The 57,671-nt window shown below is 38.6% G+C and carries 56 protein-coding genes and 9 tRNA genes (1 of these 65 running past the window's edge); 60 read left to right on the top strand and 5 right to left on the bottom strand.

The window, feature by feature from the left end; genetic code table 11:
- Together BUC45_RS11165 and BUC45_RS11160 are read right to left on the bottom strand one after the other, a co-directional pair.
- Positions 1-167, bottom strand: partial view of a metallopeptidase family protein gene (locus tag BUC45_RS11165; protein ID WP_296972379.1) — the beginning only. The gene continues 232 nt to the left of window position 1, outside the view; the window shows 167 of its 399 coding nt (coding positions 1-167); it begins with the start codon at positions 165-167; its stop codon lies beyond the left edge, outside the window.
- Between the two features lie 105 nt (positions 168-272).
- Positions 273-1,262: a Gfo/Idh/MocA family oxidoreductase gene (locus BUC45_RS11160; protein ID WP_296972377.1), complete on the bottom strand. Its 990-nt coding sequence runs from the start codon at positions 1,260-1,262 to the stop codon at positions 273-275.
- A 224-nt stretch (positions 1,263-1,486) separates the two neighbouring features.
- On the opposite strand from BUC45_RS11160, the gene BUC45_RS11155 reads away from it, so the two are divergent.
- The 37 genes from BUC45_RS11155 to BUC45_RS10975 all read left to right on the top strand — a co-directional run bounded on the left by BUC45_RS11155 (position 1,487) and on the right by BUC45_RS10975 (position 39,319).
- The gene (locus tag BUC45_RS11155) at positions 1,487-1,906 is read left to right on the top strand and encodes a 4Fe-4S binding protein (protein WP_213975520.1); all 420 of its coding nucleotides are present in this window, start codon (positions 1,487-1,489) and stop codon (positions 1,904-1,906) included.
- A 19-nt stretch (positions 1,907-1,925) separates the two neighbouring features.
- Entirely contained in the window at positions 1,926-3,827 is a 1,902-nt protein-coding gene (gene cooS, locus BUC45_RS11150; protein ID WP_296972375.1) for an anaerobic carbon-monoxide dehydrogenase catalytic subunit, read from the top strand.
- 43 nt (positions 3,828-3,870) lie between these two features.
- Entirely contained in the window at positions 3,871-4,650 is a 780-nt protein-coding gene (locus tag BUC45_RS11145) for a carbon monoxide dehydrogenase accessory protein CooC (RefSeq protein WP_041591486.1), read from the top strand.
- An 18-nt stretch (positions 4,651-4,668) separates the two neighbouring features.
- Positions 4,669-6,348, top strand: coding sequence for a formate--tetrahydrofolate ligase (locus tag BUC45_RS11140; RefSeq protein ID WP_296972374.1), 1,680 nt, complete (start codon positions 4,669-4,671; stop codon positions 6,346-6,348).
- Positions 6,349-6,376: 28 nt separating this feature from the next.
- Entirely contained in the window at positions 6,377-7,183 is an 807-nt protein-coding gene (locus BUC45_RS11135; RefSeq protein WP_296972372.1) for a DUF166 family protein, read from the top strand.
- A gap of 11 nt (positions 7,184-7,194) precedes the next feature.
- Entirely contained in the window at positions 7,195-7,824 is a 630-nt protein-coding gene (locus BUC45_RS11130; protein WP_296972370.1) for a cyclodeaminase/cyclohydrolase family protein, read from the top strand.
- 18 nt (positions 7,825-7,842) lie between these two features.
- On the top strand, positions 7,843-8,697 hold the full coding sequence (locus BUC45_RS11125) for a tetrahydrofolate dehydrogenase/cyclohydrolase catalytic domain-containing protein (RefSeq protein ID WP_296972369.1): 855 nt from the start codon (positions 7,843-7,845) through the stop codon (positions 8,695-8,697).
- A gap of 12 nt (positions 8,698-8,709) precedes the next feature.
- Complete coding sequence (locus BUC45_RS11120) at positions 8,710-9,357, top strand: methylenetetrahydrofolate reductase C-terminal domain-containing protein (protein ID WP_296972367.1); 648 nt, start codon at positions 8,710-8,712, stop codon at positions 9,355-9,357.
- Between the two features lie 23 nt (positions 9,358-9,380).
- On the top strand, positions 9,381-10,253 hold the full coding sequence (locus tag BUC45_RS11115) for a methylenetetrahydrofolate reductase (protein WP_296972365.1): 873 nt from the start codon (positions 9,381-9,383) through the stop codon (positions 10,251-10,253).
- 21 nt (positions 10,254-10,274) lie between these two features.
- On the top strand, positions 10,275-11,657 hold the full coding sequence (gene lpdA, locus BUC45_RS11110) for a dihydrolipoyl dehydrogenase (RefSeq protein WP_296972363.1): 1,383 nt from the start codon (positions 10,275-10,277) through the stop codon (positions 11,655-11,657).
- A 13-nt stretch (positions 11,658-11,670) separates the two neighbouring features.
- A complete protein-coding gene (locus BUC45_RS11105; protein ID WP_296972362.1) occupies positions 11,671-12,450 on the top strand; it encodes an AAA family ATPase in 780 nt (259 codons plus the stop codon).
- A gap of 36 nt (positions 12,451-12,486) precedes the next feature.
- A complete protein-coding gene (acsD, locus tag BUC45_RS11100) occupies positions 12,487-13,425 on the top strand; it encodes an acetyl-CoA decarbonylase/synthase complex subunit delta (RefSeq protein ID WP_296972360.1) in 939 nt (312 codons plus the stop codon).
- 19 nt (positions 13,426-13,444) lie between these two features.
- Positions 13,445-14,809, top strand: coding sequence for an acetyl-CoA decarbonylase/synthase complex subunit gamma (gene acsC / locus BUC45_RS11095; RefSeq protein WP_296972358.1), 1,365 nt, complete (start codon positions 13,445-13,447; stop codon positions 14,807-14,809).
- Between the two features lie 135 nt (positions 14,810-14,944).
- The gene (gene acsE / locus BUC45_RS11090) at positions 14,945-15,730 is read left to right on the top strand and encodes a carbon monoxide dehydrogenase/acetyl-CoA synthase methytransferase subunit (protein ID WP_213974730.1); all 786 of its coding nucleotides are present in this window, start codon (positions 14,945-14,947) and stop codon (positions 15,728-15,730) included.
- Positions 15,731-15,772: 42 nt separating this feature from the next.
- Positions 15,773-17,896, top strand: a complete 2,124-nt coding sequence (acsB, locus tag BUC45_RS11085) for an acetyl-CoA decarbonylase/synthase complex subunit alpha/beta (protein WP_296972356.1) — start codon at positions 15,773-15,775, stop codon at positions 17,894-17,896.
- Between the two features lie 42 nt (positions 17,897-17,938).
- Positions 17,939-18,316 (top strand): glycine cleavage system protein GcvH, encoded by a 378-nt coding sequence (gcvH, locus tag BUC45_RS11080; RefSeq protein WP_296972354.1) that lies wholly within the window; start codon positions 17,939-17,941, stop codon positions 18,314-18,316.
- Between the two features lie 67 nt (positions 18,317-18,383).
- Entirely contained in the window at positions 18,384-20,312 is a 1,929-nt protein-coding gene (gene acsV / locus BUC45_RS11075; RefSeq protein ID WP_296972353.1) for a corrinoid activation/regeneration protein AcsV, read from the top strand.
- A gap of 21 nt (positions 20,313-20,333) precedes the next feature.
- Positions 20,334-20,579 carry a hypothetical protein gene (locus BUC45_RS11070; RefSeq protein WP_013777675.1) on the top strand — a complete coding sequence of 82 codons (246 nt, stop codon included), beginning with the start codon at positions 20,334-20,336 and terminating at the stop codon, positions 20,577-20,579.
- A gap of 19 nt (positions 20,580-20,598) precedes the next feature.
- Positions 20,599-20,796, top strand: coding sequence for a CooT family nickel-binding protein (locus BUC45_RS11065; protein WP_013777676.1), 198 nt, complete (start codon positions 20,599-20,601; stop codon positions 20,794-20,796).
- On the top strand, positions 20,793-21,203 hold the full coding sequence (locus BUC45_RS11060; protein WP_213974735.1) for a DUF3842 family protein: 411 nt from the start codon (positions 20,793-20,795) through the stop codon (positions 21,201-21,203). The genes BUC45_RS11065 and BUC45_RS11060 overlap by 4 nt, the downstream gene beginning before the upstream one ends.
- Positions 21,204-21,484: 281 nt before the next feature.
- Entirely contained in the window at positions 21,485-22,078 is a 594-nt protein-coding gene (gene plsY / locus BUC45_RS11055; protein ID WP_213974736.1) for a glycerol-3-phosphate 1-O-acyltransferase PlsY, read from the top strand.
- Positions 22,079-22,275: 197 nt separating this feature from the next.
- Positions 22,276-22,851 (top strand): glycerol-3-phosphate responsive antiterminator, encoded by a 576-nt coding sequence (locus BUC45_RS11050; protein WP_213974737.1) that lies wholly within the window; start codon positions 22,276-22,278, stop codon positions 22,849-22,851.
- Positions 22,852-23,045: 194 nt separating this feature from the next.
- Positions 23,046-23,420: a hypothetical protein gene (locus BUC45_RS11045; protein ID WP_213974738.1), complete on the top strand. Its 375-nt coding sequence runs from the start codon at positions 23,046-23,048 to the stop codon at positions 23,418-23,420.
- 29 nt (positions 23,421-23,449) lie between these two features.
- On the top strand, positions 23,450-23,788 hold the full coding sequence (locus BUC45_RS11040) for a hypothetical protein (protein ID WP_296972352.1): 339 nt from the start codon (positions 23,450-23,452) through the stop codon (positions 23,786-23,788).
- A 135-nt stretch (positions 23,789-23,923) separates the two neighbouring features.
- Positions 23,924-25,417 carry a glycerol kinase GlpK gene (gene glpK / locus BUC45_RS11035; protein WP_013777682.1) on the top strand — a complete coding sequence of 498 codons (1,494 nt, stop codon included), beginning with the start codon at positions 23,924-23,926 and terminating at the stop codon, positions 25,415-25,417.
- Between the two features lie 117 nt (positions 25,418-25,534).
- Entirely contained in the window at positions 25,535-27,007 is a 1,473-nt protein-coding gene (locus BUC45_RS11030; RefSeq protein WP_296972349.1) for an NAD(P)/FAD-dependent oxidoreductase, read from the top strand.
- Complete coding sequence (locus BUC45_RS11025) at positions 26,997-28,274, top strand: FAD-dependent oxidoreductase (RefSeq protein ID WP_013777684.1); 1,278 nt, start codon at positions 26,997-26,999, stop codon at positions 28,272-28,274. The genes BUC45_RS11030 and BUC45_RS11025 overlap by 11 nt, the downstream gene beginning before the upstream one ends.
- Positions 28,264-28,620 carry a DUF1667 domain-containing protein gene (locus BUC45_RS11020; protein ID WP_013777685.1) on the top strand — a complete coding sequence of 119 codons (357 nt, stop codon included), beginning with the start codon at positions 28,264-28,266 and terminating at the stop codon, positions 28,618-28,620. The genes BUC45_RS11025 and BUC45_RS11020 overlap by 11 nt, the downstream gene beginning before the upstream one ends.
- A 45-nt stretch (positions 28,621-28,665) precedes the next feature.
- Positions 28,666-30,348 (top strand): sigma 54-interacting transcriptional regulator, encoded by a 1,683-nt coding sequence (locus BUC45_RS11015; protein ID WP_013777686.1) that lies wholly within the window; start codon positions 28,666-28,668, stop codon positions 30,346-30,348.
- A 24-nt stretch (positions 30,349-30,372) separates the two neighbouring features.
- A complete protein-coding gene (gene phnD / locus BUC45_RS11010) occupies positions 30,373-32,112 on the top strand; it encodes a phosphate/phosphite/phosphonate ABC transporter substrate-binding protein (protein ID WP_296972348.1) in 1,740 nt (579 codons plus the stop codon).
- A 120-nt stretch (positions 32,113-32,232) separates the two neighbouring features.
- A complete protein-coding gene (dhaK, locus tag BUC45_RS11005) occupies positions 32,233-33,231 on the top strand; it encodes a dihydroxyacetone kinase subunit DhaK (protein ID WP_013777688.1) in 999 nt (332 codons plus the stop codon).
- 27 nt (positions 33,232-33,258) lie between these two features.
- A complete protein-coding gene (dhaL, locus tag BUC45_RS11000; RefSeq protein WP_013777689.1) occupies positions 33,259-33,891 on the top strand; it encodes a dihydroxyacetone kinase subunit DhaL in 633 nt (210 codons plus the stop codon).
- 14 nt (positions 33,892-33,905) lie between these two features.
- The gene (gene dhaM, locus BUC45_RS10995; protein ID WP_296972346.1) at positions 33,906-34,319 is read left to right on the top strand and encodes a dihydroxyacetone kinase phosphoryl donor subunit DhaM; all 414 of its coding nucleotides are present in this window, start codon (positions 33,906-33,908) and stop codon (positions 34,317-34,319) included.
- Between the two features lie 185 nt (positions 34,320-34,504).
- The gene (locus tag BUC45_RS10990; RefSeq protein WP_013777692.1) at positions 34,505-34,915 is read left to right on the top strand and encodes a secondary thiamine-phosphate synthase enzyme YjbQ; all 411 of its coding nucleotides are present in this window, start codon (positions 34,505-34,507) and stop codon (positions 34,913-34,915) included.
- A 379-nt stretch (positions 34,916-35,294) separates the two neighbouring features.
- A complete protein-coding gene (locus tag BUC45_RS10985; RefSeq protein ID WP_041591488.1) occupies positions 35,295-36,587 on the top strand; it encodes a phenylacetate--CoA ligase in 1,293 nt (430 codons plus the stop codon).
- Positions 36,588-36,923: 336 nt separating this feature from the next.
- Positions 36,924-38,114 (top strand): DNA polymerase IV, encoded by a 1,191-nt coding sequence (locus BUC45_RS10980; protein ID WP_013777694.1) that lies wholly within the window; start codon positions 36,924-36,926, stop codon positions 38,112-38,114.
- Between the two features lie 245 nt (positions 38,115-38,359).
- On the top strand, positions 38,360-39,319 hold the full coding sequence (locus tag BUC45_RS10975; RefSeq protein WP_296972344.1) for a Cof-type HAD-IIB family hydrolase: 960 nt from the start codon (positions 38,360-38,362) through the stop codon (positions 39,317-39,319).
- Positions 39,320-39,477: 158 nt separating this feature from the next.
- On the opposite strand, the gene BUC45_RS10970 is transcribed toward BUC45_RS10975, so the two are convergent.
- Positions 39,478-40,461: an ATP-grasp domain-containing protein gene (locus tag BUC45_RS10970; protein ID WP_296972343.1), complete on the bottom strand. Its 984-nt coding sequence runs from the start codon at positions 40,459-40,461 to the stop codon at positions 39,478-39,480.
- A gap of 276 nt (positions 40,462-40,737) precedes the next feature.
- Between BUC45_RS10970 and BUC45_RS10965 the strand changes: the two genes are divergently transcribed.
- From BUC45_RS10965 to BUC45_RS10955, 3 genes are all read left to right on the top strand, one after another.
- Entirely contained in the window at positions 40,738-41,253 is a 516-nt protein-coding gene (locus BUC45_RS10965; protein ID WP_296972341.1) for an O-acetyl-ADP-ribose deacetylase, read from the top strand.
- Positions 41,254-41,342: 89 nt separating this feature from the next.
- Positions 41,343-42,227 carry an NAD(P)-dependent oxidoreductase gene (locus tag BUC45_RS10960; RefSeq protein ID WP_296972340.1) on the top strand — a complete coding sequence of 295 codons (885 nt, stop codon included), beginning with the start codon at positions 41,343-41,345 and terminating at the stop codon, positions 42,225-42,227.
- Positions 42,228-42,330: 103 nt separating this feature from the next.
- Entirely contained in the window at positions 42,331-43,407 is a 1,077-nt protein-coding gene (locus BUC45_RS10955; RefSeq protein WP_296972338.1) for a mannose-1-phosphate guanylyltransferase, read from the top strand.
- 35 nt (positions 43,408-43,442) lie between these two features.
- Here BUC45_RS10955 and BUC45_RS10950 read toward each other — a convergent pair whose 3' ends face one another.
- Positions 43,443-44,354, bottom strand: a complete 912-nt coding sequence (locus tag BUC45_RS10950) for a helix-turn-helix domain-containing protein (RefSeq protein ID WP_296972337.1) — start codon at positions 44,352-44,354, stop codon at positions 43,443-43,445.
- 126 nt (positions 44,355-44,480) lie between these two features.
- Positions 44,481-45,590, bottom strand: coding sequence for a sn-glycerol-3-phosphate ABC transporter ATP-binding protein UgpC (gene ugpC, locus BUC45_RS10945; protein WP_296972335.1), 1,110 nt, complete (start codon positions 45,588-45,590; stop codon positions 44,481-44,483).
- A gap of 294 nt (positions 45,591-45,884) precedes the next feature.
- Between ugpC and BUC45_RS10940 the strand changes: the two genes are divergently transcribed.
- The 20 genes from BUC45_RS10940 (at position 45,885) to BUC45_RS10845 (ending at position 57,620) form a co-directional block, all read left to right on the top strand.
- The gene (locus BUC45_RS10940) at positions 45,885-47,036 is read left to right on the top strand and encodes a CapA family protein (RefSeq protein ID WP_296972333.1); all 1,152 of its coding nucleotides are present in this window, start codon (positions 45,885-45,887) and stop codon (positions 47,034-47,036) included.
- Between the two features lie 228 nt (positions 47,037-47,264).
- Positions 47,265-47,789 (top strand): signal peptidase I, encoded by a 525-nt coding sequence (gene lepB, locus BUC45_RS10935; RefSeq protein ID WP_296972332.1) that lies wholly within the window; start codon positions 47,265-47,267, stop codon positions 47,787-47,789.
- 102 nt (positions 47,790-47,891) lie between these two features.
- Positions 47,892-47,967 (top strand) — tRNA-Ala (locus BUC45_RS10930).
- Between the two features lie 6 nt (positions 47,968-47,973).
- Positions 47,974-48,048 (top strand) — tRNA-Val (locus BUC45_RS10925).
- Between the two features lie 79 nt (positions 48,049-48,127).
- Positions 48,128-48,203, top strand: a tRNA-Ala gene (locus tag BUC45_RS10920).
- A gap of 209 nt (positions 48,204-48,412) precedes the next feature.
- The gene (gene ychF, locus BUC45_RS10915) at positions 48,413-49,498 is read left to right on the top strand and encodes a redox-regulated ATPase YchF (RefSeq protein ID WP_296972330.1); all 1,086 of its coding nucleotides are present in this window, start codon (positions 48,413-48,415) and stop codon (positions 49,496-49,498) included.
- 62 nt (positions 49,499-49,560) lie between these two features.
- A complete protein-coding gene (locus BUC45_RS10910; protein ID WP_296972327.1) occupies positions 49,561-50,262 on the top strand; it encodes a redox-sensing transcriptional repressor Rex in 702 nt (233 codons plus the stop codon).
- 55 nt (positions 50,263-50,317) lie between these two features.
- Complete coding sequence (locus BUC45_RS10905; protein ID WP_296972325.1) at positions 50,318-51,265, top strand: GerMN domain-containing protein; 948 nt, start codon at positions 50,318-50,320, stop codon at positions 51,263-51,265.
- Positions 51,266-51,455: 190 nt separating this feature from the next.
- Positions 51,456-53,390: an N-acetylmuramoyl-L-alanine amidase family protein gene (locus BUC45_RS10900; RefSeq protein WP_296972322.1), complete on the top strand. Its 1,935-nt coding sequence runs from the start codon at positions 51,456-51,458 to the stop codon at positions 53,388-53,390.
- Between the two features lie 75 nt (positions 53,391-53,465).
- Entirely contained in the window at positions 53,466-53,987 is a 522-nt protein-coding gene (locus BUC45_RS10895; protein ID WP_296972320.1) for a DUF2179 domain-containing protein, read from the top strand.
- A gap of 77 nt (positions 53,988-54,064) precedes the next feature.
- The gene (locus BUC45_RS10890) at positions 54,065-55,075 is read left to right on the top strand and encodes a GerMN domain-containing protein (RefSeq protein WP_296972319.1); all 1,011 of its coding nucleotides are present in this window, start codon (positions 54,065-54,067) and stop codon (positions 55,073-55,075) included.
- A 66-nt stretch (positions 55,076-55,141) separates the two neighbouring features.
- Entirely contained in the window at positions 55,142-55,858 is a 717-nt protein-coding gene (gene rph / locus BUC45_RS10885; protein ID WP_296972317.1) for a ribonuclease PH, read from the top strand.
- Between the two features lie 15 nt (positions 55,859-55,873).
- Positions 55,874-56,464 carry an XTP/dITP diphosphatase gene (locus BUC45_RS10880; protein WP_296972315.1) on the top strand — a complete coding sequence of 197 codons (591 nt, stop codon included), beginning with the start codon at positions 55,874-55,876 and terminating at the stop codon, positions 56,462-56,464.
- 13 nt (positions 56,465-56,477) lie between these two features.
- Positions 56,478-56,948: a metallophosphoesterase gene (locus tag BUC45_RS10875; RefSeq protein ID WP_296972314.1), complete on the top strand. Its 471-nt coding sequence runs from the start codon at positions 56,478-56,480 to the stop codon at positions 56,946-56,948.
- A 110-nt stretch (positions 56,949-57,058) separates the two neighbouring features.
- Positions 57,059-57,135 (top strand) — tRNA-Pro (locus BUC45_RS10870).
- Position 57,136: 1 nt separating this feature from the next.
- Positions 57,137-57,213, top strand: a tRNA-Gly gene (locus BUC45_RS10865).
- A gap of 1 nt (position 57,214) precedes the next feature.
- Positions 57,215-57,291 (top strand) — tRNA-Arg (locus BUC45_RS10860).
- A gap of 15 nt (positions 57,292-57,306) precedes the next feature.
- Positions 57,307-57,383 (top strand) — tRNA-His (locus tag BUC45_RS10855).
- Between the two features lie 86 nt (positions 57,384-57,469).
- Positions 57,470-57,543: transfer RNA gene (locus BUC45_RS10850), tRNA-Gln, on the top strand.
- A gap of 1 nt (position 57,544) precedes the next feature.
- Positions 57,545-57,620: transfer RNA gene (locus BUC45_RS10845), tRNA-Lys, on the top strand.
- Positions 57,621-57,671: the final 51 nt, after the last annotated feature.

The raw sequence follows: 57,671 nt of genomic DNA, 5'->3' as shown, positions 1-57,671 counted from the left end.
TTATTAGGGTCTTTACTGTTTTTATGCAGCTTATAATCAGGCAATAAAATAATCCCCTTGTTTAATCTGCGAAAAAATTCTCCGGGAATTTCTTCTGCAATTTCATTCAGAATCTCTAGAATTTCATTTATAGATGGAAAGGCATCCATTATAATAATTCCTTTCAATTTAACCGGTTTTTAGTCGTTAATATCAGAGAGTTTAATTTTATATGTTCAAGGATAATTGGGGAACTATATGAAACGGAAAACAAACGGAAAACAAGAAGATAATTATTTACGATTATCCGCAGGAAAGACCACTCCCATCTGCCTTCTGGCCTCGTCCAGTACACTCATGATTGAAAGAGAAAGCTTATGTGAGTTGATATCAGACTCGATTTTTCCGGTCTTTATCAAGTTTATAAATTCGGCTGCTTCATAATACATATCGTCTTCTATCTGAGGTCGAGAAATATTTTGGACACCGTCTTTTCGGTAATGTATTGCAACTTTTTGTGGCACTGAAATCTTATCGATAACCATGCTTCCGCTTTCACCCTGAATTTCGCTTGGGATTGCCGAATCGGTTATCTTTGAATGTATTATCACAGCTTCCATTTCATCATATTTGAGGCAGACAGTGCCTTGCCCGTCTACTCCGGATTCCAGCATTGTACCAATTGCTATGATGTCTTTAGGAATACCGAATAAATTTATTACAAAATATGTGCAGTAAACACCTATGTCCATTAATGAACCGGCAGAAAAGGCGGGGTCAAAAATATTATAACGATTTCCTTGCTTAAATCCATCATATCTGGAAGAATACTGACAAAAGTTCGCTATTACTCTTCGAATTTTGCCCAATTTATGTAAATTATCTTTTACTGCAATGAAATTGGGCAAAAAACCGGTTTTTAATGCCTCCATGAGCACGACGTTATTGTCTTTGGAGGCTTTTATCATGTTTTTCACTTCGTTACTATTGGAAGCCAAGGGCTTTTCACATAAAACATGTTTTTTGTGGTTCATAAAAAGTATGGATTGTTCTGCATGCAAGGAATTTGGGCTTGCTATGTAAACGGCATCAATTAACGGACTTTTTGCCATCACATCTAAATCTGTGAATATATTTTTGACAGAGTATTTTTCCGCAAACTTCTTGGCTTTTTCCTCGGTTCGGGAATAAACAGCAGCAAGTTTAAAATCCTCATTTAAACTTGCTCCCTTTATAAATGCATCGGTAATCCAGCTTGTACCGATAACTCCAAACCTAACCATGAGCAGTACCCTCCTTTGATATGCTAAAATTTTAATCATAGATTTACTTTAATGTCATCACCATGATAATATAGCAAATCCTTGTTTTTTTCAATACAACAAAATATCCCCTCTAATTTATCTTAAATTATATTGACAAATATTTATCAATATTGTATTATGAATTCAGGGATTGTGAAAATAATAACAAATTTAAAATATTAATATGAAGAGGGGTATTTATTATGGTAAAGATTCTTTTTGAAAAAGACCTTTGCCTTGGATGCAAGACCTGTGAATTAGCTTGTGCGGCAGCTCATTCTGCAGCTAAGAGCTTAGTCGGTGCTATAAAGGAGAACAAAATCTCACGACTTAGAATAAGGACAAAAGGTGGTAAACTGAAATTAGAGCAGTGCATGCTTTGTGCAAATCCTCGCTGCATAGCTGCCTGCCCGACCGGTGCACTGTCAAAGGATAAGGAGTCTGGAATTATAAAGGTAAATAAGATGGCATGTACAGGCTGCGGTCTTTGCGAAGATGCATGTCCCTTTGGTGCTATTGAACTACATACATTTCCTACCATGTGCGACAGATGTATGCATTCGGGTAAGCCGTTATGCGCTATGTCGTGCCCAACAAGAGCGTTAAAGGTAAAGATTGTATAAAAAAACATGAGGTGATGTTATGTCTGAAGATTTTAAGTGTTTAAGTTGCGATAAAGCCAATTACAAATTGATAGAGAAAGCAAAAAACGAAAAAATCGAAACAGTCTGGGACAGGGCTGAAGCAATGCAGCCCCAATGCGGTTTTGGAGAAATGGGCCTTTGCTGCACTAATTGTTCTATGGGGCCATGCCGCATAGTTAAAGTAAGTGAAGACGGTCCCAAAAAAGGAATATGCGGTGCAGATGAAGACACTATAGCTGCAAGAAATCTTGCTCGTTCGATTGCCGCCGGCTCGTCTGCTCACTCTGACCACGGCAGGGATATTGCTCATGCCCTGTATAATGCCGCAAAAAATCCCGAATCAGGCTATAAAGTAAAAAATCCGGAGAAACTTATTTCTCTTGCAAAAGAATGGGGTATTTCAACAGAAAATCTCGATATAAAAGATATAGCTGCAAAGGTCGCTGAAACAGCACTTCAAGAATTTGGCAAACCTTTCGGGTATCTTAGATTTGTGGATAGAGCACCTGAGGATAGAATTGATATTTGGAAGAAGATGAATGTGGTGCCTCGGGCCATAGATAGAGATATTGTGGAAGTTTTACACTCCACACATATCGGCTGTGATGCGGACTATAGGAATATTATGGTTGCGGCCACAAGGGCTGCGCTGAGCGATGGATGGGGCGGTTCCATGATAGGAACAGAGCTTTCGGATATCTTATTTGGCGTACCCGAGCCTCATGAGATTGAGGCAAATCTTGGAGTGTTTAAAGAAAACGAAGTAAACTTAGTAATACATGGCCATGAGCCTACCTTATCAGAGGCTATACTTGTCGCTGTAAATGATCCGGAATTAATTGAGCTTGCTAAAAAACAAGGTGCTGAAGGAATCAACCTTGTCGGCATGTGCTGCACAGGAAACGAAATTGCCATGCGGCACGGTATACCGATGGCAGGCAACTTTTTTCAGCAGGAACTTGCGATAATTACCGGAGCAGTAGATGCAATGGTAGTTGATGTGCAATGCATCATGCCGGCTCTGTCTCAAGTAGCAAAATGCTATCATACAAAACTCATAACTACCTCACCTAAGGCTAAAATCCCAGGTGCAATTCACATGCAATTTAATGAGGAAGAAGCTATAGAATCGGCTAAAAAAATTGTAAGAGAGGCTGTAAGCAATTTTAAAAACAGACGTGGAAACATATTGATTCCCCAAGAAAAATCCAAGGGCTTTGTAGGCTATAGCAATGAAGCCATTATAAATGCCTTGGATGGTGTTGCAAACAGCACAGCCCATCCAATGGGTACGGTAAAACCCCTGGCAGATGCCATAAAGTCGGGAGTATTACGGGGAGCGGCAGCTATTGTAGGGTGCAACAACCACAAGGTTTTACACGATAAAGGCCATGTAGAACTTGCCAAAGAACTTATAAAAAATGATGTACTGGTTGTAACCACAGGATGCGGTGCTTATGCCTGCATAAAGGAAGGTCTTATGTCAAAAGAGGCGGCTAAATTCTGCGGCAAAGGCCTTGCTACTGTTTGCGAACTGGTAAAGATACCTCCGGTACTTCATATGGGCTCTTGTGTGGATATAAGCAGAATACTGCTGCTGCTTTCGGAGCTGGCTAAGTTTATGAACGTGGACATAAAAGATCTTCCGGCAGCAGGAGCAGCTCCGGAATGGATGTCGGAAAAGGCGCTTTCAATTGGGACTTATGTCGTTGCCTCGGGAGTATATACCATGCTGGGAGTGGCACCACAAGTGACAGGTTCCGAGAACCTGACAAGATTCCTCACAGATGATATTAAAGATATATATGGCGGGTGTTTTGATATAGAGGCAAATCCGCAGAAGGCGGCAGAAAAAATAATTGACCATATTGAGAAAAAGAGAAAATCCCTTAACATATAAAAATAACAAAAGTAACTATAAAGAACTAAAGGATGTGCTGCCCATGAAGATAGCAATTACCGGTAAAGGCGGTGTAGGTAAAACCACGTTTGCCGGAGTTCTTTCGAAAGTATTGGCCGAAGACGGCTATGGGGTGCTTGCCGTTGATGCGGACCCAGATGCAAACCTTCCGATGGCTTTAGGTATTCCTGAAGAAAAATTATCATCTATAACCCCTCTTTCAGAAATAAAAGATATTATCGCTAAAAGAACTGAAGCTGTTCCAGGGGTATTTGGCCAGATGTTTAAGCTAAATCCGAAAGTTGATGATATACCTGAAAAATATTGTATCGAACATGATGGCATAAAGCTTCTTGTAATGGGCACTGTAAAAGCAGGAGGTTCGGGGTGCATATGCCCTGAACATGCTTTTCTGAGGGCATTGATGCAGCACCTACTCTTAACACCTCAGGAGGCATTGATAATGGATATGGAAGCTGGTATTGAGCATCTGGGAAGAGCTACGGCAGATTGTGTAGATGCGTTTATTGTTGTAGCAGAACCCGGCCAAAGGAGTATACAAACATTAAAAACTATTAAAAAGCTGGCTTTGGATATTGGAATACAAAAAATCTTTGTGGTAGGTAATAAAATAAGGACTAATGAGGAAAAATCGTTTATAATAAATGCATGCGAAAATATTTCAATATTAGGCTTTCTTCCTTATGATGCGGCTCTAATTGAAGCGGATAGGCAGGGAAAAACACCTTTTAATAAAGGCGAATGTTATACTGATGAAGTAAGAGCTATCAAGGATAAAATTTTAAATTTAATAAATAATTAAAATTAAGGAGGAAATGAAATGAGTTATAAGAGTGATATCGAAATTGCCCAAGAGGCAAAAATCGAGCATATTAAGGATATAGCGACAAAAATTGGCCTATGTGAGGACGATATTGAATATTACGGTAAGTATAAGGCAAAAATCGATTATAATCTACTAAAACGCTTTGAAGATAAAAAAGATGCCAAACTAATACTCACAACAGCTATTAACCCAACTCCTGCAGGTGAAGGCAAAACTACAACTACCGTAGGCTTAGGTGATGCACTCAGAAGGCTCGGTAAAAATGCAATGATAGCTTTGCGAGAACCATCTCTCGGACCAGTATTCGGTATAAAAGGCGGTGCCGCAGGAGGTGGATATGCACAGGTAGTGCCTATGGAGGACATAAATCTTCATTTTACCGGAGATTTTCATGCAATTGGTGCGGCAAACAACCTTTTAGCAGCAATGATAGATAACCATATTTATCAGGGAAATGAGCTCAACATCGATCCTCGTCGCATTACTTGGAAGAGATGTGTAGATATGAATGATCGTCAGCTCAGATTCGTGGTTGACGGGCTCGGCGGGAAAGCCAATGGGACACCCCGAGAGGACGGTTATGATATTACGGTAGCTTCAGAGATAATGGCTGTATTTTGCCTGGCAAGTGACATGGAAGATTTGAAAAATAGGCTTGCACGGATAATAATTGGTTATACATATGATGGAAAGCCGGTTACAGCCGGACAGCTAAAAGCTCAAGGAGCTATGGCCGCGCTTTTAAAAGATGCCTTTAAACCTAATTTAGTACAAACCCTTGAAGGAACACCTGCATTTGTCCATGGCGGGCCTTTTGCCAATATAGCGCATGGCTGCAACAGTATAATAGCGACAAAAATGGCTCTAAAACTGGCTGATTATGTGGTAACTGAGGCAGGCTTCGGCGCAGATTTGGGTGCAGAAAAATTCCTGGATATAAAATGCCGCATGGCAGATATTAGACCGGATGCCGTGGTAATTGTGGCAACTATTCGGGCCTTGAAATATAATGGCGGGGTCAAGAAAGAAGATTTAAATCAGGAAAACCTTGATGCATTAAAGAAAGGCCTACCAAATCTTTTAAAACATGTGGAGAACATTACCGAAAAATATGGCATACCGGCAGTTGTTGCTATAAATCAATTCCCAACTGATACCGAAAGAGAGCTGGCATTGGTTCAAGAAGAATGCAATCGTCTAGGCGTAAATGCAGTGCTTTCCGAGGTTTGGGCAAAAGGCGGCGAAGGCGGCCTTGAACTTGCAAAAGAAGTTGTGAGAATTATTGAAGAAGGTAAAAACAACTTCAAACCCATCTATGATTTAGATATGGGTATTGCAGATAAAATAACTACTATAGCCAAAGAAATATACGGTGCTGATGGTGTCGAATTTGCCCCTGCAGCATTAAAAGAAATAAATACATTGGAAGAACTAGGATTTAAAAATGTGCCTGTATGTATAGCAAAAACCCAATATTCTCTAACTGATGATCCTAAACTACTAGGACGACCAACCGGATTTAAGATAAATGTAAGAAACGTAAAAATTTCTGCAGGTGCAGGATTTGTTGTAGCACTTACCGGTGCTATCATGACAATGCCCGGCCTACCAAAGCGCCCGGCAGCAGAAAAAATAGATGTAGATGTCAATGGAAAAATAACGGGACTCTTTTAAACCTATTTGACATAAAGGTGGTTTTCTGATGAAACGTCTAAAACTTTTCATAGCAGCAAGCGAAGATACTACTGATCGTCCGGGCTTTTTCCAAGTAAAATATGGGGGAGAATTTGCTGCAAGAAAATTTTTGCCGCACCTGACAAACTTTAAAAATAACCCGGATTTTTGCACAAAACAATGTTATCAATTTAGACAAAGGTTTGCATTAGATTTTACTGAAGATATCGCAAAGATTATGCTTTTCCCTTCGGTTTTGCCAGAACTTATCGATGATGCACAATCGTATCTAAAAGATGCAATTCCTGCCCATGATATTCTCGTTGCAGTAGGGGTACATCCTGATATACTTATAGAACTTATCAGGAAAGCTATAAGTGCCGGGTGTAAAGCAGTAATCATTCCTCGGGAAGACCCGGATTGGTTGACCACCTCTTTTGTAAATAAATTAAAGAATATGTGCGAGACTAAAGGACTTGAATATGCCTTTCCTCGCCCCTTTTGTTCTCTTTCGAAAGGAAAATTTATATATATCAATGCTTTTATTGACCAATTTAAAATAGGTAAACCTAAGTACGAAGTTATAACTGATGAAAAAGGAAATGTAATAGATGTAGATGTCAAATGTTCATCGCCCTGTGGTGCAACATATCATGTAGCTTCGGGGCTAATAGGTATAAACAGGGAAAACATAGTTGATGCTGCCAACAGATTATGGCATGTCTACCCTTGCCTTTCAAGTAGCCATATGGATCCTGAGATAGCAGATTCACCCATGCATTTGGCAGCTTACATCAACCTTTATGCGGCAAAGGACGCTCAAAAAAAATCATGAGGAGGACGGCTATGCTAATTGAAAAAAGCTGTAAAGATTTTGTAGAAGTTCTTTCTTCCAAGGAACCGGTGCCCGGAGGAGGTGGAGCGGCAGCTTTGGTTGGGGCTATAGGTATGGCTTTGGGCAATATGGTGGGCAATCTTACAGTGGGAAAAAAGAAGTACAAGGATGTAGAATCTGAGGTTTATGCAATCATGGAAAAGGCCACAGAGCTGCAAGAAGCTCTGCTGTCAATGGTAGATGGCGATGCAGAGGTTTTTGGCGAAGTAGCAAAGGTGTATAGTATGCCGAAAGAAACACATAAAGAAAAAGAAGCTAGGGCCGAAGCTATGGAAAAGGCATTAAAACAAGCCTGTACTGTGCCAATGGATATCATAAGAACGGCCGTAGAGGCGATTAAACTTCAGGCAAGACTTAGTGAAATAGGTTCAATTATGGCTTTAAGTGATGTGGGCGTTGGCGTCCTGTGCTTAAAGACTGCATTACTAAGTGGAAAGCTAAATGTAATTATAAATTTGAACGGGATAAAAGATGAAGATTTTGTCTTAGAAATCAGCAAAGAAATGGATGCTTTAGTAGAAGAAGGCGTTAAGATTGCTGATGAAACTTACGATAAAGTAGAGCAGAGAATTAAAAAATAAGCTAAGGAGGATAATTGAATGGCTAAAATACTTAGTGGTAAGGAAGTAGCGGCAGCCTTAAAGGATAAACTTACTGAAGAAGTTAAAAAATTAAAAGAACAGGGAAAGGCTTTGGGTTTGTGTATAGTAATGGCTGGAGACAGGCCTGACTCTGCATCTTATATTAAAGGCGCCGTAAAACGGTGTACCGACATAGGTATTGACTGCCAGGTAGAAAAGCTTCCTGAGGAAATAAGCCAAGATGAGTTTTTAAAGGTCCTTGACAGATTAAACAAAGATCCTGAAATAAATGGCATTATTATCATGAGACCATTGCCTAGCCAGATTTCGGAAGATGTGGTCAAATATAAAATAGCACCGGAGAAAGACGTAGATTGCTTTAGTCCTATCAATGTAAGCAAGGTAATGAGCGGCGATAGTGACGGTTTTGCTCCATGTACTCCTGCTGCTGTAATTGAAATACTGGATTATTACGGTATCGGGCTTGAAGGTAAAAGAGCCGTTTTGATTGGAAGGAGTATGGTAGTAGGTCGGCCCCTTGCGATGATGCTCTTGAAAAGGAATGCTACTGTGACTATTTGTCATACGAGAACAAAAAACCTGCCACAAGAGACACGAAGAGCGGAAATACTTATCGCTGCAGCAGGGAAAGCCCGAATGGTTACCAAGGATATGGTAAGCGAGGGTGCTGTGGTTATTGATGTTGGAATTAATTTCGATGAAAGCGGAAAGATGTGTGGCGATGTGGACTTTGATAGTGTAAGCCCTATAGCGGGTCAAATAACACCTGTTCCAGGAGGAGTTGGCTCTGTCACATCAACAGTGCTTGCCAAGCACGTAATTGAGGCCTTTAAGCTTCAACAAGGCTTATAGGAGGTAGTCGGTATGATTATATCAAAACAGAAGCCTTTTAAAGAAATACTGGAATTTTTAAATGGTAAGAATAAAATTTTTATAACAGGCTGTAGTCTATGTGCTACTTCATGTATGACAGGCGGCCAGCAGCAGATTGAAGAAATGAAGGAAAAACTTGAGAAACAAGGGAAAACGGTGACGGGTTCTGTGATTCTAGACCCATCCTGCCATAAGCTGCAAGTAAAAGCAACTCTAAAAAAACAAAAATCTCAAATTAACGCTGCAGATGCCGTTTTATGTATGGCTTGCGGTAATGGTGTTCAGACCGTATCAAGTTGTGTAAAAACCCTGGTATATCCTGCAAATGATACTTTGTTTATCGGCGAAATAGAGCGGATAGGCCAATATCAACAAGCCTGTAAAGCTTGCGGCCAATGCGAATTGGGCTGGACAGCAGGAATATGCCCAATAACAAAATGTGCCAAGAGTTTGCTCAATGGTCCATGTGGTGGTGCAAAAAATGGAAAATGTGAAATTAATCCGGAAAACGATTGTGCATGGATTCTAATTTATAATCGACTAAAAGATTTAAATATGCTGAATACGCTTTTAGAGATAAAGCCTCCAAAAGATTATAGTAAATCTTTACATCCCAGAAAGCTTGCGGCAAGCAAATAGGTAAATACAAGGAGGAACGTTAAATGGGTCTAAAAGAAAAGTTAGAACATAATGAATTTGCAATTACTGCCGAAATGGCTCCTCCGAAAGGCATTGATTTTGGCCGTATTAGAGAGTGTGCTCAAGCTGTGAAGGGCAGAGTTGATGCGGTAAATGTAACGGATTTTCAAAGTGCTGTGGTAAGGCCCTCATCACTGGGAGGAGCTAAGATTTTACTTGAAGAAGGCCTAGAACCGGTAATGCAGATAACAGGCCGTGACCGAAACCGTATTGCTATCCAGGGAGAATTGTTATCGGCAGCAGCTTTGGGTATCAAAAATATATTAGCTTTAACCGGAGACCATACAAGCATAGGTGATCATCCGGAAGCCCGAGGAGTTTTTGACATAGATTCGGTAGGCATTCTTCAGGCTGCTACAAAGTTGATGAACGGAGAAGATATTAATGGTCATGAACTTTCTGGAATTCCTGAGTATTTTTTAGGTGCTAGTGTTACACCGCTGTATGAACCTGTTGAACTGCAAATTATAAAAATGGTGAAGAAGATTCAAGCAGGAGCTAAATTTTTTCAAACTCAGGCTGTTTATGATATAGATGTTATTAAGGGTTTCATGGAGAAAATAAAAGATTTGGATGCAAAAGTACTTGTAGGAGTAATACCGCTTAAATCTGTCGGTATGGCCAAGTATATGAACAACAATGTTCCAGGTATTCATGTGCCGGATGAAATAATTGATAGAATGAAAAAGGCTCAGGACAAGGAAAAGGAAGGTCTTAATATTGCTGCTGAATTTATTAAACAAGTGAGAGAAGAAAAAATTTGTGCAGGAGTTCATATCATGGCGGTTGGAGCAGAAGAAAATTTGCCGGTATTATTTGATATGTGCGGATTTTAGAAACTGACGGGAGGATTTATGATGACAAAAAAGATTGTCATTATTGGTGCAGGCCCCGGCGGATATGTAGGTGCAATAAAAGCTGCAAAGATGGGAGCCGAGGTAACGATAGTAGAAAAGGATAAGGTTGGAGGGACCTGCTTAAATCGTGGATGTATTCCGACTAAAGCGCTGCTTGCATCAAGTGATGTTCTGACAAATGTAAAAGCAGCCAAAGATTTTGGGATAATGATAGAAGGCGAAATAAAGCCGGATATTAATTTTATGATGGATAGAAAGGATAAAATTGTTGAGCGCCTTGTAAATGGCATAGAATTTTTACTTGACAAAAACAATGTCAAATTTGTGAAAGGCTGCGGAAAAATTGCTGATAGAAATCATGTAGAAGTGGTTAAAGACGATAAATCCATTGAAGAACTTGAAGCTGATGCTATAATCGTAGCTACGGGTTCGCTGCCGGCTAAGATTCCTATATTTCCTTATGATGGTAAAAAAGTTATTATTAGTGATGAGGCGCTAAATCTTAGAGAAATCCCAAAGAACATGATAATAGTAGGAGCCGGTGTAATAGGATGTGAATTTGGAATGTTTTTCAACAACTTAGGGACATCTATTACAATGGTTGAAATGATGGATCATGCTTTGCCTTTGGAGGATAAGGAAATTGGCAAGGAAATGGAAAAGGTTTTAAAGCGAAAAAAAATAAAACTGCTGCTTAAATCTAAAATAGAAAAAGTCGAAAAAACTGATACAGGGGTAAAGGCCATACTGGACAACGGCAAGGAAATCCAGGCAGATATGATGCTAGTAGCCATTGGTCGAAAGGCGAACACCTCGGATATAGGTCTTGAGCAGCTAGGGATTGCTATGGATCGAGGCCGAATCCTTGTAAATGAGTATATGCAAACGAATGTAGAAGGTATTTATGCTATCGGCGATGTGGTTCCGGGGCCGCAACTTGCTCACTTGGCTTCGGCTGAAGCTGAATGTGCAGTTGAAAATATTTTAGGGAATGTATGCAAGATGGATTATCGAGCAGTACCTCGGGGAGTGTTTACAGATCCTGAGGTATCGGGAGTAGGCCTTACTGAAGAAGAAGCATTGGCCGAAGGATATAGTATCAAAAAAGGCGATTTTGCTTTTAGGGCTCTTGGGAAAGCACAGGCTATGGGACAATTTTTTGGTAAGGTTAAAATTATTGCAGATAAAAAAACTGACAGATTGTTGGGTGCTTCTATCATCGGACCTCATGCCACAGATATTATTCATGAATTGGTAGTAGGTGTAAAATATGGCTTAACTGCCGAGCAATTAGGAAAAGTTATTCATTCACATCCTACTTTAAGTGAAGCGGTCATGGAAGCACTTCAGGATGTAAACGGACAATCAGTGCACAAATTGTAAGGAGATGAGTTAAATGGCTTATACCATAGCCGTAGCAGGAAAAGGTGGCACAGGTAAGACAACCCTGGCCGGTTTTCTAATTGATTATTTAGTGGAAAAAAAGTTTGTGCCTGTTTTAGGTGTTGATGCTGACCCTAATGCCAATTTAAACGAAGTACTTGGCGAAGATGTAGAAATAACCTTAGGCGACATAAGAGAAGATATAAGCGTAAAGAACAGGGATGGAAAACTGCCGGGCGGCATGAGCAAGACCGACTATATTAATTACAAACTTCAGCAGGCAATTATCGAAGGCCATGGTTTTGATTTGTTGGTTATGGGAAGGCCGGAAGGGGCAGGATGCTACTGCTTTGCAAATGGCATTCTAAGAGAAGCTACAGATCGCCTTTCAGATAATTACAAAGTGATGGTTATCGACAATGAGGCTGGTTTGGAGCATTTGAGCAGGCGCACCACTAAAAGTGTAGATATCATGTTTGCGGTAAGTGAGTGCTCAAAGCGTGGAATAGAAGCCGCAGCAAGAGTGAAGGAACTTATAGAGGAGCTAGAGCTTGATGTAAAAGAGCTTTACCTGATAGTGAACCGTGTTCCTGAAGAGGGACTGTCCGATGATATTAAGCGGGCTATAGAAGGTTACGGCTTAAAACTTGCAGGAATCGTTCCTTTGGATGCAAAGGTTTTTGAATATGACAACAAGGGCATACCCCTTGTTCAACTTCCAAAAGATAGTAATGCTGTAAAGAATGCAAGGCAAATTTTTGATAAGATAATAATTCCAAAAATAAAAATGTAATATCTAGTTTGCTAAATTTTATTGGAGGCGATGTAAATGGCTTACAAAATGCCTACACAAAAATATTCTGGAAAAATTCTAGAAGTTAACGTAGGTTCTGATTTGAAGCTGGGCGGAGAGTCGGTTTTACCCTTTTACAGTTTTGATGGGGATATCGGAAATAAACCGGCTATAGGCATGGAGATATGGGATATTTTTCCCGAATCCTGGCCTGCGGGAGTTCTAGATGTATTTAAAGAAGTTGCAGATGAACCTGTAAAATGGGCAAAGCACTGCGTAGAAAAGTATAACCCAGATTTTATCTGCATTAAATTTGAAGGCGCAAGCCCTGACGGTCTTAATAAATCTGTCGAAGAATGTGCCGAAGTTGCAAAAAGATTAGCAGAGAATGTAAGTGTGCCGTTGGTTATAGCCGGATGCCCAAATAATGAAAAAAACGCTAAACTGTTTACAAAAATTGCAGAATCTCTTCCAAATAAAAACTATGTGTTTTTATCGGCGGTAGAGTCGAATTACAAAGAAGTCGCAGCTGCAGTGGGGCTTGCCTATGGCAATGTTGTAGCGGCAGAGTCCTCTGTGGACTTAAATCTAGCGAAACAGCTAAATATTTTGATAACGCAATTAGGTGTGAAACCGGATAAAATGGTTATGAATCCCGGCTGCGCAGCCGTAGGATACGGCTTTGAGTATGCAGTTACAACTATGGACAGAATAAGGCTGGCAGCATTAGAACAAAATGATGCAACACTGCAGATGCCGATGATTCTGCCTGTATCTTTTGAATCGTGGAAAGTGAAAGAATCCGTTGTTTCTGAAGAAGAAATACCTGAATGGGGCCCTCAAGAAGAAAGAGGTATAGCCATGGAGATATCTACTGCAGTAGGAGTTCTGGCTGCCGGAGCTAATGCAGTAATACTTCGACATCCACGTTCGGTGGAAGTTGTCCGAAACTTCATTACTGAAATGACTGAATAAGTAAAGGGAGAGATGATTTATGGCACTTAATGGAATGCAAATATACAAACTGCTTCCTCGAAAAAATTGCAAGGAGTGTGGTTTTCCTACGTGTTTAGCTTTTGCTATGAAACTTGCACAGGGCGGAACCGAAGCGGAAAAATGCCCTTATATGTCAGATGAGGCAAAGGCGCAGCTGGCTGAAGCTACTGCACCGCCAATGAAGACAGTAAAGTTCGGTGCAAATGATACAGAATATACATTAGGCGGCGAAACAGTCCTGTTTAGGCATGAAAAAACCTTTGTAAATCGGCCTAGGTTCGCGATAATGTTTTCTGATATTATGGCTCAGGAGGAAATAGAAAAAAAGATAAACAACATCAATACCATTAATTACACCAGAATTAATGAAGAGATGTATGTAGAAATTGCGGCTTTTAGATGTGAAAGCCAAGACAAGGATAAATTTATAAGTCTCATTAAAAAAGTCACAGAAAGCTGTCCAAAGGTAGTACCCATGATAATTACAGAAAGTCCTGAGATTGCCGAGGCGGCAGTGGGCATCTGTGCTGATAAAGGCCCTATACTTTTTGGGGCAAATGAGCAAAACTATGAAGCTATGGCAGACCTTGCAAAAGAAAATAAATTGCTTCTGGGAGTTACTGCCGACGGCAAGGAAAATCTATATACTCTTGTTCAAAAACTTCAAAACACAGGCTATAAAGAATTGCTGCTTGATGCCGGAAGCCGCAACTTAAAGGGAGCCTTTGACGATATGGTCAACATCCGCAGAACGGCGCTTTTATCAGGTGATAGAACCTTTGGATATCCTGCGGTGGCTTTTGTGTGCGATATGTCACAGGATAAGATGATGCAGCTTGCATGTGCATCATTATTCATCGAAAAATACGCTTCTATAATTGTTTTAAGCGATATGGATTATTCGATGGCACTTCCGCTGTTTGCTTTAAGACAAAATATTTTCACAGATCCACAACGCCCGATGCGCATAGAACAAGGCATTTACAAAGTAGGTTCTGCTGATGAAGAATCACCGCTTCTTGTTACTGTCGATTTTGCCTTGACATATTTCATAGTATCCGGAGAAGTAGAGAGGTCAAAAGTGCCGTCATGGATTTTAATACCCGATGCGGGAGGATATTCAGTACTTACGGCATGGGCTGCTGGTAAGTTTAATGCCAAATCAATTGCAAAGGCTGTAAAAGAATTTGAAGTTGAAAACAAGGTAAAGACTCGAGAGCTAATAATACCGGGCAAAGTGGCAGTACTCAAGTCAGATATCGAAGACGAACTGCCGGGATGGAAAGTTACTGTCGGTACGGAGGAAGCAGCTGCATTACCTAATTTCTTAAAAAAATACAAGGCTAAAGAAGCCGCATCATAAACAATGCTGAAACATTGTTTATGATGCTAACCATATAATTATCCAGCCCATTCACATATAATCATAAAAAAATATAACTCTAACCCAAAAAATGATGAAATTAGTTAATAAAAATAGAAAGAGGAGGAAAAGCAATTGGCAAGATTTTTAACTATCGGTGAGAGGATTCACGTTATTTCCCCTACCATCAGAAAAGCGCTGCAGGAAAGAAATCCTGAGCCCATTATTGCAAGAGCTCGCGAACAGGTTGAAGCCGGCGCAAACTATCTCGATGTAAATATAGGTCCTGCCGACAGGGACGGAGAAGAGCTGATGCCTTGGGCAATCAAGATTCTGCAGGAAGAGTTTCCTGATACGCCTTTGTGTTTAGATACCGCTAACATGAAAGCCATTGAAGCCGGGATTAAAGTCTATGACCGCAAGGCAGGTAAGCCTATTATCAATTCTGCCGATGCCGGGCCCAGGCTTGACATGGTGAATCTTGCAGCAGAATATGATGCGATGGTTATCGGATTGTGTGCAAAAGAAGGTATTCCGAGGGATAATGATGAGCGTATGATGTACTGCACCCAGATTTTAGAAAGGGCTATGGAAGCCGGACTGGATCCCGAGAACATTCTCTTTGACCCCCTCTTTGTAGTTCTAAAAGGCATGCAGGATAAACAGCAGGAAGTACTGGAAGCCGTAAGACAGATTTCAGAGATGGGACTTTTGACTACCGGCGGCCTTAGCAATGTTTCCAACGGATGTCCCAAAGAGCTCAGAGGTTTGATTGAAGCCACTTTTTGTGCCATGGCTATTCAGTGCGGCCTGACCTCAGCTATAATCAATCCCTTAGACAAGCTCGTTATCAATGTGATTAAAACTGCGGATTTGATAAAAGGAAGAACCTTGTATGCAGATTCCTATTTAGATCTATAATTTGCCTGAAGGCGAAAAAACATCCTTGGAGGGATATGTATTATGACATTATTTGATATTATCTTTACCGGCTCCGAGCAAGCACTGGAGGCTTGCAAATCTGTTGTCGAGCAAACCATCAAAGAGTATGGAGAAAACGAGAAAGTAAGTTTTCCTAATACCGCCTATAGTCTTCCTACTATATATGCTGCTACGGGACAAAAAATCGGCACTTTAGCAGATTTGAAAGGCGCTATAGGGGTTATCGAAAGCCTGATAGTAAAAGAGCAGAATCTTGAGAAGGCTTTAAATGCAGGGCTTGCAACAGCAGTTGCGGCAGAAGTCATCGAGGCGTGTAAGTATGTAGGAGGAAAAAATCCCTATGAAGAACCCTGTGTCGGCTTTATCCCTGATACCGTGATTCGCTCCATGGGTGTGCCACTTGTAACCGGCGATATCCCGGGCGTAGCAGTTGTTATCGGAGAAGCTCCTACAGCAGAAGATGCTGCTAAGATTATAAAAGATTATCAATCAAAGGGTATTTTAGTTACATTAGTAGGAAAAATCATCGACCAGGCTATCGAATCAAAAGTAAAGATGGGACTTGAATTTAGGGTTGTGCCTTTAGGTTATGACGTAACCTCGGTTACCCATATAGTTTCTTTTGCCATAAGAGCGGCGCTGATTTTTGGAAATATAAAACATGGAGACCTTCCGGAGCTGTTAAAATATACAAAGGAAAGAGTGCCGGCTTTTGTGAATGCCTTAGGACCTTTGAGCGAATTGGTAGTATCTGCCGGTGCCGGTGCAATTGCCTTAGGATTTCCGGTAATTACTGACCAGGATGTCCAAGAAGTTCCGATGAACCTTATAGTTCAAAAGGACTATGACAAGCTTGTCCAAACATCATTAGAGGCTCGCGGCATAAAAATCAAGATAACCGAAATTCCAATTCCTGTTGGTTTTGCTCCGGCCTTTGAAGGCGAAAGAGTTCGCAAGGATGATATGTTTGCGGAGTTTGGCGGCGGCCGCACGACTGCATGGGAACTGGTTAGAAAACGCGACCTTTCTGAAGTTGAAGACCATAAGATTGAATTAATAGGGCCTGATATCGATACACTGGGGCCTGACGGCGGTAAGCTGCCGCTGGCAATTATTGTAGACGTTGCAGGGAAAAACATGCAAGAAGATTTTGAACCTGTTATGGAACGCCGGATTCACTATTTTACAAATTACACAGAAGGAGTCATGCATATCGGCCAAAGAGACATTGCATGGATAAGAATTAGTAAGTCTGCCTATGAAGCCGGCTTTAGGCTTAAACATATGGGTGAAGTATTATATGCCAAGATGCTTGATGAGTTTGGCAGCATTGCCGACAAGGTACAGGTTACCATCATTACCGATAAAGAAAAAGTAGAGGAACTGCTTGAAGAAGTTGCGCGGCCAAGGTATGAAGCCAGAGATGCAAGGCTTGCAGGTCTTACTGACGAAAGTGTTGACACATTCTATTCTTGTCTGTTATGTCAATCCTTTGCACCGGCACATGTATGCATAGTTACACCTGAGCGGCTTGGCCTGTGTGGTGCTGTCAGTTGGCTCGATGCAAAGGCCACATACGAACTGGATTCTACCGGACCCTGCCAGCCTATAGTTAAGGGCGAATGCGAGGATGAAGTCAAAGGCAGCTGGGAATCCATAAATAAGAGAGTGGCAGAACAGTCGCATGGTGCTACAACAAAAGTAAATATATACACAATAATGGAAGACCCAATGACATCCTGCGGATGCTTTGAATGTATCTGCGGGATTATGCCGGAAGCCAATGGTGTAATCATAGTAAATCGCGAATACCATGGCATGACTCCGCTTGGAATGACCTTTGGCGAGCTGGCATCTACAACCGGCGGTGGTGTTCAAACACCGGGCTTTATGGGGCATGGCAGGCAGTTTATAACAAGCAAAAAATTCCTATATGCAGATGGCGGATTAGCACGAGTAGTCTGGATGCCCAAGGAATTAAAAGAAGCTCTCAAGGAAAAATTAATTGAGCGTGGAAAAGAAATCGGTATCGAAAACTTCTACGATATGATTGCGGATGAAGAAGTAGGAGTAGAGCCCGATGCAGTAGTGGAGTTTTTGACAAAGGTTGGCCATCCTGCCCTCAGCATGGATCCAATGTTTTAATTAAGTCTGTTAAACACTTAAGCGCTAGAAAGGAGCTTTAACATGGGATTCCCTTCTGATTTAAAATATCATAAAGAACATACATGGGTTAAAATAGAAGACGATATTGCTACAATAGGTATAACCGATCATGCTCAAAATGCGCTTGGAGAAATTCTATTTGTAGATTTGCCCGAAGTAGGCGAAACTATAACTCAAGGCGAAACTTTCGGCACTGTCGAATCGGCGAAAGTAGCATCAGACCTTTACGCTCCAATTAGTGGAGAGATAATTGAAGTAAATGAGGAACTGGATGATGATCCGGAGCTTGTGAATAATTCTCCCTATGAAGACGGATGGATGATAAAGGTCAAAATAAAGAATCCTGATGAACAGAATAACTTACTTAGCAGCAGTGATTACGAAAAATCTCTTGAATGATTATTGTCCACACAAGCCACTTATATAAGTGGCTTGTGTACTTACAAGATAAGGTGGTGATACGATTATGGAAAAATGCACCGTAATTTTTCAGCCAACAGGTAAAACAGTTGAAGTTGCCAGAGGAACTAACTTGATGGAGGCAGCACGAAAAGCCGGCGTATTTTTGGATGCTCCCTGCGCAGGCAAGGGACACTGCGGTAAATGCCGGATTAAGATAAAATCAGGCAAACATAAACATGAATATACCCCGCTCCTTGCTGCCGAAGAGATAGAGCAAGGCATTAGACTTGCGTGCCTAACATGGATACAGGATGATATGACCGTTGAAATCATGGAAGTAGATATAATTAATGACATAATTGTGGAAGACATAACATCTGCCTCAAAGGGAAAATTAGCAAAAAGGACTTTGGATATACTTAATGCTTCAGAAATAGAAGTTGGAACGGGTTTTATAACTGTTACCCTAACACTTCCAAAACCTACGATAGATGATAATATTCCAGACTTTGAAAGAGTTAAAAGAGAACTAAAGCAGGTTTTGGGTTGTGAAAAAATAAGCTGTTTTATAGAAGTGCTGAAAAAATTGCCGGCAATTTTAAGAAAAAATGATAATGAAATTACACTCATGCTTTCAAAGAAAGATAGTGGCTATGATATCATCAATGTTGCCGATAAAAAAGAAGCTAAGCCCTTTGGACTTTGCGTAGACATCGGCACTACTACAGTAGCCGCCTGCCTGGTGGATATTCAAACCGGAGAAATAAAAGCATCTGCCAACAGCGGAAATCTTCAGATGCAGTATGGTGCTGATGTAATAAGCCGCATAATTTATTCTACAAAGGATGATGGCCTCAAAAAGCTGCAGCAGGCGATAGTTGAAGGCACCTTAAATCAACTGATTAATAAAATGATATGCAAACTAGGTATCAGTAAGGATGACATAGTTTTTTCAGTCTTTGCAGGCAATACTACCATGACTCACTTATTATTAGGCGTAACTGCTGAAAACATACGCATTGAACCTTATATACCTGCATTTAGAAATGCTCCGGTATTTAGAGCAGGCGATATTTTGCTTGGCATTAACAAAAATGCTCCGGTATTTACCCTTCCAAATGTAGCAAGCTATGTAGGTGGCGACATAGTCGCAGGCGTTTTAGCATCTGGGATTTGGAAAGGTGACGAAACGGTTTTATTTATGGACTTAGGCACAAATGGCGAAATAGTCCTTGGAAACAGGGAATGGATGCTGACATGTGCCTGTTCTGCAGGACCGGCCTTTGAAGGCGGTGAAATCAGTTCCGGTATGAGAGCATCTTTCGGTGCCATTGATGAGGTGAAAATCGATAGATATGACTTAAAACCCAGAGTTAGTGTTATAGGAGAGGCTAAGCCAAAGGGCATTTGTGGCTCGGGGATAATAGATGCTATTGCTGAAATGTTTTTGACAGGTATAATAGATATGAAAGGAAAAATAAACAAAGCAATCAAATCTGATAGAATAAGATATAATCACCATATCGGATGTTATGAATATGTAATTGTTTTTGGCGGGGAAACGGAAGATGGAAGAGATATAACCTTAAATGAAATTGATATCGATAACTTCCTTCGGGCTAAAGGTGCTGTCTATTCCGGTGCAAGAACACTTTTAAACAATGTAGGAATGAGCGCGGCAGAGATTGACAGGGTAATTATTGCCGGCGGCATAGGCCAGAATCTTGATATAAAAAATTCAATTACAATTGGCTTGCTGCCCGATATACCCCATGACAAGTTTGAATTTATCGGCAACAGCTCCCTTGCCGGAGCATATGCCTGCATCATCAGCGATGAAGCGAGGCAAAAAGCAGCGGAAATTGCCGATAATATGACATACATCGAGCTTAGTGCAGATTCCGCATACATGGAAGAATTTATCAGTGCATGTTTTCTCCCCCATACCGATACCACTTTGTTCCCCAGCTTAAAGAAGGCTATGAATTTATAAATCTCAAAGGAGGCATTTGCCATGACAGAGAACAACTGCAACTGTAACTGCAATTCTTATAAAGGTAAGGACAAGGAAATAGAGACTTTAAGAATTCTCTTAGCTCATTGGATTGAACACAACAATTCCCATGAGGAGGGTTTTAGGGAGTGGGCGGAAAAAGCTGAAAATCTTGGGAAAACCGAGGTTTCCAAACTAATATCAAAAGCTGCCGATTCCCTAAAAGCCGCTAGTGATTATCTGTTGGAAGCCAAGAAACATATGTAATGGATGGAGGTGTTTTTAAATGTGTGAGTCAAAAGTTTACCTTTTGGAAAATGGCGAGGAAAAAAAGATTATGGACAATGTTATTCATATAGAACCTCAAAATGGCAAATTGTTTATGTATGATCTTTTAGGCGAACAGAAGATTATAGATGCTGCGATTAAAGAAGTGAGGCTTCTTGAGCATAAGATAATACTTGAAAGCGAGAAGGCCAAATGAATATAGCTGTAGTCGATGGCATGGGTGGAGGTATCGGCAGCCAGATTATTTCTCTTTTAAGGCAAGACTTGCCCAGTGATGTCACGATTTATGCTCTGGGTACCAATTCTGCCGCTACATCCAACATGATGAGGGAAAAGGCTAATAAAGGTGCAACCGGCGAAAATGCCATTACATTTGCCGTAAACAAGGCGGATGTAATCGTAGGATCACTAGGAATTGTCATCCCTAATTCCATGTTGGGAGAAATAACCCCGGGCATTGCAAAAGCCATAGCGTCTTGCAATGCAAAAAAAATTCTCATACCTATCATAGACAATGAAGACATTACGCTTTTAGGTATAGAAAAAAAGCCGTTATTTCTTGCCATAAAAGATGCTATAGAAAAAATTAAAGAGTTAAAGTAGGGGCGCGGCCCGTGGTCGCCAGCGAGCGGTCGAGCGGGCGGTCGATGACCGCCCCTACAAACCCCCTGTATAAATGTTTCCGATGACAAAGCCCTCTTTACGGGCTTTTTGTTTATAAAGACATAAATTTAATTAAATATAAATACAATATAACAAAAGACAAGTAAACTAGTTTTAAATAGCTAAAATGGTCAAAAAAACTGTTTGACTTTTAATAGAACATAATGTACAATATTAAGTGAATTAGAAATTGTTAAAAATCTTTTGAAAGGTGGGCAGCCTTGTTAAAAACTATCATATTTTTGATTGTAAGTTATTTAGTAGGTTCTATTTCTTTTGCATATCTTATTTGTAGTAAATTATATTCGACTGATATCCGCCGATACGGTAGCGGCAATCCAGGTTCTACCAATGTGCTCAGAGTGCTTGGCGTAAAACCTGCCATGATAGTTTTTACTGCCGACTTATTAAAGGGACTTGTAATGGTTTTACTAGGAAAATTTTTCGGCGGAGAAAATTTGGCACTACTATCTGCTATTGCAGTTGTTGTTGGGCATGACTGGTCTATTTTTCTTGGCTTTAAAGGGGGAAAAGGCATAGCAACAAGTTTTGGGACGATTATAGGCCTTTTTCCAAAAGTTGGATTAATACTTTGCATAATAGGTGTGTTGGTTGTTGCCATATCGCGTTATGTTTCACTGGGATCCATAACTGCTGCGGTCTTATTACCAATACTGTTGCTCATATTTAAATATCCGGCAAAATATGTAATGACAGGACTAACTCTCGGCATAATTGCCATATATAGACATCGAGATAATGTTAAGAGACTATTAGCAGGTAAAGAGAATAAACTAGGGCAAAAAGTGAAATGAATAGCCAATTGGTAAAAAGTATCAAGAAACTTATAAACAACAATAAAAGTTGATACTTTTTACCAAGACAGAAACCTCGAACTGTTAGAAAATCAATAAGACATCCTTGGCACAGTTTTTGCATAATATATTCTATAAAGATGCGATAATTGAATAAATTTTCCGGGGTATTACCGAGGCGAAACAGAGGTGATGGTTTGAACGAAACAGAAATAATAGAAGATTTAAAGAGTTTCCCGGTGATACCGGCTATAAGAGATGTTGATAAGCTCGATATAGCAATATCAAAAAAGTCTAGATGTATCTTTTTATTAACAGGAAATATACTCAATATTAAGAATATAGTAGAACATGTAAAAAGAGCAGGTAAAAGAATTTTTTTACATATTGACTTGCTTGAAGGTATAAGCAAGGATAGTATGGGCATAAAATATATTGCCCAGGAGATTAAACCAGATGGAGTTATCACAACTAGAGCAAATCTAGTAAATTGTGCTAAAAGTGAAGGCTTGTTCACCATTCAAAGAATATTTGTTCTTGACAGTTTAGCTGTAGATACCGCAGAAAAATCTGTAAAAAATGTGAATCCTAATGCGATAGAAATTTTGCCGGCAGTTATACCCAAAGTAATTGGAAGAGTATGCCAAAGAGTAAGGCATCCGGTTATAGCCGGTGGGTTAATCGAGGATATAGACGAAGTAGAGGCAGCTATAAAAGAAGGGGCTTGGGCTATATCAGTTACAAAAGAGGATATATGGGACTATACCTTTTGAGGACTTGGAGATAAGGAGAAAGTCCTTCCTGGGTGAATAGTATGACGATATCTTTGTGTCAAATTATTTGCCTTGGAAGGACTTTTAATTTACCTAAATTTAATCAAAAAAGGGGGTGGCTCATGTAATAAAAATTAGCAATGTTTCAATCTGTTGTAATCACTAAGAGGTTAAAAAAAATGGAGGTGACATTAGTGAAAAACCTTGGATCAATCATTGGTTTTGCAATTGCCGGTATTTTCGTAATGTCAGTATGGGGAGCTTTTGCAGACACGTATGGTATTGGAGGAGGCTGGTTTGCTGGTTTTATAATTATCTCGGTTATGTGGTTTTTAAATCACTTTTTGGGTCTTATCGCCAACGAAGGTGCATTTGTTGATATGGCACTTGGCATAGCAATAACCGGTACAATGAGAGACGTATTTCTTAAAGGTTCTGCAGCTGGAGTGGCTTCTTTACCGACATTAGCTTTTGTGGTTATCGGTGGTATTATAGGGGGTACTGTTGCGGTTGCAGTCGAGAAGACTTGGGCAGAAAGAGATGCCTCGAAAAAAGACATCTCTATGTAATTTGATTAAAAAATAGGGGAGGTCATAAAATGGCATTTCCAAAGATTATTGCTACTATGGCTGGTGGTTTTATATTTCCGTTTTTACTCAGACTCGTATGGGGGAAACTCTGTGATAACTTCGGACCTATCGGTGGTTGGCTTGCTGCCGGCTTTATAGTTGGGACAACATGGACTCTCAACCACGGTGTGGGTTTAATCTTTCAGTCTGGTGATGCTTGGATAGATATGGCATGGGCAGCCGGAACAGGATTATTTGTTGCTTCGGCTCTATCAGGTGATGATGTAGGTAAAGGTATAGGCATGGTAATAAATGCAATTATTGGGGGAGTTTTAGGAGGATATATTCTTTACTGCCTATATGTATAAATCTTAAATACACAAAATTGTAATAATTATTATTGCGTAAAATACTAAAATGCCAGTTATATGTATAATAATTAGATTATTAGAAGATTTCACATATTTAAAATAAAATAATATATTACAGGGAGGTAATGTATAGTGCCTAAGTACATTATGGCTTTAGACCAGGGAACAACCAGTTCGAGGGCTATCATTTTTGATGAAAATGGCTTGATCAAGGGTGTTACCAATCGGGAATTTACACAGATTTATCCCAAACCCGGCTGGGTCGAGCACGATGCTATGGAAATTTGGGGAAGCCAAATAGGTGTTGCCAAAGAGGTGCTTTTAAAATGTGGCCTATCGGTGAATGATATTGCCGCCATAGGCATTACAAACCAGAGAGAAACTACGGTTGTATGGGATAAGAATACGGGAAAACCTGTCTATAATGCTATTGTATGGCAGTGCCGCAGAACCGCTCCGATTTGTGATGATCTGAAAGCTCGCGGCCTTACTGAAAAAATTCGAGAGAAGACCGGCTTAGTCGTTGATGCTTATTTTTCAGGAACTAAAGTAAAATGGATTCTTGATAATGTTGAAGGTACCAGGGAAAAGGCTGAAAAGGGTGAATTGTTATTCGGCAACATTGATACATGGCTTATATGGAACCTGACGGGTGGTAAAGTCCATGTTACCGACTATAGCAATGCCTCCAGAACAATGTTATTTAATATCCATAAACTGGATTGGGATGACGAAATACTCAAAGAGTTAAATATACCAAGAGCAATGCTTCCTAAGGTTATGCCGTCAAGTCACATTTATGGATATACAACTACGGAAGTGTTTGGTGGAGAAATTCCAATAGCCGGTGATGCAGGAGATCAGCAGGCTGCTTTGTTCGGTCAGGCTTGCTATGCTCCCGGTATGGCTAAGAACACCTATGGAACAGGTTGCTTCATGTTGATGAATACCGGTGAGAAGGCTGTTGAATCCAAGAGTGGTCTTCTTACTACAATTGCCTGGGGTGCAGATGGAAAGGTCGAGTATGCTTTAGAAGGAAGCATCTTTATAGCCGGTGCTGTAATACAGTGGCTGCGCGATGAGCTCAGAGTGCTTGATAATGCCGCTCAGAGTGAAGAACTTGCAACAAAAGTGGAAGACAACAATGGCGTATATCTGGTACCTGCGTTTGTTGGACTTGGAGCACCTTACTGGGACATGTATGCACGTGGCGCTATTCTTGGACTTACCCGTGGCGCAAAAAGAGAACATATTGTCAGAGCAGCTCTGGAGTCTATTTGCTATCAGACCCGTGATGTACTGGAAGCCATGCAGAAAGATTCTGGTATCACTTTGAAGAGTCTAAAAGTTGATGGCGGAGCAGTTGCCAATAACTTCTTGATGCAATTCCAGTCTGACATCTTAGGTGTTCCCGTTGACAGACCTAAGGTAATTGAAACTACGGCACTAGGTGCTGCCTATCTTGCCGGCCTTGCAGTGGGCTACTGGAAAGATAAAAATGATATTTCGGCTAAATGGCAGATAGACAGAACTTTCAAACCTCAAATGGATATTGATACAAAAGAACGCTTATATAAGGGTTGGAAAAAAGCCGTAAAACGGTCAATGGATTGGGAAGATAAATAATAAAATCTACTTTTTTAGTGAAAAAAAGATGCAATAAGATTTAGAAGCTGTGGCGGAGAATAAGGAGAACCACACCTTTATATAGGGTGTGGTTTTCCTAATTTGGGGAGGAATAAAATGGAAGACATAGTAATTATTGGGGCAGGAGTAACTGGCTGTTCAATTGCTCGTGAGCTGTCTCGCTATGATATCAATATTACTTTAGTGGAAAAAGAAGAGGATGTGGCTTGTGGTACCAGCAAAGCTAATAGTGCTGTAGTGCATGCCGGTTTTGATGCAACACCGGGTACGTGGAAAGCAAAACTCAATGTAGCGGGAAATAAGCTTTATCCTGCGCTGTGTGAAGAACTTGATGTACCATTTAAAATGAATGGCTCTCTTGTTGTTGCTGTAAACGAAGAAGAAGTGAATGCTCTTGATGAATTGCTTAAGAAAGGCAAGATGAATGGCGTAAATCCGTTAAGGATTATTGGAAAAGATGAACTACATGCTTTAGAACCTAATCTAAATCCCGATGCTCGAGCAGCACTTGATGCTCCGACCGGTGGGCTTGTTTGCCCGTATGAGCTTACTATTGCTTTAGCGGAAAATGCCAATCAAAATGGAGTAAAATTTTGGCTTAATGCGCCAGTAACTGATATAGAAGTAATGGGAGACTATTGTTTTTTGGTAAAGACTCCAAAGGGAAACATTAAAACAAAATATGTGATAAATGCCGCCGGCCTATTTGCCGATGAGATTTCAAAAATGGCTGGCGCTGAAGAATATACGATAACTCCTCGCAAAGGCGAATATCTCATATTTGATAAGCAATTTGGAAATATGGTAAAAAAAGCAATTTTCCCAACTCCGACTAAAATATCTAAAGGTATTTTAGTATGCCCGACTGTTGATGGAAACATATTTATAGGCCCCAATTCAAACGATATTGAAGATAAATATGACACAAGTGTAAATGCTGCCGGAATCGAAGAAATTATAACTGGTGGAAGGAAGCTTGTGCCAAATCTACCTTTAAAAAATGTAATCACATCTTTTGCAGGGCTAAGAGCAGTATCTAACACTAATGACTTTATAATTGAAGCATCTAAATTGGTTAAAGGCTTTATCAATGTGGGCGGTATACAGTCACCCGGCCTAACTTCAGCACCTGCTATAGCACTCATGGTAAAAGATATACTGCAAGATGCAGGCCTTGATTTAAAAAAGAAAAAAGATTTTATTCCTCATAGGCCAAAAAAATACAGGTTTAGGGAATTAGGCAGTGAAGAACGCAGAAAGCTTATTGAACAAAATTCTGCATTCGGCCATGTGATTTGCAGATGCGAAACTGTTACCGAAGCGGAAATTATTGATGCTATAAGGAGGCCGGTAGGTGCTCGCAGTATAGATGCGGTAAAAAGGAGAACTCGTGCCGGCATGGGACGGTGTCAAGGAGGTTTTTGCTCTCCGAGAGTGCTGGAAATATTAACAAAAGAACTTGGAGCAGATCCTTTGGAAATAACTAAAAAGGGTCCGGGTTCAAATATGCTGGTTGGTCGTATAAAGGAATTTCTACAGGACGAAGGCGGTGACCAAAATGATAACTAAAGAACTTGTAATAATAGGCGGTGGTCCTGCAGGGCTTGCTGCTGCAATTGAAGCAAAAAAACATGGTGCAAAGGATATTTTGCTTATAGAACGGGATTCCGGTCTGGGAGGAATTTTACAACAGTGTATCCATAACGGTTTTGGTCTTCATGTTTTCAAAGAAGAACTTACAGGTCCCGAATATGCCGACAGATTCATTAAAGAGCTTGAGGAAATAGGTATAGAAGTCTTGCTAGATACTATGGTTATAGATTTGACAGAAGATAAGCAAATAATCGCTGTCAGTCATAAAAAAGGATTGCTCCAAATCAAAGCTGATGCAGTAATACTTACCATGGGATGCAGGGAAAGAACCAGGGGTGCTATAAATATTCCGGGCTACCGTCCTGCAGGGATTTTTACGGCAGGCACCGCCCAGAGATTTGTAAACATCGAAGGCTACATGCCCGGCAAGGAAATAGTTATTTTAGGCTCAGGTGATATAGGTCTTATCATGGCGCGTCGCTTTACTCTTGAGGGGGCAAAGGTAAAATGTGTAGCGGAAATAATGCCTTACTCAAACGGCCTTACGCGAAATATTGTCCAGTGCTTGGAGGATTTTGATATTCCACTGCTTTTAAGCCATACTGTCACATACATCCATGGCAGAAATAGAGTTGAAGGTGTAACAATTGCTCAAGTGGATGATAAACTAAATCCTATTCCGTCAACCGAAAAATTTATTAGCTGTGATACTTTACTGCTATCAGTAGGATTGATTCCGGAAAATGAGCTCTCAAAGATGGCTGATATTCAAATAGATAATGTTACCGGGGGGCCGGTGGTAAATCAGAGAATGGAAACCTCGGTACCTGGAATTTTTGCATGCGGCAACGTAGTCCATGTTCATGACTTAGTAGATTTTGTTACTATGGAATCAAGGCTTGCAGGCCGTGGCGCCGTAAATTACCTGAAAAATAAGATGCCACAGCAAAAATTCATTAAGGTTTCACCAGGTTCTGATATTAGATATGTTGTGCCGCAATTGATTGATGCTGAAAATATTCTGGATGAAAAACAAAACTTTTTTATGCGTAGCACAAGACCTATGGAAAAGGCACGTTTATTTATAGAATCGGAAGATGGCCTTATCCGTGCAAAAGTACTCCAGCACATAAAGCCTAGCGAAATGATAAATATTGAACTTAAAAAAGAAGAACTTGCAAATAAAGATATTAAGACCTTAAAATTTTCCCTTCAGGAAGAAGGTGTGGATAATGGAAATTAATAAAACAGTGACTTGTATTATTTGTCCGAAAGGATGTCAAATCGATGTAAAAGTTGTAGACAACGAAGTTGTCAATATAGAAAATTATGGTTGTAAACGCGGTATAGAATATGCTAAAAATGAAGTATTAGACCCGCGAAGGATACTTACTACAACGTTAAAACTTCAAGGTGGCAGAGTACTGCCGGTAAAGACAAAAGAGCCTATTCCTAAAAAATTATTGAAGAAAGCTATGTTTGAATTAAAAGATATTGTAGTAGCTCAACCTGTTAAAGTTGGTGATGTAGTTGCAGAAAATGTAGTTGGAACAGGCATTGATGTAATTGCTACGGGAAATGCTGAATAAAAACATAAATATAATTTTTGGACAGAAGCGAAAGGGTGAAAAGCCTTGTTTCAAAAAAATGCTGTTTTTACCCATCCTAAAGGAATGCATATCAGAGCTGCGGCAATGATAGTCCAAAAGGCTTATGAGATAGAAAATACAATGGGCACAAGCGTATATATCCGCAATCAAGCCGGAAGGGAAGTGCCTGCTACTGCATTGATGGCTATTCACTCATTGAATATAAAACCCGGAGAATGTATTACAATAGTAGCAAAGGGGCCAAATGCAAATGATGCAATAGAATGTTTTGAAGAATTGCTCAAACGCGATTTATTGCCTCAGAATTCTGCAGAATTAGAGCAGGTGGATGATATTTTAGAAGAAAATATGATTAAAGCCGATAAAATCTTTGACAGTATAGGTCTTGGCCTTATCGTCACAAATAAACAAGGCACCATAATACAGTGCAATAGGATTGTAGAGAATTTAATGGGTATAAATAAACAATATATCATTGGTAATTCGATTCAAGAAGTCATTCCAGGTATAGATTTGAGTGGTGGGTCATTTAACAGGATTAGGGTTAAGGGATCGGCAAAAAAAGACGAACAAAAAATTATATCGGCAGATGTTAATCCAATATTTGTTGAAGGTGAAATCGCCGGATATTCTATAATTTTTAACAAGCATGCTTCCCAAATGGGATTGCCACTTTCTGAACAATTATTAGATTATAGCCAAAAGAACGAGTTAGGTTTCAAAATATCTCAAAAAGAAACATTTAAACTTGATGAAGCCTTTAGCAATATTATTGGTCGCAGTGAAAAGTTATTGGCAGCTTTAGGTATTGCCGCTAAGGCAGCCAAAACTTCTTCTACTGTTCTTTTACAAGGAGAAAGCGGTACGGGAAAAGAATTGGTAGCCGAAGCAATCCACCGTGCTAGCAGCCGCTGTAAAGGGCCTTTTATAAAGGTAAATTGTCCCGGTATACCGGCCAATTTAATGGAAAGTGAACTTTTTGGCCACGAAAGAGGTGCCTTTACCGGCGCTATTTATCAAAAAATCGGTAAGTTTGAATTAGCAAATGGCGGCACTATATTTCTTGACGAAATAGGTGAATTGGATAAAAATTTACAAGCAAAACTTCTTAGAGTCTTACAGGAGCGGGAATTTGAAAGAGTAGGAGGAAATCAGGTTTTAAAAACTGATGTCAGAATAATAGCTGCAACCCATCGAAATTTAAGGGAAATGGTAAGCAAAGGTGATTTTCGTGAAGATCTCTACTATCGATTGAATGTGGTACCTGTAATGCTGCCAAGTCTAAGAGAGAGAAAAGATGACATTCCTTTACTTGTCGAGCATTTTCTTGAAAAACTCTGTAAAAAGTTAGGCTTGAAAAATAAAATTATGTCGAAAAGAGCTATTGGATATTTATACAATTATGATTGGCCCGGAAATGTTCGAGAATTGGAGAATATTATTGAACGAGTTATAAATCTGACCGATAGCGAAGTGATTGATGCATGGGATCTTCCCCAATATATAACCGGTAAGATTATAGAAAAAAAACAACCTCTTATAAACTTAAACATGGATGGAGAGTTGGCTACCTTTGATGATTACGAAAAGGCCATAATAAAAGTGGCTCTAAAAAAATATAAAAGCTTTAATGCCGCCGGTAAGGCTTTAGGGATAACCCATAAAACCGTTGCGGCAAAAGCTAGAAGATATGGTATAATTGAGTAAAGTATACTGAGAAGGGGTCAAAAAATGGTAAACTTGAAATCTCATATTGATAATGCGGTTATGACCTCGAACAGCCAAGCCAATCAAAGCGAAATACTTCATCTGAGTGAGCAGGTAGGTTATGATGCTCATGAATTAAAGTGGATAGTTGCAAAAAATGCTGACACGGTAAAAATTTTGGTGAGATTTATTGACGATATATCTTGCCATTCACAGGAGATAAGTGCAAATGCAGCTAGCGGCTCAGAAGAGCTTAAAGCTCTATCGCTTTTGGCATCAAAATTAAAAGAAACGGCTGCAATGGTTTCTCAAATATCAAGGGATTACTCAAAAAAAGTGGAAGAGGGAAGTACAGCTATAAGTGAAGTAGAGTATGCCTTAGCACAAGTTACTTCTCAAATAGACAAATCTTCCGCTGAAATTGAAGCCTTGTTGGGGCTTACAGAAAAAGTAAAGGATTTTGTAAGTTTTACTAAGCATATAGCACAGCAGACGAACCTGCTCGCCCTAAATGCGGCCATAGAAGCAGCCAGAGCCGGTGAGGCCGGTCGAGGCTTTAGCGTTGTGGCAAATGAAATTAGAAAGCTTGCAGAACGGAGTAGAGAAAAAGCTCAAGAGATACATGACACTGCAGATATGATAAATGAAGGTATAGTTAAGGCATGCCAAATATCTAAAGAAGGTGTTACCGGATTACAAAACACAAATGCAAAGATGCAAATAGGAAAAGATGTAATGAATGAAGCTGTTGCTGTATTTGAGGATATATCAGAGCTTAACAGTAAATTATTTGATTCTTCTGAAGAACAAGCAAAGGTTTCCGAATACTTAACGGAAATATTTATGACGCTTTCAGAAAAGACTGCATCAACTGCAGATTCCACCACAAAAGTAGCTTTTCTAATAAAGGATCAAGAAAAATGCAATGATGAGCTTTTGGTGATAGCCGAGAAACTAGTGCAAAAAGTGTACTCTCTGCAAAAACAGTCTACTTATCTAAAAAGCAAAGATGAAATAATTTTTGGCATAAATCCCGCACTAAGTCCTGAAGTTATAAAGTCTTTATACCTTCCTGTAATTAATGCTATATGTAATAAAATCGGTCTTATCCCAAGAGTTCTGGTAGCTACCGACTATGACGCACTGTCTAACAGCTTAATCGACGGTATCGTTGATGTGGGATGGTTTTCGCCTTTAGCCTATGTAAATGCCAGAAATAAGGCTCCGATTATTCCATTAGTAACACCTGTTGTAAATGGAGCACCCAGCTATTTGGGATTTATTATTACAACTGTAGAGTCCGGCATAAAAGATTTAAAAGACGTAAAAGGGGAGCGGGTAGCATTTGTAGACCCTAAATCAGCTTCCGGCTATGCTTATCCAAGGATGCTTTTGAAAAAGGCCGGGATAAATCCTGACAGAGATTTACAAGAACAATTATTTCTTGGAACACATAGTAATGTAGTAGAAGCGGTACTGTCGGGCTCAATTAAAGTAGGCGCTACTTATTCCGAAGCGATAGATGATGCAAAACATAGAGGCCTTGATGTAAGTAAGCTTGTATATTTAGCTCAGACCGATCCGATACCGAAAGACTGTATAGCAGTTCGTCCCGGTTTGGAGCCGGAAACAATAGAGAAACTAAAGAATGCTTTCATAAATTATAAAGATAACAAGAAAGGCAGCTCGGTGATTAACGGTTTTGTTGTTGCTTACGATGATAATTACGATATTATTCGAGAAGTAGTAAAAGACGCAGGTTGATAAAAATTACCAACTATTATTTTTGAAAATTATAAAAGGCGCATGTATTAAGGCTTTTAACGTTGGTATGATTTATGCTATTATATAATAGTATAAATCATTTTTTTTAGGAGGGTTTCTATGAAAAAGATTATTAATAATCCCGAAAATGTCGTACAAGAGATGTTGGAAGGTATGGTGGCGGCCTACCCACAGTATGTGCGAAAACTCGATGGATTTGATGTTATTGTAAGAGCTAATGCTCCAGTGAAGGGAAAAGTTGCACTGGTATCAGGCGGAGGCAGTGGTCACGAGCCTTCTCATGCGGGTTTTGTGGGTAAGGGCATGCTTGATGCCGGAGTTGCCGGTGCGGTCTTTACATCTCCAACCCCGGACCAAGTTTTTGAAGCAATAAAGGCCGTTGATGGCGGTGCCGGTGTGTTACTGATAATAAAAAACTATACCGGTGATGTTATGAATTTTGAGATGGCAGGAGAAATGGCTGAAGCTGAGGGAATCAAAGTGGCAAGTGTGCTGGTAAATGATGATGTAGCCGTTGAAGATAGCCTTTACACAACAGGTCGGCGCGGCATTGCCGGAACAGTTTTTGTGCACAAGATTGCAGGAGCAAAGGCTGAAGCCGGAGGAACTCTGGAAGACGTAAAAGCGGTGGCAGAAAAAGTTATTAAAAACACTAGAAGCATGGGGATGGCACTAACACCTTGTATAGTACCTGCTGCAGGGAAACCTACTTTTACTCTGGCAGAGGATGAAATGGAAATAGGAATGGGCATTCACGGAGAACCTGGAACTAAGCGTACACATATTATGAAAGCTGATGAGTTAGTGGATCATCTGATGGATAAAATAATAAATGATATACCGTATAAATCAGGGGATGAAGTAGCGGTAATGATAAATGGCCTTGGTGCCACACCCCTTATGGAACAGTTCATAATGAATCGTAGAGTGAGTCAAATATTGAAAGAAAAAGGAATTTCAGTATACAAAACCTTTGTAGGAGAATTTATGACCTCAATTGAAATGGCCGGAGCATCAATCACCTTATTAAAATTGGATGATGAATTAAAACAATTATTGGATGCCCAGGCCGATACTCCTGCTTTAAGACAATTATGATGCATCTTTTGAAAGGAGACGGGAGACTTGGCAGTAAATAGTGCAGAATTAATCGAAATTATAAATCTGATAGCACATGATATTCAGGAAAATAAGGATTTTTTGACGGAACTTGATTCAGCTATTGGTGATGCTGATCACGGTATAAATATGTCAAAAGGTTTTAAAGCTGTCAATGAAAAAATATCCACAATGGGTGATAAGGACTGTGGCAGTATCTTGAAAACCGTAGGAATGACGCTAGTATCGACCGTCGGTGGCGCTTCCGGCCCCTTGTACGGTACAGCATTTATGAGGGCAGGTCAAGCGGTTGGAGCCAAAAAAGAACTTGATTTTAATGATTTGCCAATAATTTTGGATGCTGCTCTTGAAGGCATTAAGATGCGTGGGAAAGCCGAAAAGGGCGAGAAAACCATAATAGATGCTTTAGAACCTGCGGTAGAAGTATTGAAAAAATCATCACCTGTAGATATAAAACTCATGGAAGAGGCAGTAAAAGCAGCAAAAGATGGGGTAGAATACACTAAAGGCATAATTGCAAAAAAAGGAAGAGCTAGTTACCTAGGGGAAAGAAGTATTGGTCATCAGGACCCGGGTGCTACTTCCTGCTATATTATGTTAGCGGCAGTATACAAGGCAATACACGATAAAAATAATTGATAAATATTGTCAAAGTGAAATGGGGTGATGCATTGGTTGGTATCGTGTTAGTATCACATAGTAAAAAAATGGCAGATGGAGCTAAGGAAATAATAGAGCAAGTGATAAGAGGCAAAATAAAAATTGAAGTAGCTGCCGGCACATCAGATAACAGACTGGGCACCGATGTCTTTCTAATTGAAGAAAAAGTTATGGAGGTCTTTGACGGTGACGGTGTATTGATTATTCCGGATCTGGGCAGTGCGGTAATGAGTGCAGAAATGGCTATTGAAAGTTTAGAAGAGCCTATAAAATCCAAGACACAACTAGCAGATTCACCCTTCTTTGAAGGAGCTATTTCAGCGGCTATGGAGGCAAGTTTTGGGAAGAGCCTCGAAGAGGTCAAGCAAGCGGCAGAAAATACCAGAGGCATGAAGAAAATAGCGTGAATAATTGTGAATAATTGGGGACGGTTCCGTCCCCAATTATTTATGTTGTGCTTATCTTATCGTATTCTACTTTAAAATAGATTATCCTTCAATTTATAATAATGGTAAAGGATTTTTTGTTTTGTGTAACGAAATATAATTACATACTTTCTATAGCATAGATTGAAATCTTGGAGGTAATGTGTATGAGAAAAATCGCAATTAAGACCGACCGGCGAAATCAGATGTTGGATATAACTTCGATTGTACAAAAGAGTGTCAGCGAGTCAGGTGTCAAAAATGGAATTTGTTATATTTTTGTACCACACACAACTGCTGCAGTTACCATTAACGAGAGTGCTGACACAGATGTTGCCAATGATATATTGGAAACTTTAAGCAAACTAATTCCATACAAAGACAGTTACAGGCATGTTGAAGGAAATTCCGATGCCCACATAAAAGCTTCATTGATTGGAGATACAGCGATGCTTATTATCGAAGATGGAAGATTAGTTTTAGGTAGATGGCAGGGAATCTTTTTCTGCGAATTTGATGGTCCTAGGAATAGAAATCTAATTATAAAAATCGTAGATGATAAGAAGACGGAAAATTAGTTTGGCTTAAATAAATACAACTGAACAAAAGTTGTGATTATCAGCATTTAAAAAAGTTGATAGTGTAAAATCACCTTAGGTCATATAACATAACTTGACATAACCATAAAAATTTGAAGTATTGACAATAAAGGTAGAGTTTGCTATTTTATATTTATTATGTGTAAATTTTAAAAAAGATTAAAGAAATTGTATCATGGCAGAATACAGGATTTCAGATGTGATTTAATAAATAAAAAATGTAGCACGGTAGGATGGACAGTGATTAAAATTAGACTTTTAATAATCTTCCTCCTGCTGTTAGTCGTGTAAATATATTTATCTTAAATGATTCATATAAATTATAGCTGCATAAAAAAGGAGGAGGGGCCAAGTGCCAATAATTTGGAATAAAAAGTGGGAGTGTGCACCACGAAAGGACATTGAAGAAATCCAGTTAGAACGGCTAAAAGCAACAGTAAAAAGGGTTTACGATAATGTGCCTTATTATAGAAAAACTCTAGATTCAATGGGGGTTCACCCTCAGGATATTCGTAAACTGGATGATATTAGAAAACTTCCCTTTACAACAAAGGATGTCTTGAGAGATAATTATCCTTTTGGACTTTTTGCTGTTCCCAAGGATGAATTATTACGAGTGCATGCTTCTTCAGGCACCACAGGAAAACCTACGGTAGTGGGTTATACTCGTAATGACCTTGAAACCTGGTCTGAACTCGTTGCCAGAGTGGTAACTCAGGCAGGTGTAACTAATAAGGATATGGCTCAGGTTGCTTTTGGCTACGGGCTTTTCACAGGAGCCTTTGGCCTTCATTATGGGCTTGAGAAAGTAGGAGCGGCTGTAATACCTGTGTCGGTAGGAAATACTGAACGACAAATTATGCTTATGCAGGACTTTGAAGCTACAGCATTGATTTCAACTCCGTCATATGCCTTATATATGGCAGAGGTGGCGGAAAAAATGGGCATTTATCCAAAAAAACTTCCATTAAAATATGGCCTCTTTGGTTCTGAAGCCTGTACTGAGGAAATGCGGCAAGAACTAGAGAAACGATGGGGAATTCTGGTTACCGATAATTATGGGCTTAGCGAAGTGATGGGACCGGGGGTTTCCGGCGAATGTCAATTTCAAGACGGTATGCATATAGCAGAAGATCATTTCATTGTTGAAATCATTGATCCCGTAACTGAAGAGCCTAAGGATTATGGAGAAGAAGGGGAGGTAGTCATTACAACATTGACAAAGGAAGCTCTCCCTATAATCCGATATAGAACAAGAGATATATCTTCATTAAATCCGGAACCATGCCGCTGCGGCAGGACGAGTATGCGCATGAAGAAGATATCGGGGCGAACCGATGATATGCTTATAATCCGAGGCGTGAATGTATTTCCATCTCAAATAGAAAGCGTTTTGGTACAATCCGAAGGTCTTACCCCTAATTATATGCTGGTTGTAACTAAAAACGGATATATGGATGAACTAGAAGTTCAAGTGGAAGTCACTGAAGAAATTTTTACCGACCGCTTTAAAGAACTGGAGGCTTTAGAAAAACGTATTGTTCATCGACTTTATACGGTGTTAGGGCTAAATGCCAAGGTAAGATTGGTAGCACCCAATTCCTTGAAGCGTTTTGAAGGAAAAGCCCAGCGAGTAAAAGACTTGAGATAATTGCGAATGACTAGGTAATAGTTATAAGGGAAGGTTTAATTTGTTAAGCTTAACAAATTAAACCTTCCCTTATCTTCTTCCTTTATCTTAAGATAAAGTGTTATTCTTGCCTCCAAATGAAACTTTTACCAAGTCTCATCAAGTGCCCTTATAAATTTGCTGTTAAATTTTGAGTAATTTTTTATGAAAACCGAAATATCCCCTTGCCGGTCTGCCACATCCGAAAAAAATTTCCAACTTTTGTATGACACTGACTCGGGTACACAGCATATTGATTTTAACGTAAGGGGATGATAGAATAATAGCAGAACATATGTTTGGCAGAGGGTGGTGTCAATGCTTCCTATTTTACATGTGGACATGAATGCCTTTTATGCTTCCTGCCATCAGGCAAAGGATCCAAGTCTTAAAGGTAAGCCTGTCATGGTGGCGGGAGACCCGAAAAAGAGAAATGGTATTATTTTAACGGCATCATATGAAGCTCGCCGATATGGAGTAAAGACGGCCATGCCTAAATGGCAGGCAGAAAAGCTATGTCCGCAAGCTGTTTTTATAAAACCCGATTATGATTTATACCTAAGAACCAGCCAAAAAGTGATGAGCATTCTGGGAAGATTTTCTCCTCAGATAGAGATTTTCAGCATTGATGAGGCTTGGCTTGATGTTACCGGATGTGAAAGACTCTTTGGCGATTCTGTGGCTATTGCACGTAAAATACAGGCTGCTATTGCCAAAGAGCTTGATTTATTATGTTCCATAGGAGTATCATGTAACAAACTTTTGGCTAAAATGGCTTCAGATATGAAAAAACCTAATGCTATTACTGTGTTGACTACGGAAGATGTACCAAAACTGCTTTGGCCCCTACCTGTAAATGAATTATTCGGAGTAGGAAGGCGTATGGCAGAAAAACTTAAACGAATGAATATAAAAACAATAGGAGATTTGGCAGAAGCTCCACAGGAGTTTTTAGAGAAGGCCTTCGGTTTAAACGGCAGTTATTTACACCTTTGGGCAAATGGTATTGATGATAGTGCTGTAAACCCACATTCTATGGATGACGCCAAGTCTATGGGCCATTCTATTACCCTGCCCAAAGATATAACATCCTTTGATGATGCGGAGATAGTGCTGCTGTTCTTGTCAGAGCAGGTGGGGCGAAGGGTCCGTAGGGAAAACTATATGGGCCGTACCGTTACCGTTACATTAAGATATGCTTCCTTTGATACTATTACACGCTCAGTTACTATTTTTTATACAAACAGCACCGAGGATATTTATAATGCTTCCAGAAAACTCCTTTACAGTAATTGGGATGGGAAAACCCCCCTAAGGCTTTTAGGGGTGAGCCTTTCTAATCTGGTCAAGGAATTCGATCAAGTATCTTTGTTTGATAATGAAGATAAGAAGCGGAAATTAAACAGAGTTATGGATGAAATTAAAGACCGGTTTGGTGATGACGCAATATTCCGGGCAAAATTGCTGGATGATAAGGAACTTAATGAACGAAAACTAAAAACTAGGTAAAACTGAAAACAATGCTCCGGCGATTCCCGTTATGCTCTGCACTAAAGACCTATTGACTTGATTATAACTATACTAAAAATAAAGAACCTTGAATATAAAAATGCATTATTTAAGGTTCATTTTAGTCTTTTACATAAATTACTAATAAGCAAAACAAAAAAGCGGGTCTTAGTTTTTGATTGAAAAAATGTGGCAATACGATATAATAAATTATATGATAGGGTTTAAGGAAAAGGAATGAATTAATGATGTGTAAAGGAAATACTTGCAGGTTATTTAATGGCGATTTTAAATTGATTGCATTGGATATTGATGGTACTCTTATTAACAGTGACCATATTATTACTTCTCGAACTATGCAGGCAATTAAAAATGCAAAAGATGCAGGAATAAATGTAACTATAGCAACCGGAAGACATTATATTAGTGCAATTAGAATAGCACGGAAAATACAAATAAGCGCCCCACTTATTTGTGGTGATGGAGCAATTATAAAAGACATAAATACAAATCATATAATCTATAATCTTCTTCCAAAAGAAATAGCAGTAGATGTTATGAGAATGGCTGCTGATTATGAAGATTTTAAAATTCAAGTTTTCACAAGAGAAGGAAAGATATATCTAGGATCCAATTATCGCAATAATTATTTCAAAAGTTTTTTACGTGCTCCATTAAAACATTCATTGAGAGGATATTTTAATCTATTAAGGGATTTTGTCTTTATACCGGTTAAAAATACGGGAAATATTGAAAAAACTATTGCAGCCATGGATGATGCACCATTAAAGGTAGTTGTCTATGGGAATAAAAGACGGGAAGATTTAAAGGATTTTACTGATAAAATCACAAAAAAATATGGTGATAGAATTTCAATAACATCTGCCATAGATAATTGTATTGACATTTTAAAAGGCGGAGTGTCAAAAGCAAAAGCTCTTGCTGTTTTATCTGAAAAACTCAATATAAAGCCTGAAGAAATAATAGCTGTTGGAGATAATATCAATGATATAGAAATGATTGAATATGCAGGCTTAGGAGTGGCGATGGGCAATGCCCCAGATGAAGTAAAGAGCAAAGCAAATTATGTGACAGATAGCAACAATAATGATGGGTTGGCAAAGTTTCTTGAAAATCTACTTTCGGCTCGAATGGAAACAAAGAAATTTTCTGTTCCTCAAACAGAGTTTTGCCGAGGCCAATAAGCTTTGGCCCTATTTCACAAAGAACTAAGTGTTATAGTGACTTCTAAACTATTTATTAGTTTTTTATACAAATAACTGATAAAGAATAGAGCATCCTAAACTACTTTAAAATAGCTTAGGATGCTCTATTCTTTATCATAATTGGCACGATATATCGGCTATGAGGTTAATGCATGAGCTGCTTTAAGTCTGTAGCGCTCTATTGCATAATTTAAAATACTTGCAATAAATTCTGACGCCGACATATTTTCAGCCTTGGCCATATATCCCATATATCCGGTATGAGCCTTGCCAGAAGACATAGTAAGACCAGCGAAGGTGTTAAGTTCCAAAAAGTAAGGCGTGCCATCTTTAGCTACAATCATATCTATGCGGCCGAAATCCTTGGCATTTAAAACTTTATATATCTTTTTTGCCGTTTCTTTAATTCTTTTTTCCTCCGCTTCGGAAAAATCCGCGGGACAGTGAATGATTTCATTATCGAGCATTTTGTGCTTGTAAGTGTTAGTCATGGCTGAGTTGTATTCAATTTCAAGAATAGGCAATATCCTTGGATTATTATTGCCTATGATTCCAACTGTGATTTCCCTGCCTTTTATAAACTCCTCTATTAATGCAGCCTGACCAATTTTTTGTGTAATGTTATCGATAACCTTAGGCAAATCTTCCGGCTTTTTAACTATGTTTTCTTCAGTGATTCCGGCACTGCCACGTCCATTTACTGGCTTTACAAATAATGGATATTCTAAAGAAAGTTTAGGAATATTTTTTGAGTTTTTTGCTACGAAAAACTTCGGTGTAGGCAGCTTATGAAAATCTACTAGTTTTTTGCGAGCCGACTTGCTGGTGGCTACTAGGTCAAGGCCGGATCCGACAAAAGGTATACCAAATGCTTCTAGAAATGCTACCTCTTTTAGCGATGAAGCATTGAACACAATATCTATCTTTTGGCTTAACAAGTCTTTAAGGGTTTCCTTAGGATTTTTTTTCCACTCAATCAAAACGGCATCAAAACCGGCTTCTTTAATCGCTGTCATGTGTTGAAAGGCCTCATCGTAGGCGTCGTCATAGATATTGTCTTTGGAGAGCCTTTTTTGCAATTCAACATTTCTAAATTTACGCCAAAACACTCCTACTTTCAACTATATGTATCCCCTTTCATTTTTATTAATTATTATAGAACGTATAAATTAAAGTTCCTCAAATAAATACTTGAGGAACATAGAACTATCGTAAATTATACCATATTATGCATATGTATGCAAAAAGTCACTTTGATTGTCGTAGCTTAGAAAGCGGAGGAGAACTTTTTATAAATATTTTAATTTAATTTCTATTATAAAATTTGATATAATGTAATTATGGTTATTTTTACTAAGCAAAAATCTGCCAATATATGATTTAATGGGGTGATGTTAATGAAGAAAATTCAGGTTGTTTTAGGTGATATCACGAAGATTAAGGTTGATGCCATTGTAAATGCGGCAAATAATACATTGCTCGGTGGCGGTGGCGTTGATGGCGCCATACATCGTGCTGCTGGACCGGAGCTTTTGGAGGAATGCCGCAAATTAAATGGCTGTAAAACCGGTGAGGCAAAAATCACAAAGGGATATAAGCTGCCAGCGAAATATGTAATACATACAGTGGGGCCAGTATGGCAAGGAGGCAATGCGAATGAGGATGAGCTTCTTGCCTCGTGCTATAGAAATTCTCTTGAGCTTGCAGCTAAGAATGGTATAAAAACAATTGCATTTCCATCTATAAGCACAGGAGCATACAGATTCCCCTTAAATCGTGCAGCTAAAATTGCTATTCGAGAGATACTTAATTTTTTAAAAGATAATGGAAGCATTGAAAAAGTGTATATGGTTTGCTTTGATGAAAAAACCATGGGTGCTTATGCTGAAGCCTTACAGGAATTGAGTCAATAATTACTACATTGTTTTTATAAAAACAACATTTTTGTCAATTAAAGCATTTTAATTTCAGTGATTTTGAGAAAACATGAGGAGGAAATTAAATGTCGGTTTGTAAAGAAAAGATGATTATCGGTTTCATAGGCACTGGTGTTATGGGCAGGAGCATGGCAGCAAATCTATTAAAATCCGACTATAAAGTGATGGTCTATAATCGGACAAAGGCCAAGGCAGAAGAACTGATTAAGCAGGGTGCTATATGGAAGGATACGGTAGCGGAAATTGCCAGGGAAACTAATGTTACTATAACAATGGTAGGATATCCTAAAGATGTAGAAGAGGTATATTTTGGCGAAGGCGGGATTATACAGAATGCTAAGGCAGGCTCTTATCTCATTGACATGACTACATCCAGCCCTAAACTGGCTCAAAAAATTTATGAAGCAGCAAAAGCTAAGGGATTGCATGCATTAGATGCGCCTGTTTCCGGTGGCGATGTTGGAGCACGAGAAGCAAAACTTTCTATTATGGTAGGTGGCGAATCAGCAGCATTTGAAACGATAAGGCCTATATTTGAGGCGATGGGCAAAAACATTGTTTTACAGGGCGGCTCGGGTGCCGGACAGTACACGAAGATGTGCAATCAAATTGCGATTGCTTCTAATATGATAGGTGTTTGTGAAGCTATGGCATATGCTAAAAAGGCAGGTCTTAATCCCCAAAATGTTTTAAAGAGCATAGAATCAGGAGCGGCAGGCAGTTGGTCCCTTAGCAATTTAGCACCTAGAATGCTATCGGGAGATTTTGAACCGGGTTTTTACATAAAACACTTTATTAAGGATATTAGAATCGCTCTTGAATCAGCTAAAGAGATGGGACTCAAAACTCCCGGGCTTGAGCTAGCCCTTTCCCTATATGAAGAATTGGCTCAAAAAGGTGAAGAGAACAGCGGAACACAGGCATTGTTTAAATATTATATATGTGATTAAAATGCATCTAAAAAGTGATAAATAAAGGTCATACGATGTAACATATTTTACAAATAAGGATACAATATCCTTATATGATAATAAGATACGGGAGGAAACGTATATGTATGGAGTAATTATGGCCGGTGGGGGAGGAACTAGATTTTGGCCATTAAGCAGGGCAAACACACCGAAACAGTTTTTAAATATAACCGGCGAAGACACCATGATTAATGATACAATAAAAAGAATTAAAAGTATCGTTCCGACTGATAAAATAATAATAGTTACCAATAAAATCCAAAAGAAAATGCTAAGTAAAGTTATTCAGGAAGATATACCTGAAGCAAATGTTTTGGCAGAACCCGTTGGACGTAATACTGCAGCGTGTATCGGTTATGCGGCTATGGTTATTAAAAAACGCTGCGGCGATGCTGTAATGGGCGTTTTTCCTTCAGATCATTATATAAAAGATGCTGATGAATTTCAAAGAGTTCTAAACGCTGCTTACAGTATAGCCGAGAACACTGAAAAGCTGGTAACTATAGGAATCAATCCCACCTTTCCATCTACGGGATATGGCTATATAAAATACGACAGGGAACGATCCATACCTGCAGAGGGTAAAATAGCATATGAAGTTGTAGATTTTGTGGAAAAACCTAATCTTGTCAAGGCAAAAGAATATTTAAAGAATGGAAACTATCTTTGGAATAGTGGAATGTTTGCATGGAAGGCATCAGTTATTCTTGAGAATTTTGAAAGATTTTTGCCAAAGCTTTATAGAGGTTTATTAGAACTTGAGCCGTTTATAGATACACCTAAGGAGAAAACTGTAGTTGAGGAAATATATCCTGCTTTACAAAGTATTTCTATTGATTATGGTGTAATGGAAAGATCTGATGAAGTCGTTGTTATTCCGGGAGACTTTGGCTGGAGTGATGTAGGATCTTGGGATTCCTTAGGAGAAGTGTTTCCTCTTGATGAAAATGGCAATATCACACGAGGTGATTTTATAGCCATCGATACACGAAATTCTATAATTTATTCCAACAGTCGCTTAGTAGCAGCGGTAGGTTTGGAAAATATGATTGTTGTAGAAACAAATGATGCCCTATTGGTCTGCCCAAAAGAAAAAGCTCAAGATGTCAAGAAGGTTGTGGAACAGTTGAAAGAAATGGGAAGAAATGAACTACTTTAAAAACTATGGTGTGTTTGCACAATTTTAAGGAATCACTAGAAAAAGTCATTTAAAATGAGATGAATTTTCATTTTTATGGCATCATTAAAATTTCGCAAATCCAGCCCTGTAATGGTATAAATTTTATCCAGTCGGTAAATGAGCGTATTTCGATGAATATAAAGCTGTCGAGCTGCTTGTGCTATGTGAAGATTGCAGTCGAGGAAAACTCGTATTGTATTTATGGTATCACTATCTAAGTCTTTAAAATTCATTTCCATTTCATTTTTATAGTTATGGCGAATTTCTGAAGGCAGTAAGGAAATAAGCAGCTCTAAGGCCATTTCCGGATAATGAAGAACACCGAAATTTTTTCGAGAAGCAAATATCAAAGCTTTTTTAGCATCATTGAAAGCTCTGATTAGCTCAGATTGAGAATGTGCAATTCCTCCAAGACTGATGACGGCTTTTTGGGAAACTTCTTCAGCTATGGTTTGATACAGTGCTGAAGAAGTTTCCTTTAACTCATCTAAATTACTTATGGGTAAAAATGACAGTAACATATCATCAATTCTAGCAGTCATGCCTTCTTCGAAAATTGTATTAATAAACCCTTCTATTTCTGCAAGAAACTCACTTTGAATCAAAGCTAAACCACAGGGGAAGGGAAAATCAGTTAATGTAGAATTTTTTCCGTTGATGAAAGCTGCCAGTTCTCTATCGAATTTTGCTTTAACCGTAATTTCAAGAAAAAAGCATAAGTCTTCCAACTGATTTTTTGGCAGTAAAGCTTGTAAAGTATAAATTTTATTTATTAGAAATATATTTTTTTCACTTATATTATCGCCATTTAAGTCTTGACCAAAAATCTTTTGCCCATGCTTATCAAGCAATACAAAAGGTGTTTTTATATTTGAATTTATTTCAGATAAAATCGATAATAATAAACCTTCCATGCTTATCACCATAAATATGATATCCTATTTAAAACAAAAATAAAAGATATAAAAAGACAATTACCCTATGAACTTTATTGCAAGGAGTAATTGCCTTTTTACTAGTTTTGACAAATTAACAACTAAATAAGATTTAAATCAGCTTAATATTCGATTTTTGGTGGTCTTGTCAAAGAGATGGAGCTTGTTCATATCAAAACCGATTTTAATGGTATCGCCTACGCGAGCATTGCTGCGCGGGTCAACTCGAGCAGTGAGAGAATTTCCTTGCACAGTAAGATAAAGGAAGGTTTCTGAGCCTAGCAGCTCTATGACATCTACTTTGGCATTCAAGCAGTATTCTGGAAAGTAATCAAGAAATGCTGCTTCATCATGGATGTCTTCAGGGCGTATTCCTAAGATAATTTCTTTATCTAAATATGAAGGGTCAATTTTTTTAACAACGCCTTCCGGGATGAGCAGTTTTACGTCATTTAAACTTACATAGACTTTGTCATTTTCCTTTGAAAGCTTTGCATCAATAAAGTTCATTTGGGGGCTGCCAATGAACCCTGCAACAAATGTGTTAACCGGATAATCATAGATATTTTGTGGTGTATCTACTTGGTTGATGTATCCGTCCTTCATTACAACAATACGGCTACCCATGGTCATAGCTTCGGTCTGGTCGTGTGTGACGTAAATGAAAGTAGTTTTAAGTCTATCATGAAGTTTTGCAATTTCAGTTCTCATTTGAACTCTAAGCTTTGCATCTAAGTTGGATAATGGTTCATCCATCAAAAAAACTTTAGGTTCCCGCACGATTGCTCGTCCCAGTGCCACCCTTTGCCGTTGCCCTCCGGATAATGCTTTAGGTTTACGATCAAGAAGGTTTTCAATGCCAAGTATGGAGGCAGCTTCCTTTACCCGTTGGTCAATTTCAGATTTGGGTATTTTTCTTAATTTTAGGCCGAAAGCCATGTTGTCATAAACATTCATATGAGGATAAAGAGCATAGTTTTGAAAAACCATTGCTATGTCACGATCCTTTGGAGAAACATCATTTACGAGTTTATCGCCAATATATAATTCTCCTGAGGAGATTTCCTCAAGCCCTGCTACCATTCTAAGAGTTGTAGATTTTCCACAGCCGGAAGGGCCTACAAGCACTACAAATTCCTTGTCTTCAATTTCAAGATTGAAATCTATAACGGCTTTGATGCCGCCAGGATAAACCTTATTTATATTTTTAAATATTACCTTGGCCATAAGTCCTTTTCCCTCTTTCCGATATGTTTTCTATACTTAAATGATAATATAGTTGACTGTTTTATGAAATTGAAAAAATAGCAAAAAATTTTTATGGAAATTCTACACTTTATACAAAACAGAGCTTATTTATAGAAATCTCTAAAGCTGTAGTTACTCTGTTTTATTTGTTTATTTTTTTAAAATAATATAATATTATAGCAATATAGGACGTGCATTTAAATTAATAGAGGGTATAAGATTCAAAAAAAATTGTTGTATGCCTAAAGCAGTATGAGGAAAGAGGTTGCTTTAATGAAAAGAAAGAAAAAAGCATTTTACAGCTCTCAGGTTGCCTTGATTATTTCAATTATTATTACCATTAGTGCCGTTACATATATCTACGCTGGTTACAAAGGCTTAAGCATCTGTGAACTTTTGGGTATAAATATGCCGGAAACAGAAATAATTGGCGATATGACGCAAAACTTTATCGAAGAACAGCTCCCGGAAGAAAAAGAAGACTTGCCAAATCCAACTGTGACTCTACTTGCTGTGGGGGATGTAATGATGCACGATGGTCAGATTTGGGCAGGTTACAATGAAAAAAATGATAGTTTTGATTACTCGGAGTTCTTCCATGTAGTAAAAGATGAAATAACTTCAGCCGATATAGCTATGGCTGACCTTGAAACGACATTGGCAGGTAAAGAACAAAAATATACAGGCTATCCCATGTTTAATAGCCCTGACGAGTTGGCTGATGCTCTAAAAGACGCCGGCTTTGACATAATCGTTACTTCGAATAACCATAGTCTTGATCGGGGTGCTAAAGGAGCTCTTCGAACTCTGGAAGTCCTAAAAGAGCGAGGCCTAACGCCTATCGGGACTTATGAATCTGAAGAGGATAGAGAGCAAATTCTGGTAAAAGAAGTAAATAATATAAACATTGCTTTCCTATCTTATACCTATGGCACTAATGGCATACCTGTTCCCACCGATAAAAAGTATCTGGTGAATCTTATTGATGAAGAACTGATACTGGAGGATATAAGAAGGGCTCGAGAAAAAGCCGATGCTGTGGTAGTATATCTTCATTTTGGCGAAGAGTATCAGCAATCGCCTTCTAAAGCACAGAGAAATTTAGCACATCTTGTGCTCAAAAACGGTGCCGATATTATAGTAGCCAGCCATCCCCATGTGATTCAACCGGGTGAATGGATGGAAGTCCAAGAGCCTGATGGCAGGATAATCAAAAAATATGTAATATATTCGATGGGTAATTTTATATCTGCACAAAGATTTCCGCATACCGAAGAGGGATTGATGATGAAATTTACACTAGAAAAGGATTTAGAACAGAATAAGGTTTATCTTACCGATGTAAAAGAAATTGACACATGGGTAGATAAATTTGTTCGAGACGGGAAAATGCGGTATGTAGTAAGATTTGGAAAAAAACCTTAGTTCTACTAATTCGGTTGCAGTAATTAAACTATGTATGATATTATCCATAAGTTTTAAAGATATGTATTAACACTTGCAGGATATTTGATGCTAACAATTTTTTTATAAAGGCTTTGTAAAAAATTATTTTGTGTTATAATAAATAGGTGGTTTTAAAATAGGTGGTTTTACAGCTTCAATTAAGAAATATAAATAGACGATATAAATTTGGGGTCCGGTGAAGTGTATATGCAAAAAGACATAAAAACAGAGGTAATAGAATGGATTAAAGCGATTGTATTTGCGCTTGTGCTTGCTCTTATTATAAGGGGGTTTATTTTTGAACCTATGATAGTCCCTACAGGTTCTATGATTCCTACAATTGAAATAAATGATAGGATTCTTGTTAATAAGTTTATATATCGGTTTCAGGTTCCGGATTATAACGATATAGTAGTTTTTAAATATCCTGATGATCCGCATCAGACTTTTGTAAAGCGTCTTATTGGTAAGGGCGGGGATATAATAGAAATCAATGATGGAACACTTTATAGAAATAATGAGCCAATCCAAGAAACATATATAAAAGAACCTATGTATAGTGATTCTGGGCCATATAAAGTTCCTGAAGGCCACTACTTTATGATGGGTGATAATAGAAATAATTCTAAAGACAGTAGGTTCTGGGAGAATAAGTATGTTTCACAAAATCAAGTAATAGGGAAAGCTACTTACAGAATATGGCCGATAAATAGAATAGGTCAATTAAAATAAAAACAGCCGGTCTTGAATTTTAATGAATTTTATATTATAATTACTTCACATTGAGTTTTTATTTCATAGTGTATAAACATGATATTGTATTATTGAATTTATGGGGATATAGCTCAGCTGGGAGAGCGTCTGGTTCGCAATCAGAAGGTCAGGGGTTCGATCCCCCTTATCTCCACCAAAATAAGGGCGCGTAGCTCAGGGGGAGAGCGCTTGATTCACATTCAAGAGGTCGCAGGTTCGAAACCTGCCGCGCCCACCAAAAGATGCCTTGACATTTTTTTTAAAACCTATTATACTAATAAATGCTTGTAGATTAACAGTTTTGTTATAAACCAGGAGGGGAATTAGCTCAGCTGGGAGAGCGCTTGAATGGCATTCAAGAGGTCAGGGGTTCGATCCCCCTATTCTCCACCAAAGCGAAATTAGGACGTAGAGCGGGATATACCGTTTCTACGTTTTATTTTTAAGTAAAAAAGTTGTAAAGTTAACGATAGCAAGTTATAAATAGCAACTTTAACTTCAGCTTTATATGTTGCTTTATAATTGTTTTAAGGATAAAATATATATTAAGGATTTATAAAACCACAGCATTGGATTTAAAAGTTAAGAGGTGATTTGTTAAATTGAAGGTTGGATTAGTTGGATTACCTACTGTAGGTAAAACTACTTTTTTTAATTTATTGACAAACGCAAAAGTAGAAACAAGCGCATTTCAAAGCGGAAAAATCAACGCTAATTTCAGTCTTGCAAGAGTGCCTGATGAAAGAGTTGATTTTTTGGCAAAGGTCTATAAACCGAAAAAGGTTACATATGCTCAGATTGAAGTTATTGATATACCGGGTTTAGTAAGCGGAGCCAGTGAAGGGAAAGGTTCCGGCAACCAGTTTCTTGACAATATAAGAAAAGTTGATTGTCTTGTCCATATAGTTAGGGCGTTTTCAGATGAAAACATACTGCACCACGAAGGGTCAATAGATGTAATCAGAGATATTGAAAATATCGGAATGGAATTGCTCTTGGCAGATCTTCAGCTTGTAGAAACAAGAATTGAAAGAATAGATGCCGGTAAAAAAATTACAAAAGAACTTACAGCGGAAAGAGAAGTTTTGCAAAAACTTAGAGAGTCCTTAGAAAATGAAATCGGACTTTCTGATATCGAGCTATCCGAGGAAGAACAAAGGATAATTGAACATCTTGACTTTTTAACCGTTAAGCCTGTAATTATAGTTATTAATGTTGATGAGCAACAATTGGCCGAAGGTTATGAGAGTAGGGAAAAAATTTTGAACTATTGTAAGGAGAAAAATCTTCCTGCTTTTGAAGTAAGTGCCAAAGCAGAAGTAGAAATCAGCGAACTGGATGAGCAAGATAGGGCAGTATTTATGAAAGAGTTGAATATTAAAGAATCAGGTATAGATTTACTTGCAAGGGCTATTTATGAGAAACTTAACTTAATATCCTTCTTAACTGCCGGAGAAGACGAAGTAAAGGCATGGACGATTACGAGAGGTACAAATGCAAAAGCTGCTGCAGGTAAGATACATTCAGATATTGAAAGAGGATTCATAAGGGCGGAAGTAATAAACTTTAAGGATTTCAAGGAATGTGGCAATATGGTAAAAGCAAGGGAGCTAGGCAAGCTTCGTCTGGAAGGAAAAGAGTATATAATACAAGATGGGGATATCATTAATTTTAGGTTTAATGTCTGAATTGACTGGAGAAAAGCGATATGATATATTTATGTTAAAATAATCACAAGCGGGGTGATGATTTGGAACAGCCCGATGAGATAAAGAAGGTATCCATGGCCGTAATTAAACGACTACCCAAATACTATAAATGTCTGGGAAATCTTCTTAAAAATAATGTAGAACGAGTTTCCTCCCAAGACCTCAGCAAGATTTTAGGTTTTACCGCATCTCAAATAAGACAAGATTTAAACAATTTTGGCGAATTCGGTCAACAAGGCTATGGTTATAATGTATTGCAGCTTTATACAGAGATTTCTAAAATTTTAGGTTTAAATACTCTACATAAAATGATACTTGTAGGAGCAGGAAATTTAGGGCAGGCTTTGGCAAACTACAGCGAATTTAGAACTCATGGCTTTAATATTATTGCTATTTTTGATGCAAATCCCAACCTAATAGGTCGTAAAATTAACAACACTCCCATATATTCCGCAGAAGATATGGAGTATTTTATTAATGAAAATGATGTAGACATTGCAATACTGACAGTACCCAAAGACAAAACCGAAAAAATCGTTGAGGTTTTATCAAAAACTTGCATTCGAGGGATATGGAATTTTACGCCGACAGAAATTACGATGGATGATGATGCAGATGGTATAATAGTAGAAAACGTGCATTTGATAGATAGTTTATTTACTTTAAGTTATCGTATAAATGAAGACAAGCTTCAGGAAAGACTTTTAAAACAAAAAAGAAAAATATTTCCCGACCGTAGATAAGAAACTTTCTTTATGGTAAAATAAAGGAAGGATGGACTATGGGAGGGATATTTTCTTGAAGAGATTATTACATGCTGTTTTAATTACGTTTATTATATTTATACTTGCAGGATGTAACGCAGAATCATTTCCTACAGACTCAGCATATTCCACTCCATCTATTTTATCTGGTAAAATGGTTTCGATTTATTATATAAAGAACGGGCTTTTGACGCCTGCAACTTATAGCATAGATACTAATGTAGAGAATTATATAACTCAGGCAAGTACTGCTATTGATTTACTATTTTCCGGAGTCGCTCCTGAAGGATTTAAAAATGAACTTGCCGATGTAAAATTAAATAGTTTAGAGATTAGCGGTGATACGGCATCTATTGATGTTTCCGGCGAATTTCTGGCAGGTGACAAAATGGATACAGCGAAAAAGCAGATTATTTATACATTAACAGAATGTGGTAATATATTTCATATAAATATTACTGTTGATGGTAAACCATATGCAACAATGCTAGAAAGACCGCAGTTCATAAATTTGCTAAATCCTGCTGAATATGAAAAAGATAAAGAAAATCCCGATGAATTAAGTAAGTACTTAACAATCTATTATACTGATAAAAATAAAAAGTATTTAATTCCGGTTACAATAAAGTCGGATAAAGTAAAAGCGGAAGATAAAGCTAGGGTAGCATTGCAGTATTTGAGCGAAGGTGCCGGCAATATAGAAAATTTGCAAATTTTTCCCAAGAAAATTGAAATTAAGAATCTTCATGTTGCAGATGGCATAGCTGAAGTCGATTTAGACTTAAATTCTCTCTTTGAATTTCACAACGAAACTCAATATGCAGAAATTGCTATTGAAGCTGTAAGTCGAACATTAACTGCTATTGATGGTATTGACCAGGTGCAGTTTTTGATTAATGGCAAGACTAGGGACTATGTAACAAGTAATGTGAGTATAAAAAATCCTATAAAACCTGATAGATGGTATAATTTAGTAAAATAGCATTGGCAAAAGTCAAACAAAGATTGTTCCAAATTATAGCTTTTGGAACAATCTTTCTTATTTTTTAAGATATGTTTAATTTTACAATTTCATTACACTTGTCTTTTTCTAAAGGATTTTGCAAGACAAGGTCGAAGTTATATATAAACACAGGTTAGAAGTTGCAATTACCACAGGAGGTTTCAGAATAATGTTTAAAAAAATATTCGCCGCAAATGTAATCTTCATTTTGATGCTGTGCATTCCTGTTTATGGATTGGCAGCTTTGAGTCCCATTGAAATTTACATAAATGATGCAAAAATCAATTCAGATGTACCACCGGTGATTATAAATGGCCGGACCTTAGCTCCTGTCCGTGTAATTTCTGAAAATCTTGGAGCAGAAGTCTACTGGGATAATGACAATAGGCTTGTCCAAATAATAACTACCACGAAAACAATTATTTTAAAAATTGATGATAAAAAAGCCTTGGTGAATGGGCAGGAAATTCTTTTAGATGTTCCCGCAACGATAATAAATAATAGGACAATGGTTCCACTGCGCTTTTTGGGAGAAACTCTTGGAGCAGAAGTTAAGTGGGACAATGATCTGCGAAGAGTTATAATTAACCGAAACAGAGCAAAAATAATAGATTTTTCCTATGAAGTAGTAGAAGGTAAGCCATCAGTAATAATAAAAGGTGATGGACCGTTAGAATATACTGAAGTCGAAACACAAATTGCCAATAAATTGGCAATTGATGTAACCGCGAATCTGGATACCCTTAAAAATGTTTTAAACATAGATGATGATTTCTTAGATAAGGCTGTTGCAGGTGAAATATCCAATGAACCGGCTATAACAAGGATTATTTTCGACCTAAAGCCCGAAGTTTCTTCGCGTATATATAGTTCATCGGACAAAAAAACCATTTTTTTGACTTTTGATAACGTCCTTGAAGATGTAACAATCGAAAATCAGCCCGATGAATTATTAATTAAGCTTAAGGCGACAAATGCTTCTGATATGAATTATTTCTTATTATCAAATCCCGACAGGTTAGTGCTGGATATAGACGATCTTAAGCTTTCTGCAATAGCACCGCTAGAGATCCCTAAAAATGATTTTATAAATGATATTCGTTTCGGACAGTTTTCTGAAAATACCGTACGTGTTGTATTTGATTTAAAAAATGATATTAATTATCAAGTATTTCGGGATGATAATGTTTTTTCAGTAATATTTTCAGAAGTGCATACTGTGGAAGATATAGAAATAACAAGGGAGGGTGATGCGACTTTTATCGAAATTACCGCAGATGGCAAGATAGGCTATGAATTAAAAGCCGATAAAAGCAAAAAACAATTTAAGATTGTAATGCCGGGTGTAGCAATTGGAGAGAATTTACTTAATCAAAATATAATAAGAATAGCAGATGATATCATAGAATATATCGAACTGGTTAAAGTAAAGGATACCAGAAGCTATAACCTTGAGATAGTTTTTAATCTAAACTCGTTTGTTAACTGTGAAATGTTGTCATCGCCTCCTTCGTCTCGTGTAAGACTGGAAATCTATAAATCTTCCCTTAAACCGCTTGAAGGAAAGCTCATAGTAGTTGACCCGGGCCATGGTGGCAGTGAACCTGGCGCCATAGTTAATAATATAAAAGAAAAGGATCTTAATCTAGATATTGGTTTAAAATTACAAAAACTTTTGGAAGATAATGGTGCTAAAGTTCACATGACAAGAGACAGTGATATTTTCGTTGATTTATATGCTAGAGCCGGTATAGCTAATGAGATTAATGCCGATTTATTTGTTAGTGTTCATAATAACACAGCAACAAGTACCGCTGCATCAGGAACTGAAACACTATATTTCCCAGTTCCGGAGAAAAAACTATTGGCACAGGCGGTGCAGAAAGCTGTGGTAAGCTATATCAATTTAAATGATAGAGGAATAGTTGAAAGACCAGGACTTGTTGTTACAAGGGAAACAAAGATGCCGTCGGTTCTAGTTGAAGTAGGTTTTATGACTAATGAAAACGATTTTGTACTTTTGATGAACGATGACTTTAGACAAAAAGCTGCTGAAGGAATATGTCAGGGAATAATTGATTATTTTAGCGGAAAAATTAATTGACATAGAATTTGCACTTTGATATGATAACGTTGATTTTTGACAGGATTATGGTAATAATAGCGGGAGGGATATATTTTGTTATCGCTGCTTGGGGGATATCTGCTAATCTTTATTGCTCGCGTTGCTGATGTTTCTTTGGCAACTTTGAGGACCTTGATGATTGTCAGAGGCAAGGGCCTTATCGCCGGTTGCATCGGCTTTTTCGAAGTTATAATCTACATAACGGCTTTGAATAAAGTGGTTAGCGGTTTAGACAACCCAATAAATTTACTGGTGTATGCTCTAGGATTTGCGACAGGAAATGTTGTGGGAAGCTTTATCGAAGAAAAGCTTGCCATCGGTCTTACAACTGTGCAAATAATCACAGAACAGGACAATCTTTGCTCATTGATCAGAGATATGGGCTTTGGAGTAACTGTTTTGGAAGGTAAGGGTAAAGAGGGTTCAAAGAAAGTTTTGATTGTGTCTTTGCCGAGAAAAGAGCTGGATAACCTTTTAAATTTTATAGATGATAACGACAGAACAGCTTTTGTTACCATTATGGATACCAGAGCAAGTAAAGGGGGATACTTTAAACGAACTATGAAAGATAAATAAATCATCTCCCTTTACCGGCATAAAAAACCTCTTCAAAAATATATATTAATTAGATTAAAAAAAGAGGGGGTTTATTTATGCCGAAAAAGTTAATTTATTGGCTGATTATATTTATTTTGCTCACAAGCTTTACAATGGGATGTGATTTATTTAAGAGAGAGCAGCCGCAGAAAGAGGTAACGGAAACTGCAAAAGAACCTGAACAGGCTGCATCTCATCTTCGAAGAACAGTTTTTTATTTTGTGAACGAGCATAACTTTTTAGTGCCAGTAACACGAGATATACCGTGGGTGGAAGGTATTGGGAAGGCTGCACTGGAAAACCTTGTAGACAATGCTGAGTTGAGAGCAGAATTGGCTGAAAAAGGGCTAAGGCCCACACTTCCTGAGGGCACGAGAGTATTGGGTATGAGTATTAACGATGGCTTGGCTAAAGTGGATTTTAATGCTAATTTTTTACAGTTTTCAGACAAAACGGCAGAGCAAAATGCCATTAATTCTGTAGTATATACATTAACGGAATTTCCAGCAATAAAACAAGTTCAGATATTGATTGATGGCAAAGTATTGGAAAAAACTCCCTATAGCAATGAGGTAAAAGCACTTGAGCGAAAAGGCATAAATCTTGAAACGCTTGAAGCATCAGTGATTGCATCAGCAGAAATGGTACCAGTGACCTTATATTTTAAATCCGGAAGCAGCAGCGGAAATTTTGATTATTTTGTTCCGGTAACTCGAATGGTATCAAGGACGCAGAATCAAATAAAAACTGCATTAGAAGAATTGATTAAAGGCCCTGCCGACGGTACTGCACTTGTATCGCCCCTGCCAAAAGATACAAAGGTACTTGATGTGATTCAAAAAGACAGCGAAGTCGTAGTTAATTTTTCCAAGGAAATTGAAGGATACGGTGGCGGTGTTGATGTAGAGCAGTCTGTTGTGAATTCGGTGGTGTTGACCGTTTCGGAATTTCCAGGCGTTGAATTAGTAAGTATACAAGTGGAAGGCAGAGCCGGTGTTTTGCCTGAAGGCACAGTTCTTGAAACCCCAATTTTTAAGCCGCTTTATGTCAATCCAAATAGTATTTGATTGTTTATTGCATACATCTATCAGAATAATTATATGCAAATGTTTACTAAGAGAGGATGAAAATTTTTGGCAAGAGTAGACGGAAGGGCCAATGATGAGATTAGGCCTATAACTATCACTAGAAACTTTAATAAATATGCCGAGGGTTCTGTGCTTATTGAAGCCGGAGATACGAAAGTAGTATGTACGGCAACGGTGGATGAAAAAGTTCCACCTTTTTTAAGAGGAAAAGGCCAAGGATGGATTACTGCCGAGTATTCTATGTTGCCTAGAGCTACTGAAGTGAGAAATGTACGTGAAACACTAAGACCCAGTGGTAGAACGATGGAAATTCAGAGATTAATAGGAAGGGCCTTAAGATCAGTTGTGGATCTTTCAGCTCTAGGTGAAAGGACTATTTGGTTGGACTGTGATGTAATCCAAGCCGATGGAGGAACAAGAACAGCTTCAATAACGGGAGCCTTTATTGCTTTAGGTGATGCGATAAGAACTCTTAAGGATAATAAAGAAATTGAAACAAATCCCATTAAAAGCTATGTGGCTGCTATAAGTGCAGGAATTGTAGATGGGGAAAAAATGTTGGATTTAAGGTTTGAGGAAGATTCTCGTGCACAGGTAGATATGAACTTGGTAATGACCGATGAAGGTCAGATAGTTGAAATACAGGGGACCGGGGAGGCTTTTCCATTTACACGGCAAGATATGAATGATTTAATAGATCTTGCCTTTAAGGGGATATCTGAGTTGGTGTGTATACAAAAGAAATTACTGTTAGATTTTTAAAAAAGGAACAGCAAAATGAGAACTTTGGTTATTGCTACGAAGAATAAAGGAAAGTATTTAGAATTTAAAAAAATGCTAGGAGATATCTCCTTTACACTTTTATCATTGGAAGCCTTTCCTCATATAGAGATTAGAGAAACAGGTACATCTTTTGATGAAAATGCACTCATAAAAGCGCGTGTTACAGCTAAAGAAACAGGTTTACCTGCACTTGCAGATGATTCAGGTCTTGAGGTAGATGCACTAAAAGGGGAACCCGGAATTTTCACAGCTCGGTATGCTGGCGAGCACGCTACTGATGAAGATAATATAAAAAAACTGCTTGAAAGATTAAAGAATGTTCCCTTAGATAAAAGACAGGCTCGATTTATGTGCAGCTTAGCCCTTGCTTTTCCTGATGGTAAAATATTTTTAGAACATGGGATACTTGAAGGATTTATTGCTTTAAGACCTTGTGGAATAGAGGGTTTTGGCTATGATCCGGTTTTTTTTGTTCCTGATTTAGGAAGAACTCTTTCCGAGATTTCTATTGATGAAAAAAATAGGATAAGCCATCGCGCAAAAGCCTTGGGAAAAATGAAAAAACATCTTGATATGTATATATAATAGGAGGCAAAGCTTGAAGATCGGTGTATTAAGTGATACTCACGGGATGAGAAACATTGCTGAAAAAGCTTTGAAATATATGAAGGATATAGATATAATTATTCATGCGGGAGATTTAGTTTCTGATGCTCGCTATCTTGAAACATTAAAATACAAGGTATTTTGTGTGGCGGGAAATTGTGATCCTTTTGCCATTGAACCAACTGAAAAGATTTTAGAGCTTCAAGGGAAAAGAATCTTTTTAACACATGGACATACATATAGGGTAAAGTATGGGTATAGGGAACTTCTTACTCGAGCACAACAAATTTCAGCAGATGTAGTTATTTTCGGTCATACCCATTTGCCTGAAAATACGTATATTGATAATATATTATTTCTTAATCCCGGCAGCACGGCTTTGCCTAAAAATGGCGGCCCGGGGACTTATGGAATTTTGGAAATCATTGATGGCACTATAAAAGCACATATCAATACAATATAATTAGATGAAAACTATTTAAAAACATGTTTGAAATACTGAAAGAGTTATGTTAAAATAATCTTGACTCAAAAAACTATTTAATGTATACTATACATTGTCTTTAAAAATGTCGGGGCATAGCGCAGTTTGGTAGCGCACATGGTTTGGGACCATGGGGTCGGGGGTTCGAATCCCTCTGCCCCGACCATGCGGGAATAGCTCAGTTGGCTAGAGCGTCAGCCTTCCAAGCTGAATGTCGCGGGTTCGAATCCCGTTTCCCGCTCCAAGCGCCCGTAGCTCAGCTGGATAGAGCAACGGACTTCTAATCCGTAGGCCAGAGGTTCGAATCCTCTCGGGCGCGCCATATACAGTTTATATGGTGGGTATAGCTCAGTTGGTTAGAGCGCCAGATTGTGGCTCTGGAGGCCGTGGGTTCGAGTCCCACTATCCACCCCATAATATAAAATAAATTAGAAGTTGGATGCCGAAAATATGAGGTTAGAATTTTTCTGACGCCCGGTATCTAATATCTGATTAGTTAGTGGGGCGTAGCCAAGCGGTAAGGCACAGGACTTTGGCTCCTGCATCGTAGGTTCGAATCCTGCCGCCCCAGCCAAGGGTCATTAGCTCAGGCGGCAGAGCACCTGACTTTTAATCAGGGTGTCGGAGGTTCGAGTCCTCCATGACCCACCATGCGGGCATGGCGGAACTGGCAGACGCGCCAGACTTAGGATCTGGTGGATT

The organism is Tepidanaerobacter sp. EBM-38, assembly GCA_001896545.1.
Lineage (GTDB): Bacteria > Bacillota > Thermosediminibacteria > Thermosediminibacterales > Tepidanaerobacteraceae > Tepidanaerobacter.
Note: the sequence above shows the minus strand (reverse complement) of the source record. Positions and strands in the feature narration are given on the sequence as shown.

Coding starts and splice junctions, on each gene's coding strand:
- BUC45_RS11160 (WP_296972377.1), bottom strand. CDS start 1,262: ATGGTTAGGTTTGGAGTTATCGGTACAAGCTGGATTACCGATGCATTT.
- BUC45_RS11155 (WP_213975520.1), top strand. CDS start 1,487: ATGGTAAAGATTCTTTTTGAAAAAGACCTTTGCCTTGGATGCAAGACC.
- cooS (WP_296972375.1), top strand. CDS start 1,926: ATGTCTGAAGATTTTAAGTGTTTAAGTTGCGATAAAGCCAATTACAAA.
- BUC45_RS11145 (WP_041591486.1), top strand. CDS start 3,871: ATGAAGATAGCAATTACCGGTAAAGGCGGTGTAGGTAAAACCACGTTT.
- BUC45_RS11140 (WP_296972374.1), top strand. CDS start 4,669: ATGAGTTATAAGAGTGATATCGAAATTGCCCAAGAGGCAAAAATCGAG.
- BUC45_RS11135 (WP_296972372.1), top strand. CDS start 6,377: ATGAAACGTCTAAAACTTTTCATAGCAGCAAGCGAAGATACTACTGAT.
- BUC45_RS11130 (WP_296972370.1), top strand. CDS start 7,195: ATGCTAATTGAAAAAAGCTGTAAAGATTTTGTAGAAGTTCTTTCTTCC.
- BUC45_RS11125 (WP_296972369.1), top strand. CDS start 7,843: ATGGCTAAAATACTTAGTGGTAAGGAAGTAGCGGCAGCCTTAAAGGAT.
- BUC45_RS11120 (WP_296972367.1), top strand. CDS start 8,710: ATGATTATATCAAAACAGAAGCCTTTTAAAGAAATACTGGAATTTTTA.
- BUC45_RS11115 (WP_296972365.1), top strand. CDS start 9,381: ATGGGTCTAAAAGAAAAGTTAGAACATAATGAATTTGCAATTACTGCC.
- lpdA (WP_296972363.1), top strand. CDS start 10,275: ATGACAAAAAAGATTGTCATTATTGGTGCAGGCCCCGGCGGATATGTA.
- BUC45_RS11105 (WP_296972362.1), top strand. CDS start 11,671: ATGGCTTATACCATAGCCGTAGCAGGAAAAGGTGGCACAGGTAAGACA.
- acsD (WP_296972360.1), top strand. CDS start 12,487: ATGGCTTACAAAATGCCTACACAAAAATATTCTGGAAAAATTCTAGAA.
- acsC (WP_296972358.1), top strand. CDS start 13,445: ATGGCACTTAATGGAATGCAAATATACAAACTGCTTCCTCGAAAAAAT.
- acsB (WP_296972356.1), top strand. CDS start 15,773: ATGACATTATTTGATATTATCTTTACCGGCTCCGAGCAAGCACTGGAG.
- gcvH (WP_296972354.1), top strand. CDS start 17,939: ATGGGATTCCCTTCTGATTTAAAATATCATAAAGAACATACATGGGTT.
- acsV (WP_296972353.1), top strand. CDS start 18,384: ATGGAAAAATGCACCGTAATTTTTCAGCCAACAGGTAAAACAGTTGAA.
- BUC45_RS11070 (WP_013777675.1), top strand. CDS start 20,334: ATGACAGAGAACAACTGCAACTGTAACTGCAATTCTTATAAAGGTAAG.
- BUC45_RS11065 (WP_013777676.1), top strand. CDS start 20,599: ATGTGTGAGTCAAAAGTTTACCTTTTGGAAAATGGCGAGGAAAAAAAG.
- BUC45_RS11060 (WP_213974735.1), top strand. CDS start 20,793: ATGAATATAGCTGTAGTCGATGGCATGGGTGGAGGTATCGGCAGCCAG.
- BUC45_RS11040 (WP_296972352.1), top strand. CDS start 23,450: ATGGCATTTCCAAAGATTATTGCTACTATGGCTGGTGGTTTTATATTT.
- BUC45_RS11030 (WP_296972349.1), top strand. CDS start 25,535: ATGGAAGACATAGTAATTATTGGGGCAGGAGTAACTGGCTGTTCAATT.
- BUC45_RS11025 (WP_013777684.1), top strand. CDS start 26,997: ATGATAACTAAAGAACTTGTAATAATAGGCGGTGGTCCTGCAGGGCTT.
- BUC45_RS11020 (WP_013777685.1), top strand. CDS start 28,264: ATGGAAATTAATAAAACAGTGACTTGTATTATTTGTCCGAAAGGATGT.
- phnD (WP_296972348.1), top strand. CDS start 30,373: ATGGTAAACTTGAAATCTCATATTGATAATGCGGTTATGACCTCGAAC.
- dhaK (WP_013777688.1), top strand. CDS start 32,233: ATGAAAAAGATTATTAATAATCCCGAAAATGTCGTACAAGAGATGTTG.
- BUC45_RS10990 (WP_013777692.1), top strand. CDS start 34,505: ATGAGAAAAATCGCAATTAAGACCGACCGGCGAAATCAGATGTTGGAT.
- BUC45_RS10980 (WP_013777694.1), top strand. CDS start 36,924: ATGCTTCCTATTTTACATGTGGACATGAATGCCTTTTATGCTTCCTGC.
- BUC45_RS10975 (WP_296972344.1), top strand. CDS start 38,360: ATGATGTGTAAAGGAAATACTTGCAGGTTATTTAATGGCGATTTTAAA.
- BUC45_RS10965 (WP_296972341.1), top strand. CDS start 40,738: ATGAAGAAAATTCAGGTTGTTTTAGGTGATATCACGAAGATTAAGGTT.
- BUC45_RS10960 (WP_296972340.1), top strand. CDS start 41,343: ATGTCGGTTTGTAAAGAAAAGATGATTATCGGTTTCATAGGCACTGGT.
- BUC45_RS10955 (WP_296972338.1), top strand. CDS start 42,331: ATGTATGGAGTAATTATGGCCGGTGGGGGAGGAACTAGATTTTGGCCA.
- BUC45_RS10950 (WP_296972337.1), bottom strand. CDS start 44,354: ATGGTGATAAGCATGGAAGGTTTATTATTATCGATTTTATCTGAAATA.
- ugpC (WP_296972335.1), bottom strand. CDS start 45,590: ATGGCCAAGGTAATATTTAAAAATATAAATAAGGTTTATCCTGGCGGC.
- BUC45_RS10940 (WP_296972333.1), top strand. CDS start 45,885: ATGAAAAGAAAGAAAAAAGCATTTTACAGCTCTCAGGTTGCCTTGATT.
- lepB (WP_296972332.1), top strand. CDS start 47,265: ATGCAAAAAGACATAAAAACAGAGGTAATAGAATGGATTAAAGCGATT.
- BUC45_RS10900 (WP_296972322.1), top strand. CDS start 51,456: ATGTTTAAAAAAATATTCGCCGCAAATGTAATCTTCATTTTGATGCTG.
- BUC45_RS10890 (WP_296972319.1), top strand. CDS start 54,065: ATGCCGAAAAAGTTAATTTATTGGCTGATTATATTTATTTTGCTCACA.
- BUC45_RS10880 (WP_296972315.1), top strand. CDS start 55,874: ATGAGAACTTTGGTTATTGCTACGAAGAATAAAGGAAAGTATTTAGAA.